Consider the following 56164-nt stretch of genomic DNA (forward strand, 5'->3'; position numbering starts at 1 on the left):
ACGCCGAAGGCGTCCGCCATGTCGGCGATGGCGACATGGTTGTCGGGAATGGCTCCCGGCAAAGGCAGATGCGGCAGGAAACCGGCACCCGTACGGCTGGCCGGCGCAGAATGAATGGTCTTCGACTGTACTGGCATCTGTGAATGGCCCTCGCTGGTCGTGCGCGGCAGAAATTCCTGGAGATTGCAATCTGCCCGTTGGCATCGAAACGACGCGGCAGTTGCCTCCCTCTGTGCCCTCCATGTCATGCACACCACCCGCCCGGGGATGGATACTCGCGACCACTGTGCCTGCTGATGAGCGATCAGGCCTTTATCCCGCTTGCCCGGCAAGACTACACGCGTGACGGGAAAAGGGATAGCCCGTAACATTAGGGATGAAATCTGGGTTTTTGATCGAATCCGCGCGTCTCGGGCGGCTACAAATAATATTGCTGGCAACGTCTCGCAGTTCGGCCTCGACTGACCCGCTATCAGTCTAGCGAATGAGCGTCGAGGGCAGGGCGCCCGCGCTGATGACGAAGTTCAGCTTTCGGAGATGCTCGGCCGACAGTTTCTCCTGGCAGGCTTTGGCCTCGTGAAAGGATTGGCGCGTCTGCAGATGCCGGTAGGTGTCCGTCAGCGCCATGCATTTCATCAGCGGGCTGTCGATTGCAACGCTGTTCGCATAGCGGAAAATGTGCCCGTCGGCGGCCAAAGTCTTTGCCGCAAGGGCAAGGCTTTCGTAAAGAATGTCCGCGTCACCGGCCACGTGCGCCTCGTCGAGAAACCGTTCGTGGACCGTTTCGGAGGTCGTGTCATGGGTGACCATCACCCGCAGACCGGCCGGTGACGGCTGCTGCGTGATGGAAATCGTGAACGCCAGCCGGTCGGTTGCCGGCGATTGCGGCCGCTGCCAGAGCACCGTGCCGGGCACGGCGGTGATCGTCCGGTAGTGCGACGCGGCGGTGCGAAACGCTTCGGCAAAGCGCGCGGCGCTGCTCGTACGCGGCGATTGCGACCGCACCGTTATCTTCGGCAGATCGTTGGCGAATTTGCGCTCCAGGAGCGCCCCGTGCAGACGCGACTGTGCCGGGATGCTGACGCTCATGGCGGGCGAGGACAAGGGCACGAAAATCAAGAGCGGCAGGACGGAAAGCAGAGCGAGCGGCGAGGACAGTGGAGCCGGCAGCCAGGGAACCCGGCGGGCCGCGGCGAGGCGCGGCCGTACCGGCAGGCGTTGCGTTGCCGTCAGCGCGGACGGTGCTACACGCTGGCGCAGATATTCAGGCACATAGGTGCCCTTGGGGATATCGATGCGCCACGCGTCGCCGGCGCCTTCGCCGGCATAATAGGCCGTCAGCAATTTCCGCAGCTTGCCGGCGTGGACGCGCACAAGAGGGTCGCTATCGGCATTGAAGGCCTGCGGCCGGTCGAAGACATCGATGCCGATCGCATAGCCTTTCAACTGGTGGCCATTGCCCTCGATTTCCCTTTCGACGACATATTTCAGGAAGGCGCGCAGCCGCTCGGAGCGCGAAAACAGAGCGCTCGACAGAACACTGTCCAGCGCATCGAGGATGGCATGGTCGTCGGGCCTTTCGCGCTCGTCCATCAACGCGTTCTCCCTGAAATACGCGCCAATATCCGCGCTTCATTGTCTGGAGCGACAGTCGATTCGGTGATGTCGCGGCAAAAACGAAGGCTCATTGGTTTCGGTTTGGGTCCTTCCGTGGGATTTTCAGCACCGCTGCTCGCCGACCGGGGAGCATATAGCTTGTACTTGAGTCTGTATTTAACCGGACTTTTGCCCGTTTGTCAGGTGCTGCAATCATGAAACTTGAGTTTCAAGTGAAATGGTCCGACGAGGCCGGCTTGCGGTTTATTGTGACGGGTACACTTTCGGGATTGCCTGTTTGTTGCGAGCCGAACAAGGAACCGCTAGAAAATACCCATTACGACGCCATTCCCATCGAAAGTGCTGAAATGCCTGCGAAACTCTCGGTAAACCTGAACGCGATCGCCATGCTTCGCAACCGGCGCGATCTTCCCTGGCCATCGGTGACTGGGCTGGGGCAAATTGCGCTCGAGGCGGGCGCCAGCGGCCTGACGGTGCACCCGCGCCCGGATCAGCGGCATGTCCGTTTCTCCGATCTCGCCCCGATCCGCGCCCTGATCGACGATCTCTATCCGCAGGCCGAATTCAACATGGAGGGTTTTCCGAATGAGGAATTCCTGGACCTTGTCGAGCGCCACCAACCCGAGCAGGTGACACTGGTGCCGGACGATCCGGCGCAGGCGACCTCGGACCACGGCTGGGACTTTCGCAAGAGCCACAATCTGCTTGGCAATGTCGTCGGGCGCTTGAAGAAGAAGGGTTTTCGCGTGTCGCTGTTTGCCGATGGCGATCCGGACATCGAGGCGCTGACGATCGCCAAGGAGACTGGCGCTGACCGGATTGAGCTTTACACCGGCCCCTATGGCGGCTGCTACGACGATCCAGAGCGGGGTGCTGTGCTTCTGGAGGAACTGGGGCGCACGGCCGATCTTGCAGTCGGACTTGGTCTCGGGGTCAATGCCGGGCACGACCTGACGGTCGCCAACCTGCCGGCGCTGGCGGCGCGGATTTCCAGCCTCGCCGAAGTTTCGATCGGCCACGGCTTGACCGCGGATGCGCTGCAATACGGTATGACAGAAACCGTCCGCCGCTTCTGCCGCGCTTGCGGGCAGGACATCTGAGACGGTCCATTTCCCCCTGAAAAAGGGCTCCGTGGGACCGGAGCCCTTTCCTTTCTTAGCTGAGCAGGACTGACTTGCTGGCGCTCAGGAAGCTTTCGAGCGTCATCAGCTTGTCGCCGGAGAACTTGCCGGCATCCCCGGTGACCAGATCGATGTGGCCTTCGCGTGTGTTGGTATCGAAGGAGACGATGATGGGGATGAGGAAATCGGGGAGGCCCGCGGCCTTCAACCCGCCTGCAAGCTGCTCGTCGCTGACGTGCACGACGTCGAGCGGCTTGCCAGCGACCTTCGACACCATGGCGCCGATTTCGTTCACGGTGTACTTGGTCTCGCCGGTCAGCGTGTAGGTCGCGCTTTCGGTCGTGCCGGAGGCGAGGGCGGCAGCCGTTGCCTTGGCGATGTCCTTGCGTGCAATATGGGCGATCTGGCCCTCGCCGGATGCACTGTACCACCGGCCGTCGGCGATCGCGTGCGGCAGCGCCAGGAACAGGTTTTCCATGTACCAGCCATTGCGCAGGATTGTGTAGGGGATGCCGGTCGCCTTGATCGCGTTTTCGGTGCCGAGATGGTCGGGCGCGAAGGGGATGACGGACGTTTCCGGGTTCGGCATCGAGGTGTAGAGAATGTGCTTGGCGCCTGCCTTCTGTGCGGCTGCCACGGCCGTCTGGTGCTGGCGCAGGCGCTTGCCGGCTTCGTCCAGTGCGTCGGTGGAGATGATCAGGATGCGGTCAGCGCCCTTGAAGGCGGCTTCCAGCGAGGCGGCATCGTCGAAATTGGCCGAACGGGTCTGGACGCCCTTAGCGGCATAATCGGCGAGCTTGGCGGCATCGCGGCTGGTGGCGATGATGTTGGCCGGCAAGACCTTGCCGGAGACGAGCAGTTCGTCGAGGACGAGGCGGCCGAGCTGGCCGGCGGCGCCGGTGACGAGAAGGGTTTCGGACATGACGCTTCCTTTGTTTGTCAAACGGCGTCCGGTTTGTTGCCGAAACATCCCGTTTGAGATATGGTTCCAAAATGAGACCTTCTCTTATTTCGTTATCGCTAGACGGATGTAAAGGAGGCAGTTTTTTATTCGGTGGTTACGTGAAGGGAACCAGGCCGTGAACAAAGCAGCAGGCAAACCGGTGGGCGAGCGGGTGATCGTCGTCATGGGCATGGCGTTTTCCCGCCAGGATTGCCCCGTCCGCGACGTCATCGACAATATCGGCGGTAAATGGAACACGCTGATGATCCTGGCGCTGGCCGACGGACCGATGCGCTTTTCGGCGTTGCGGAGGCTGATCCCGGATATCTCCCAGCGCATGCTGACCCAGACGCTACGCGACCTGCAGCGCGACGGCTATATCGGCCGCGCGGTCTTTCCGACCCAGCCGCCGAGTGTCGAATACCGGCTGACGGCGCTTGGACAGTCCTTCCTCGTGCTCGTCAAGGGACTGGTCGACTGGTCGACGGCGCATCATGACGCGATCCGGGCGGCGCGGGCGGAATATGACGCAGCCGCATGACGATGTGACCGCGCTTGCCTCGCTTTACGGTTCGTGGCGCAGGCTGCTACAGATGTCGATGGGGACGATATCTGGATAGCATTGATGAAACAGCTCGATATTGGCGTGGCGGGAGCCGGACCGGCAGGTCTTGCCGCGGCCCTTTTTTTGTCGCGCGCCGGTCACCGCGTCGAAATCCTCGAACGGTTCGAGACGCCGGCGCCGGTCGGGTCCGGACTGTTGATGCAGCCGACGGGGCTCACTGTTCTCAACGCGCTTGGGCTGTCCGATACCATCTGCGCCGTCGGCAGCCGGATCGACCGGCTGCACGGCGCCGATGCCAAGAGCGGGCGCACCGTGCTCGACGTGCGCTATGACGCTGCCCCGGGCGGGCGGTATGGCCTTGCGGTGCAGCGGGCTGCGCTCTTCAATGCGCTGCATGACGCGGCCGTTGCTGGCGGCATCCGGATCCGCACCGGCATCGATCTTGCCTCCGCCGGACTACGCGGCGATCGTGCCGTGCTGAAGAATGCGGAAGGCGTGGAGGTTGGCGACTACGATCTGGTGATCGATGCCAGCGGAGCGCGTTCGATGCTGGCTGCCAGGTCCGTTTCCGCGCCTTCCGTTCGCGACCTGACCTATGGCGCCTTCTGGGCGACGCTCGACGGGGCAGGCGCGGTCTACGACAAAAGCGCCCTGTCGCAGCGCTACGACAAGGCCAAGGTGATGGTCGGCGTGCTGCCGGCCGGGCGGACACGGAGGGATGAGCCGGAGCGGGTGGCCTTCTTCTGGAGCCTGAAGGTTGCCGATGTCGAGGCGGTCAAGGCGGCCGGGCTCGACCGATGGAAGGCGGTTGTACGTGGCTACTGGCCGGACTGCGTGCCGTTTCTCGACCAGATCGAGGATTGGGATCAGCTGACGCTGGCGCGTTACGCGCACCGGACCGCCTTGCCGCCCTTTTCGGACCGGCTGGTCTTCATCGGCGACAGCGCCCATTCAACCAGCCCGCAATTGGGGCAAGGTGCCAATATGGCGCTGCTCGATGCGGCGGCGCTCAGCCATGCGCTGGCGTGCTGTGCCGATATCCCGTCCGCGCTTGCGGCCTATGCCCGGGCGCGCCACAATCACGTGCGGCTGTTCCAGCTGCTGTCGCTCGCGTTTACGCCTTTCTATCAGTCGGATTCGACCGTCATCGCCTGGGTGCGCGACCGGCTGGTTTCCACCATCGCCAAAATTCCACCGATGCCGGGGCTGTTGGCGTCGATCGTGGCAGGCACGCTGATCGATCCCTTCGGGCCTGCCGGCCTGACCGAATGCAGGTGGCAAGAGGACCTTAGCCTGCTCAGCGGCATGGCGTAGTATCGGCCCGGTCGTCGCTGCTGCTATCAGAGCCCGAGCTGCCACGTCTGGCCGTTCAGATCCTTTCCGAAGCTGTGATGCCGTTCCTCGGCAACAAGAACGAAGCCCTCCGCCTCGTAAATCTTGCAGGCGCTGGCGAGAACGTCGTTGGTCCACAGCGTCAGCGTTTCGTAGCCAGCCTCTCGGGCAAAGGTGATGCATTGGCGCACCAGCGCGCGGCCGATGCCGAGACCGCGGGCGAAGGGCTCGACATAGAGCAGCCGCAGTTTGGCGGTGCCGCCGCCGGCATCGACCAGAAACACCGAACCGGCGATCTCGCCGCCGAATTCCGCGATCCAGCAGAACTCGCGGCCGGGTTTGAAATTCTGGATGAAATCGGCGGCGATCTGCAGGATTAGCCCTTCATACTCGCCGTTCCAGCCATATTCCTCGATGTAAAGCTTTGTCTGGCGGCCAAGAACCCAGCTGATGTCGCCGGGATGGTGCGCACGAAGCGTGAAGTTCCTGACTGACGGGGCCGAAAGCAGCGTTTCGATCCGCCCCATGGCCGTGGCGATCATCTCCTGCTGTGCGGCATTCAGCGGCGACAGCATGGCCGCGATCTCCTCACGGGAGCGGACGGCAAGCGCGCGGGCCTGCGACACACCCTCTGCGGTCAGTTCAAGCAACTGGCTGCGCTGATCCTGCGGGTCCGGCCTGGTAAGAAGCAGCCCGTCGTTGCGGAATTTTTTCAGGATGCGGCTGAGATAAGCCGGGTCGAGATGCAATTCCTCGATCAGCTTTTTCGCCGGCAGACCGGGCCGCGCCGCCAATTCGTAGATGATGCGCGCTTCGGTCAGGGTGAAGCGGCTGTCGAGAAAGGCGCGGCCGAGCAGGCCGAGCTGATTGGTGTAAAAGCGGTTGAAGGCCCGCACGGTCTCGATGCGGTCGGCCGGCGGATCATGCAAGGTCGCGTGTGTGTTCATGGCAATCTCCCTGCTGGAAGATTGCCATTATTTAGTTGACTGAGTCAAATAAATTGCGACGGCGTCAGGCCGCCTGTTGGCCAGGCTGCGATAAACCTTTCAGCGCGAAATCAACGGCCGCTTCGGCGTGGATCGCGGTGGAATCAAAGCCGGGCAGGGGCAGGTTGTGCGGATCGAGGATCAGGCAGATCTCGGTGCAGCCGAGGATGATGGCGTCGGCGCCCTCACTTTTGGCGTGCTCGATGACCGTCATGAGCGCCTGGCGGGAGGTGTCGAGGACGGCACCGGCGCAGAGTTCGTTGAAGATGATGTCGTGCACGAGGGTGCGGTCCTCGGCGTTCGGAACCATGACCTCGATGCCACGCGCCGCCATGTGGCCGGTGTAGAAGCCGTGTTCCATCGTGTAGCGCGTAGCCAAAAGCAGCGGGCGCTTGACGCCGGCGGCCTTCATGGATGCGGCGGTCTCGTCGATGATGTTGATCAACGGAACCGAAATGGACGACTGAACCGCGTCGGCGATCAAGTGCATCGTGTTGGTGCAGATCAGCACGCAGGATGCGCCTGCCGCCTCAAGGCCTTGCGCGACCTCGGCGAGGCGCTTGGCGGCATCATCCCAGCGGCCGGCCTTCTGAAGGTCGACGATGCTCTGGAAATCGACGGAATGCAGCATGACTTCGGCCGAATGCAGGCCGCCGAGGCGTTCGCGCACGGCTTCGTTGATCATGCGGTAATAGACTGCCGAGCTTTCAAAGCTCATTCCACCGATGAGGCCGATCTTGCGCATGAGGCTGTTCCTGTCCTGTCTTGTTTTCTGATGCAGGGATTGTCGCCCGGAGCGAGCGGAAAGTGTTTGCTTTGTTTAGTGACATCGCGACCGTTTGCGCGTATTTTTTGCATTAATGCCTAATATCGTGCAAATTTATCGCGTTTGTGCTACTTTAATGGGGAGGGAATGGCGTGCTGGACGAAAGAGACCGGAAGATTCTGTCATTGCTGCAGGAGGATGCGAGCCTTTCTGTCGGCGACCTCGCCGAAGGGGTGAGCCTGTCGCTCTCGGCCTGCTCGCGGCGCATCCAGCGGCTGGAGGAGACTGGCTATGTCGCGCGCCGCATCGCGGTGCTCGATCGTGACAGGATGGGTATTCCGACAACCGTCTTCGCCCTGATCAAGACCGCCCATCACTCCGACGACTGGATCGACCTCTTCCGTAAGGTGATCGCCGATATTCCCGAGATCGTCGAGGCGCACCGGCTGACCGGCAATTACGACTACATCCTGAAGGTCGTGCTGCCGCGCGTCGAGCACTACGACGTGATCTACAAGCAGATCGTCCGCAAGGTGGAACTGTTCGACGTCTCGGCCTCGATCTCGATGGAGGTGCTGAAGAGCGGGATGGCGGTGCCGGTGGAGTATGCGCGGTAGGGGCGGCACCGCTTTCGCCTTTGAGCTCACGGAATAATCCGCTGTTCCCGCATCTTGCGGAAGACCGACAGGAACATCTCGTCGGACTGCACATAGCCATGGAATCCCAGTCGGCGCGCCTTCGTGCCGTCGGCGAAGAAGTCGTAATTCCAGCCGAACACCGCGTCGCCGAAGGCCCAGGAGGAGACTGCTTCATAGGGGTGATCGGCAAGGCCGTATTTCTCTTTCATCTGCTGCCAGAGTCCAGCCTTGTCCGCCATCACGACCTTGAGCGACATCGGGAGAGGAGCGGCGGTTTCCATCTCGAAGAAGCGGCCAATCTTCGGCCACATCTCGTTCCAGCGGAAGAGATCGCCATTGGCGATGTTGAAGGCCTGGTTGGCGCATTGCGGATTGGTGGCGGCCCAGACGGTCGCCCTGGCGAGCAGTCCGGCGTCGGTCATTTCGAGCAGCGTATCGTAGGCGCCTGGTTTGCCGGGAAAGCGCAGGGGCAGGCCGCGTTCCTTCGACATAGAGGCGTAGAGGCCGATCACCATGGCAAGGTTCATCGGATTGCCGGTGGCGGTGCCGATGACAACGGAGGGGCGCAGCGCCGACCAGGTCCATGATTTGCCCTGTTGCCGGGTCTGCAGGAACGCCTGCTGGTCCATGTTGAATTCGGGCGGCATATGGTTGTCTTCGTCTTCGCGGGCCGGTGTCTTGAAGGGCCCGAGATGGGCGCCGTAGACCTTGTAGCCCTGCATCAGGCTGACGTGCTCAAGGCCCGGTGCCACGCGCTCGACGGCGGTGACGACATTCACCAGCATGGCCAAATTGGGCTCGACCAGTTCGGCCCAGGTGGGACGGTCTTGATAGGCGGCGTAGAAGATATGCGTCACCGTGGTGAGGTCACTCGCCTTTCGTGCGACATCCCCAGGATCGAGCAGATCAACCGAGATGTGCCGGATTTTTCCGGTTGAAACGCCACCGCGGCGGGACAGGCCGATGATCGCCCAGTCGTCGAGCGTTTCGAGATGGCGGGCGAGGTTGCCTCCGATGACGCCCTGGGCGCCGACGATGAGGGCGGTTTTGTGCTGGTCACGCATGACGATCTCCTGATGTCCTGATGGAGGAGATATGGACGCGGCGCGATTTCGGAACTAGACAGCAGACAAGCACAGGATTTGTGAGGTGAAGTCACAATGGCACGGCTGGACGTCAATCGATCGGGCGAGATGGAGGTGTTCGTGCGGGTTGTCGATCTCGGCGGCTTTTCGGCGGCTGCCCGCCACTTCGCCATGACGCCGTCGGCGGTCAGCAAGCTGGTCTCGCGGCTGGAGGCGCGGCTCAATGCGCGGCTTGTCAACCGCTCGACCCGCAAACTGCAACTGACGCCGGAAGGCTGCCGCTACTATGAACATGGCGTGCGGGTTCTGGCCAATCTCGACGAGGCCGAAAGCGCCGCGGCCTTGGCCGACAGTCCGAGCGGGCGGATTCGTGTCAGCTGCAACATTCCCTTCGGGAGGCATATCCTGTTGCCGGTGCTGGCGGACTTCATGGCACTTTATCCGGATGTGTCACTGGACCTGTCATTAACCGATAGTGTCGTCGATCTCCTGGAAGACCGCGCCGATGTGGCCGTTCGGGCAGGGCCCCTGAAAAGTTCGGCGCTGATGGCGCGCAAGCTTGGAACGGTGAAGATGCACATCGCCGCGGCACCCGGCTATATCGAGCGCAGGGGCGTGCCGCACTATCCCGACGACCTGCAGAAACACAATCTGCTCGGACCGAGTTACGTCCGCGCTACCGGCGGCTGGCCTTTCGTTGCGGGCGGCGTCAACCTGACGATCAAGCCGGCGGGGAACATCCAAGCCAGCGACGGCGAGGCCTTGCGCGAGCTTGCGCTTGCCGGGGCAGGGCTGGCACGTCTTGCCGACTTTCAGGTGCGGGAGGATTTCGTACGTGGAGCGTTGACGCCGGTGCTCGAGGCCTTCACGGCGACGGACAGCGAAGATGTGCACGCGGTCTTTCTCGGCCAGGGCGGTAATATGCCGGCGCGGGTGCGGGTGTTCCTTGACTTTCTCGCCGCCCGCTGCCGGGTAGGCTGAGGTCTTTCAACAGGGCAGCCATTCCGACAGAGCAGTTGTGTCGGGCCAACGGAGCGTGGACACTGCGGCGCGAAATGGAGATTGCGCAAATGCCAGCATCGAGCCGTCACCATCTGGTCGTCGTCGGAGGCGGATTCGGCGGCCTTCAGCTCGTCAACGATCTGAAAGGCGCACCGCTCGACATCACGCTCGTCGACAAAAGGAATCATCATCTTTTCCAGCCGCTTCTCTATCAGGTGGCCACGACCCTTCTGGCGACCTCGGAGATTGCGTGGCCGATCCGCCGGCTGTATCGCGACCGGCCGGAGGTGACGACGGTGCTGGCCGAGGTCGACGGTGTCGATGCGGGTGCGAAAACCATTCGCCTGTCCAACGGCACGACCGTCCCTTATGACACACTGGTGCTGGCGACCGGTGCCACTCACACATATTTCGGAAAAGACGAGTGGGAAGCGGTGGCTCCGGGTTTGAAAACGCTGGAGGATGCAACGACCATTCGAAGACGCGTGCTGCTCGCCTTCGAGCGGGCGGAAGTCGAGACCGATCCGGTGGGGCGCGATGCGCTTTTGACGTTTACCATCATCGGTGCCGGGCCTACCGGTGTCGAACTGGCGGGTATGATCTCCGAACTCGCGCAGTCCACCCTGCCGAAGGAGTTTCGCCGCATCGATACGCGCACAACGCGGGTTATCCTCGTGGAGGCCGGCCCGCGTGTTCTGCCGGGATTTTCCGAAGACCTGTCGGCCTATGCGCATCATGCTCTGGAAAAACGCGGTGTCGAAGTGCGCACCGGGCAGAAGGTAACGGCCTGCACGCAAGCGGGCGTGACGATAGACGACAATTTCATCGCGTGTCGCACCATGGTCTGGGCCGCGGGGGTTCAGGCTTCGCCGGCCGCCCGATGGCTCGGCATCGCGGCGGATCGTGCCGGCCGTGCCGTCGTCGAGAAGAACCTCACCGCGCCCGGCCATCCGGATGTCTTCATCATCGGCGATACGGCTTCGGTCTTGCGGGAGGACGGCACCGCGGTGCCGGGTATCGCGCCCGCTGCAAAGCAGCAGGGTGCTTTCGTCGCAAAGGTCATCCGAACCCGGCTGAACGGCCAGGCGGAGCCTGCCGGTTTCCGCTATCGCCACCAGGGCAGCCTGGCAACGATCGGCAAGCGCTCGGCGATCATCGATTTCGGACGCGTCAGGATGAAGGGGACGCTCGCCTGGTGGATATGGGGGATTGCCCATATCTACTTCCTCATCGGCACGCGAAGCCGCTTCGCCGTTGCCTGGAGTTGGCTGTGGAGCTACCTCAGCGGCCAGCACAGCGCGCGGCTGATTACGCAGAAGGAGACCATGCGCGACAGATCCGTTGACGGGCGCGCCGAGTGAGAGGCATGGTTTCCTTGGAGCAGCGTCAGTTGTTGATGCGGGTCACGGCCCAATGCGATGAGCTGCAATCGTCATTGTCGCAGATGCCGCTCATCCAGACCGCGCCGTCCGCCAGCATGACGCCATCGCTGTTGACGAAGAGTTGGTCATATTTCTGGTGTGCAACGGCCTCGCGCGTTTCCGGCGTGACGAGGACGTCGAAATTTTCAACGAAATCGTCGGCGTTCTGAATGTCATAGCTTTCGCCATTGGCGGCGACCCGCAACGGGTATTTGGCGAGACCGGCGATCGTTGCCGCATCGCCGTTGCCCATGGCTTCCGCCAGGCTCAGCAGCGGCTCGGCAAGATCTCCGGCATTGCCGTGCAGGGCTTCGATCCGGTTATAGACCTCTTCATCGGATTGCGCCGCCGCCGGCACAGCCATCAGCATCAGGGCGGCGGACAGAAGCCTGGCGGCTTTATTCAGGTGAGGCATGAAAACTCCGGGAAGAGGGGCGTGTCGGCAGCCGCACACTAGCGGAACCGGTCTTGAAACGGAACCGGGGTGGGCGGATGCCAGGATCCATTTTGGGGTTTGTCTCTGGCTGTCTCCAATACGTTTGGCGGCGGCGCAATATTCGGCAGGATCGCGCGTGAGAACCGGTCTCAAGTTCCCAATATGTCGTGGGTGCCCACATGGCCGTGCTGGCAGGGTGGTTGGATGCGCCGCAGCGCCCGCCGCCGACCAGCCGGGCTGCGGGCGTCCGAACGCTATGAGATGCCTTCACGGCTTGTTTTTAACGCAGTTCGGCGTAATTCTTTGTGTCATGAGACACTGGTCGGCTCGTAAGCTTTTCTCCTTGCTCCTCGCGGCTTTTATCGCCGCGGGGATGAGCCTGTCGGTTGCTCAGGCAAGCGGCATGACGGCCAGGATGGCGACCATGTCCGAGATGGGCATGCCGGATCATGGTGGCTGTCAGGACTGCCCCGACCAGCCCGGTGACAACGGCATGAAGGCGATGGCCTGCGGAAGTGTCTGCGCCGCCCCGGTTCTTGCGACGCTGCCCGCTGCTGCGGTGCCCGTGTTGGTCGACGAGATGGCCGCTTTCATTGTAACGGGCGATCCGCTCCTGCACGGCAGGGCCTTGCTCCCCGATCCCTATCCGCCACGAACCTCCGACATCCGCTGATGCCTCGGCTGTCGCGTCAAGCGACCGGGCCGGGCAAGCGAAACGTATGCGCTGTTCTGCGCCGAGCGGCCGACACGGTGAGAGAAATCCCCATAGGCCGATGCGTTCCTTCATCCACGATGATTGGAAGGATCGAATGTGAATACCGAATCCAATAGCCTAGTGTCGCGCCGGGAATTGCTCCGCACCGGCGCTGGGCTCCTGCTGACCACTGCATTGCCATTGCCGGGACACGCGGCGGGGTCCAACGAGTATCGGATCGTCGCCGTCCCAGCCCGTGCACGTCTTGCTGGTGCAGGTCGTCCGGAAACCGATGTCTGGGCCTATGACGGCACCATACCGGGCTCGCTCGTGCGCCTGCGCCAAGGCGAGCCGGCCCGTCTTGTCGTCGAAAACCGGCTCGATCAGGCGACTACCGTCCATTGGCATGGAATCAGGCTGCCCAACGCCATGGACGGCGTTCCCGGCCTGACCCAGCCGCCGATCAAACCGGGCGGGAGCTTCGTCTACGAATTCACCCCGCCGGATGCGGGGACCTTCTGGTACCATCCGCACGCCAACAGTCTCGAGCAGCTCGGCCGAGGTTTGGCCGGACCGGTGATCGTCGAGGAACGCCAACCCGTCATTGTCGATCGTGATCTTCTCTGGTTCCTGGCCGATTGGCGACTGACCTCGGAAGGCGGGATCGCCTCCGGCTTCGGCAACCGTATGGAGGCGGCGATGTCCGGCCGCGTCGGCAATACGGTCACGCTGAACGGCCAAGTCTCGGAAGACGAACCGGTCCGGGCCGGAGAACGCATCCGCCTGCGCCTCGTCAATGGCTCGCTCGCCCGTATCATGGCGTTGCGCTTTGAGGGGCACAGGCCCTTGATCGTCGCGATCGACGGTCAGCCCTGCGATCCGCATGTGCCCGAGCGCCACCACATCCTGCTCGGTCCCGCCATGCGCGTCGATGTCATGATCGACATGCAGGGCGAACCGGGTCGGCGCTACGGCGTCATCGACGATTTCTATGACGGCCTGTCCTATCTGGTGACGCAGCTCGCCTACGACGGCAGTCCGCCAGTCCGCGAGCACCCTCTCGACGCCTCGCTTGACCTGCCGCGCAATCCTTTGCCGGAACCCGACCTTGCCGCGATCGAGCGTCACGACCTGACCCTCCAGGGCGGCATGATGAGCGGCATGGGTGGCATGCAGGGCGGGGGGATGATGCATGGAATGATGGGCATGGTCGGCAGTCCGACATGGGCGATCAACGGCATGTCGATGTCAGGCGACGGCCATGCCGGAATGGAGCCTGCCCTGACATTCCAACGCGGCCGCAGCGTCATCCTCACGCTGCGCAACGAAACCGCCTGGTGGCATCCGATGCATTTCCATGGGCACAGCTTGGCGGTGCTGAGCCGCAACGGCAAACCCGTCCCGCATCGCCAGTGGCAGGACACCGTGCTGATGGCACCGAAGGACGTCGTCGAGGTCGCTTTCGTCGCCGACAATCCCGGCGACTGGATGCTGCATTGCCATGTCATGGATCACCAGATGGCAGGTCTGATGACCGTGCTGCGCGTTGCTTGAAACCAGCACTTATTTATCCAAGGAGAAACCGAAATGAACCGTACAATCCGTTTCGCCAGCCTCACCGCTCTCATCGCCTTCGCGACACCGGCGATTGCCGAGCCGCTTCAGGCGACCCTCTACAAGAACCCGCAGTGCGGCTGCTGCGAGGGCTATGCCGCCTACCTTCGCGACAACGGTTTTGAGGTCGACGTCAAGCCTACCAACGACCTCCTCGAGATCAGCCACAAGGCGGGCGTGCCGGAAGGGATGGAAGGCTGCCACACGATGTTCATCGACGGCTACGTCATCGACGGACACGTGCCCGTGAACGTCGTCCGCAAGCTCCTCAGCGAGAAGCCCGCGATCGCCGGCATCACCCTGCCGGGAATGCCGATGGGATCGCCCGGCATGACCGGGACCAAGACTGAAAAATTCGTGATCTACACCGTCACCAAGGACGGCAAGGCACAGACCGTCTACGCGACGGAATGACGTCGGAACAGGAGGGCATTCGCATGGCTCAAATGACTGACAAGTCATTGAAAACGGATGGCCGAAGGACGGCCGTGCCACGGCGTTGGCTGCTCCCTGGAGAATTTGCCGGTGCTCGCCCGTATCGGCTGACACGCAAACGACGGACGTTGAGTGTTGAGAAAATTCGTTCTCGGCGCGCCGCGTAGAAGGTGATGGCAATGAGTGCTGTCGTTCTCGAATCCGTTTTGACCTGCCCGCGTTGCGGCTTCACCAAGCTGGAAACCATGCCCACGGACGCCTGCCAGTTCTTCTACGAGTGTCTCAACTGCAGGACTCTGCTGCGCCCCAATCCGGGGGAATGCTGTGTGTTTTGCTCGTTCGGTTCGGTGAAGTGTCCGCCGGTCCAGCATGAGCGCAGATGCTGCAGGTAGGGGCGGGCGGTTTCTCGTTTTTGAGGCGTCCGTCGTCGGGGCAATCCCGCTATTGGGTGGCAACTGCCACCAGGCGTCGACCGCGCCGACATTCTGCCCAGTAATCAAGATGTCCTCGACCAGATGGCGGCGGTGGGGGCGTGAATGTTGGCGGAATGACTCAATTAAGTCCCCTTATTAAGAGGAGCCTTGACCGCCTTCCCGATTTGCGGCATAACCGGCGAACCGTACCGTACGGTACTGTCACTGGAGTCGGATTTTTGCCGCTTGCCACCCACCCGCATCAGCCGGATTATTCGCCGCGCCAGAACGCCGTTCTGGACAGCGCGTTGCGGCTGCTTGTCGATGGCGGCGAGAAGGCCTTGACGACCGCCGGCGTGGCGCGGGCCGCCAACTGTTCGAAGGAAAGCCTCTACAAATGGTTCGGCGATCGCGACGGCTTGCTTTCGGCGATGATCGGCTTCCAGGCAAGCAAGGTCCGCACGTTCGAAGATAACGCCGAGGCATTGACGGAAGTCACGTTACGGGAGCATCTGGTTCTCTTCGCGCGTGACCTCTTGGAAGTTCTGGCCGGCGACGTGTCGCTGGCGCTGAACCGGCTGGCGATCGGGCAGGCGAGCCGGGAAGGCTCCAAGCTTGGATCGATGCTGCAGGAACGCGGCCGGCGGCAGGTCGGCAAGCGGGCAGGGGCGTTGCTGGAAGCGGGACGTCGTGCCGGGTTGCTTGCGTTCGATGATCGTGACGAGGCCTATGACAGGCTTTATGGGTTGATCGTTTCCGATCTGCATCTGCGCATGCTGCTCGGCGAGGATAGCGGCCGTATGGCCAAGGATTTCGGACGGAGAGCGGAGCGGGCGGTTTCGGCCTTCCTTCGCCTCTACGGCCGCGAAAAGGGTTCGGTCCAGTCCTGAGGGCGGCCGGAAAGACTTAAAGAGACAAGCAAAGGGAAGGAAAATACAATGCGCGTCTATTACGATCGTGATGCCGATCTCAACCTCATCAAGTCCAAGAACGTCGTTATCGTCGGTTATGGTTCGCAGGGCCGTGCCCATGCGCTGAACCTGAAGGATAGCGGTGCCAACAACGTCGTCATCGCGCTGAAGGCCGGTTCGGCCACCATCAAGAAGGCCGAAGCCGACGGCTTCAAGGTCATGACCGTTGCCGACGCCGCCAAGTGGGGCGACCTTCTGATGATGGCGACCCCGGACGAACTGCAGGCCGACATCTACAAGGCTGAAATCGCCGGCAACATCCGCGACGGCGCTGCCATCGCTTTCGCGCACGGCCTCAACGTTCATTTCGGCCTGATCGAGCCGAAAGACACGCTCGACGTCGTCATGATCGCGCCGAAGGGCCCGGGCCACACGGTTCGCGGCGAATACCAGAAGGGCGGCGGCGTTCCTTGCCTCGTTGCCGTTGAGAAGAACGCTTCCGGCAACGCGCTTGACCTTGCTCTCTCCTACGCCTGCGGCGTCGGCGGCGGCCGCTCGGGCATCATCGAAACCAACTTCAAGGAAGAGTGCGAAACCGACCTCTTCGGCGAACAGGTCGTTCTCTGCGGCGGTCTGGTCGAACTGATCCGCGCCGGTTTCGAAACCCTGGTCGAAGGCGGATATGCGCCGGAAATGGCCTATTTCGAGTGCCTGCACGAAGTGAAGCTGATCGTCGACCTGATCTATGAAGGCGGCATCGCCAACATGAACTACTCGATCTCCAATACGGCGGAGTGGGGCGAATATGTCACCGGCCCGCGCATCATCACGGCAGAGACCAAGGCTGAGATGAAGCGCGTCCTGCACGACATCCAGACCGGCAAGTTCACCTCCGACTGGATGCAGGAATACCGTTCGGGTGCTGCCCGCTTCAAGGGTATCCGCCGCATGAACGACAACCACCAGATCGAAGAAGTCGGCGCCAAGCTGCGCGGCATGATGCCGTGGATCGGCAAGAACAAGCTGGTCGACAAGGCCAAGAACTAATCTTTGCTGCAAAGCAACATTTGTGTGTTGCGCCTGCTCTATACTGGGCGCCGGAGAGAGATCTCCGGCGTTTCCGTTTTGTCTGTACCCGACAACCGTAATATTTGGAATATTTAGGCTTTTGCAGTATTCTTTTTGACAGGAGGATACTGCGATGGAGACCTTCTTCTACCATTTCGCCTTGTTCGACGCCTTGATCCTCGGCGCCATCGTGTTGCTGCTGGTCCTCAGCATGTTCGGGCACCACGAGGCCTGATCAATCTTCCGGAACTGAGGCGGACAATGACCGTAAGCGCAGCGGGCGCGATCAAGCCGCGTGCCTGTCCTTGTGAATTGTCATCCCCCGAATTGGCTCCATTTCGCGCATCTCGCTCTTTCCGATCAAGCTTCCGCAACCTTCGCACATGACCGTGACCCGCTGGGCAATCCCGTCATCGACTCGTTTGGCCATCACCATCGGCCGAATAGGGAGAGAAAAGGTAGTTCCATGTCGAAATATAGGTCAGTATTATTGACTTAATAAACCAGCCGTGTTGTGCTCCGGCAAAAGCATAACCTGAGGAAACTTCCATGCTCGATTGGGAAAAGATATTCGCGACGCGGTCTTCACGGATGCGCGCTTCGGAAATCCGTGAACTTCTGAAACTCTTGGACCGGCCGGACATCATCTCCTTTGCCGGTGGCATTCCCGACCCGGCGCTGTTTCCGGACGAGGACTTCAAGGCTGCCTATGCCGATATCTTCGGTGGTCCGGCCGTCAGTGCCGCCCTGCAATATTCGGTGAGCGAAGGCTACCTGCCGCTGCGCCAGTGGCTTGCCGGCCGCATGGCCGCTATCGGCATTCCGTGCGAAGCGGAAAACATCCTGATCACCTCCGGCTCGCAGCAGGCGCTAGACTATCTAGGCAAGCTCTTCCTGTCGCCGAACGATACGGCGCTGGTGACATGGCCCACCTATCTCGGTGCATTGCAGGCCTTCAACGCCTATGAGCCGGCTTACGACCAGCTGTCGCCCTCCGGCAACCGCACGCCGCAGACCTATCGTGATGTTGCGGCGGAAGCCGGCGGACGGGTGAAGTTCGCCTATATGTCGGCCGAATTCGCCAATCCGACCGGTGAGACGCTCGACCTTGCCGCCCGAAAAAAGGTGCTGGAACTCGCCGAAGAACTCGATATCGCCCTCATCGAGGACGCCGCCTACCAGTCGCTGCGGTACGACGGCGAGGCCGTGCCGCCGATTCTTTCGCTCGAGATCGCCCGCAAGGGCTCGATCAACGAAACCCGGACGATCTATTGCGGCAGTTTCTCCAAGACGCTGGCGCCCGGCCTGCGCGTCGGCTGGGTTTGCGCCTCCAACCCGGTGATCCGCAAGTTGGTACTGATGAAGCAGGCGGCCGACCTGCATTCCTCGACCATCAACCAGATGGCGATCTGCCATGTCGCCGAACGTGGCTTCGACAAGCAGGTCGCCAAGCTCAAGGCCGTCTACAGCAAGCGGCGTGACGCCATGCTGGCCGCCCTCGCCAAATACATGCCGGCGGATGTGAGCTGGACGGCGCCGGAAGGGGGCATGTTCGTCTGGCTGACCTTGCCGGCCGGCATGGATGGTGCCGAGCTGCTTGCCAAATCGCTGGCGACGGCAAAGGTCGCCTTTGTGCCAGGCAAAGCCTTCTTCGCGGATGGTTCCGGCGCGAATACCTGCCGTGTCAGCTTCTCCTGCGCCGACGAGGCGATGATCGAGGAGGGGATTTCCCGCCTCGGCGGGCTGATCGGCGAGGAGGCTCTGGCGGCCTAACTCTTGTCTTCGAGGCAGGCGACGGCCGCCTCGAAAATCACATCCGGGAGCACGTCGAACGCATAGGTCATTTGGACGCGCTCCCATTTCTGATGATAGTCGCGGCCCCATGGGCCGATATTGACCACCGGATAGGACAAAAGCCCGTCCGGTGCCTCGTCGACGAAGGCCGAACATGGCGTGTTGCTGGACAGAATGTGTGTCTGTTCCGTGGCCGCACGGTGTCCGAAAAAACTCATATCGGAGATGCCGGCGAAGAACTGCTTTGCCTTGATGCCCGTCCCGTGCCGTTCCGCGCATCTTTCGGCGGCCGACATCACGTTTTGCTCGAAAATGCGGCCTGCCGTTCCGGCGCTGTCCAGATGGACCCGCGGATAGTGCAGGGTGGAGAAGCCGATAATCACCAGCGGCCCTTCGAGGCCCGCTTCCGTAAGCGTCGCCGCGACGATCTGGCGGGTGGTCGACAGCGGGTCTTCGCCGCTTGACAACGACTGATCGAGCGCGTTTAGCCGATCGGCCGCGGCCTGTCTGCCATGAGCGACGGCCAGTTCGTGCAATTCGGCGTAGGACAGCACTCGCCCCTCGTGTGATCCGGCGTGACCGGTGCCTTGCCGGTCGAAGAAATTCTTCGCATTGCGTGTCTGCGCATCGAGTGCCGTTCGCATGGCGGCGGCGACGAGCGCGCGGAATTCGTTGAGCACGTCTTCTGGCGTGCGCCGGTGCGTCAGCCAGTTGAACGACAGCCAGACATGCGCGGGTGTGGTGACTTCGTAGCCGTGGCGCACGTCATTCGCCTCCAGGCAGACCGGCGCGGGCGAAAGCTCGCCGTGAGCCTCGTCGCAAAGCGCGCTGTTGATTTCCATGGCGCGCATGATTTCGGCACCGATCAGATGCGCGCTGACGCCGTTGAAGGCATATCCGGCGTGGGTCGGCCGGCCGGCGACGAAGGCGAAGGGCGAGAACTTCCCGACCGAGCCCAGATAGACGGCGCGGCCTTCCGTTCCGTCGCCATAGTCGCCGCTGGCGTCCAGATTGATGCCGCCGATGATGTCGAGGTCGAATTTTTCGGCGATTGCCGGCAAGGCGTCTCGGAACGTGCGCATGCCGCGCGACCGGTTCTCTTCGTCCGGCGTGGCAACAAACAACAGGTTGCCGGGCGGTTCATCGCGTCCAGCAAACCGCTCGAGTGCGGCGATACCGGCTGCGAGACCACTTTTCATGTCGAGCAGGCCGCGACCAGCGAGGAAATCGCCGCTCAAGAGGTCGATGAGCGCCTTTTCCTCCGCCGGGTTGCGTGCCTTGTTCGACAATTCCTCGATCAGAGCTTTGGTAAGCGCTTCCGGCTCGCAGGCGAGCGAGGCCAGCGAGCCGTAATTGGCGATCGAGACGGTATCGAAATGTCCAGCCAGCACGAGGCATCGGCGGCCTTTGCCGCGCACCAGCGCCAGTACGTTCTGCCGGGTCGGGTCGCCATGGCTGTCCAGCGCCAGCAGTTGCTCCGGATGCCTTCGGAAATAGGGGGTGTCGCCGAGTAGCGCCATCAGCCGTCCGGAAAAGGCGGCCTCGTCATCGCTCTCCGTCACACTCTGCCAACGGGTCATTTCAATGGACAATTCGCCGGCGCGCGATAGCGGATGAGGAATCGTCGAGGGGTGGTTGGACAGCATTTGATTGATCCTCCGGAGAGACTGCTAGGGCCTGCATTGATGAGGCTCACAAACACTAGCGGGCCGTTCGATGAAGCGAAACGGCAATATTATGGAAATTTGCTTGATATTTTTGTCAAAATGACATGATCGTTTAGCGAATTGATAGAGGCGAGGCTTCATGGACACGATCGACCGGCGTTTGCTGGCAATTCTCAGAACGGATGGCCGCGCTTCGATCTCGAAGCTGGCGGAGTTGCTGAAAATTTCGCGCGGAACGGTACAGAACCGGATCGACCGGCTGACCGCCGAGGGGATCATTGCCGGGTTCACGGTGCGGATAGCGGCGGCGGAGGATCCGCACGCGGTTCGTGCGGTAATGCTGATCGAGATCACGGGTCAGAAGACGGTATCGGCGATCAAGATGCTGCGCGGCATCCCGGAAATCCGCGCGCTGCATACGACCAACGGCGCCTGGGACCTCGTTGCCGAGATCCAGACGGAGAATTTGGCAGAATTCGACCGCGTGCTGCGTCATATCCGGGCAATGGACGGGGTGTCGAAATCGGAAACGAGCCTGCTGCTGACGACGATTTGATTCGGAATCAGATATAAGGTCCGAGCAGCGACAAATCCGCTTCACCGAGCCGGTCCTTTGCCGTACGCAACTGGTGCCAGTAAGGGTAGAGCACCGGCGGGGCGCTGACCTTGTCGAGGCGCTGGCGTTCTTCATCAGACAGAGTGAGGTCTGCTGCGGCAAGATTGTCCTTGAACTGGGCTTCGGTGCGGCCGCCGATGATGACGGAGGTGATGGCCTTGCGGCCGATCAGCCAGGCGAGGGCGATTTGCGCGGCGGAGACGCTGCGGTTTTCAGCAATGTCGACAAGGGTATCGACGATGGCCCAGAGGCGGTCCTCGTCGCGGATCGGCGGCTCGTCCCAGCCGGCGAGCTGGCGTGATCCTTCCGCCGTCCTGTTGCGCCGGTGTTTGCCGGAAAGAAGGCCGCCGGCCAGCGGGCTCCAGACGAGCACGCCGAGGCCCTGGTCGATCGAGACCGGCAGGAGTTCATATTCGGCGTCGCGCGATTCGAGCGTGTAGTGGATCTGCTGGCTGACGAAGCGCGGGCGCCGGTCGGCAGCGCTGACGCCAAGCGCCTTCATGATGTGCCAGCCGGAGAAATTCGAGCAACCGATATAGCGGACCTTGCCTTGGCGCACGAGCATGTCGAGCGCTTCCATGGTTTCCTCAAGCGGCGTCTGGCCGTCCCATTCGTGCAACTGATAGAGATCGATAACGTCGGTTTTCAGCCGCTTCAAGCTCGCTTCGCAGGCGCGGATCAGATGGTGCCGGGAGGAGCCTGCGTCGTTCGGGCCGTCGCCCATCGGGAACCGGGCCTTGGTTGCGATCAGCACGCCGTTCTTGCGTCGGCCGCCGGTGATTTCACCGATGATTTCTTCCGACACGCCTTGCGAATAGACATCCGCCGTGTCGATCAGGTTGACGCCGGCATCGAGGCAGAGATCGACAAGCCTGCGCGCCTCGTTGACGCCGAGGTCGCCGACGGTCCTGGCCCAGCCTTTGCCGCCGAAGGTCATGGTGCCGATGGTCAGTGTCGAAACCTTGAGGCCGGAGCGGCCGAGAAGACGATAGTCCATGATGATAGCCAATCGATTTGAGAATGCGAAGACGCGGCGAAACTAGGGCAGTTCGGCGAAAAGGAAAGGGGCGGCGACTGGAAAAGCCGTCGCCCTGTTCTGTCGTTGTTGCCTAGTTCCTGGCGAGGACGATGAGGCGGTCGGTCTCGCTGTAGAGCAGCTTTTCCGACTTCCGCGGATTGACCGTAACGCCGCCGAGCTTGCGCAGATCCGGATTGTCGTCGCGCTGTCGGCGATAGCCGATGGCCACTTCACCGCGGCGCAGGGCCGCCAGGCAAATCGTGTAGAAGGTGACCGGTTCACCGATCGCCACATAGTCGCTGACCGGGCGCATGTAGATTTCCGATCCATCCTCGTCGAGCAGCTCGTCGAAGATAGCCGCCATCGACTCGTTCTCGGAAGCCTGCGCCAGCATCAGGCTGACGAGCTTGTTGCTGACGACGAAATCGTCGGCGCGGGTCACTTCCGCCAGCTCCCGATTGCGCACGTCGGTCATCTCGCTGACGACGCTGATGTGCCGGCCAGCCTGTTCGGCGATCTTGCGCAGTTGCAGCAGCGTCACCAGCGTGCGGGTATCGGCGGGCTGCGGTGCCATGTGGTCGCTGTAGCCGAGAACGAGAACATGGTCGTAACTCGGAATATCGAGCGCATCGAGTTCGGCACGGTTGCTCGTATCGATGATGCGGTAGTCGACGGTCATATTGTCGTTGGCAACCTTGAGGGCTTTGATGTCGTCTTCCAGTTCCGGCGTGTCGGCTGCGATCGTGAGGAGCGAGCCGGGGGCGACGTAGCGCGACAGCTCGAAGGTGATGACCGATCCGCGACGGTTCCAGCCGAGCAGCAGCGTCCGCTCCGGTCTCGGGTCGCGTGCTTGCGCGGGCAGGATGGCATCCTTCTCGATACGGATTTCGTTGGTCCCGGATTTGATTGCGGCATCGTCCTCGGCGATGATGACGGCGCGTTCGCCCTGTTTGAAGAGGCGGCCGCGTGGCGGATTGAGATGCACCTTGCCCTCTTCGTCGCAAAGCCCGATCAGCGTCGAGGTCTCGTAGGCCATGACGGCGGCGGCAAAGCTCTTGCCGGTGATGCCGGGCTGCTCCAGCGTGTAGATCTCGCAGCCGTCGAAATCGAGCAGTTCAGAATAGACGGCGCTCAAGCCCGACTGTCGGCTGGAATGGACCACGATGCGGGCAATCAGGTTATCGGCTAGAATGAGCTGCAACTCGCTGCCGCCGACGATGCGGGCGACATCGGCGTTCTTACTGTCGCGAATTTCGGCGGCGATCTGATAGGGTCTGGCCCGGCGGTTAGGATCGTTGACGAGCGCGAGCACGCTCTTGATCACCTGCGAATCCGGATCGTCGCCATCCGGCGAAAGCACGATGACGGAGCGGGATGTCTGCGGATTGACGATGCTGAGGTCGTAGAGATCGGTCGGGTCGCCGCTGCGGCAGATGATCTTGGTGTTCTTCAGGTCAGCCACCTTGGTGGCGATCTCGTCCTCCATCTCCACCTTGTCCTTGTTGGCCATGATGACGATGCGCGGCTTCCTGCGACTGCTATTGGCGATGACCAGTTCGGAGATGACGTCGAAGATCGACGGCGACCAGTTGAGGATGATGGTGTGGTCATTTTCCAGAACCTGGGAGCGCCCCTTGCGCAGGTCCTCAAGCTTGTTTTCGAGGCCGGAGCTCAGCACGCCGATCAAGGCCGAGAAGACGAAGATGCCGGCGATGGTGACGAAGAGCGAGACGCCGCGGAAACTCCAGCCGACATCTCCGCCCATGGTTCCGGCATCCATCGTCCGCATCAGCGATTCCCAGGCGCCTTCAACGAAGCTCACCGGCTGACCGCCTTCCGGCGCAATCTGCGTGAAAGCGAGAAAGGTCCCTGCGACGACAATGACGATAAGCGAAATGACCGCCAGCCAACCGATCAGCGCGATCGGTCCTGCGGCCATGCTCTTGTCGAACTCATAGCGCAGCCGCGCGCCCCATGGCGTACCCTGTTTCATCGATTTCTCCTGGCCCCGCATGCTGCGCCCCGCTCTCGAATCGCAGGTATTTCTAATATAATCAATAGGTTTAGGCCGCCGCGGGCCAATCCCCCCAGATATGTTCAACTGCCCGGAACATGTCGACGCGGATCAGCAAGGGATACCGTTGCAGTTTGGAATGCTGCGCCTTTGAGAGGGAGCGCCGGTCCTGATGTCGCGCAGACCGGGGCAGGGCATCAGGGCCTTCCCCCCACGACAGCGGTTCCTCCGGGGCCACGGACGTTCATCATCCGGCAGGTATGGCTGTTGTGTGCATACCCAGCTTGCGGTCAGTGTCCGCCGGAACACTGCCAGCGGATCACCTCGCAACCGTAGGAATGACTGGAACATGCGGCCACGGCCGCTCTTTGGGCCTGCCTGCGTCCAGGCGCCCAGTCTGCGCCCCAGCCGTCCGGTCCGCGTGCCACCGCGCCACAGGCGTTCTTGAACCAGATCGCCACGCGACAATCGCCGGCATACTTGTAGCAATGGGATTGCGCCACCTCCTCGGCCTTCCACCGCGACGCGTAGTCGTGTGACCAGCCCGTTGCCCCCGTCGCCGGCGACAGAGAGATTGCGCCGAAACTGTCGGCATGGGCCGCGGCGGCGCCCGTGAGAAGAGCGATCATGATGAGCGCGGCTTCCAGTGTTGATTTCCAATGTGGCATTGCGGTTTCCCCTGATGCACTTTCGTACCGTGGATCGATCTTGCGTATGAGGAACGGCTCATCAAGCCTGATTATTCGCCGGCAACCGATCGCTCCAATTTTGGTCCTTTGTCGTCCGGTGGAGAGGTGGATCTGGCCTTGAGAAAGGCGTTCGACTTTTGCCGGTGATTGTCTAAAGTCGCGGCGATCGCATACGGAATCGTCTGATGTCCCTTCGCCTTGCCACGTTCAATATCGAGAACCTGATGAGCAGGTTCGATTTCTCCGGCTTTCGCAATAACCTCAAGCAGGACCGTGTCCTCAGGCTTTTTGACGTGAAGAGTGAGGCGGAATATCAGCGGCTGGAGGAAGCTCGCACCATCGCCCACACGGACGATACGCGGCAGATGTCGGCGCTGGCGATCGCCGATTGCGACGCCGATATTCTCTGCCTGCAGGAAGCCGACAACATGGCGGCGCTGCAGGCCTTCGAATACGGCTATCTGTTCAAGATGGTTGGCAGCGGCTACCGGCAGAAATATCTGATCGAGGGCAATGACAGCCGCGGCATCGACGTCGCCGTGCTGGTGCGCGAGGAAACCCGCGACGGCCAGAAGATCGAGTGTGTCGATGTCAAATCCCACGCCGCCGTTACCTATGCCGATTTCGATCTCTTCAACGATGCGCTTGCCGCGACCAACGTGCCCGGTGACCGCGTCTTCAAACGGGACTGTCTCGAACTGGACTTCCGCATAGGCGGGCGGCCGCTGACCCTGTTCGTCGTGCACTTCAAATCGATGGGGCCGGCGCGCGAAGGGCTTGATGGGCGCACGGCGACGATGCCGGTCAGGCGGGCAGAGGCGGCGGCTGTCCGCCGCATCATCGAGAGCCGTTTCGGCGCCGGCAACATGGCGGACAAGATGTTCGCCATTTGCGGCGACATGAACGACTATCAGGAGCGGATCGACGTGCTCGGCGACCGGCGCAACGGCTATAGTTTCGTGCCGCGGCAGGAAACGCAGAGCGCGCTGGACGTTCTGAGCCACGACGGCTTTGTCGAAAACACCATGCGGCGGCGGCCCGAACTCGACCGATGGACGCTGTTTCACAGCCGTGGACCGGAGGAACGACACCTCTGTCAGCTCGACTATATCTGGCTCTCGCCGGCTCTTGCCAAGCGCAACCCGGCGAGCGTGCCGGAAATCATTCGTGCCGGTCAGCCCTACCGCACGATCTTCCCGAAAGGACAGGAGGTCGAGCGCTATCCGAGAACCGGATGGGACCGGCCGAAAGCTTCAGACCATTGCCCCGTCGTCATTTCCCTCAACGTGTGATCCCCATGGCGCAACTGACCAGCAACATATCCGAGTGGCCCGATGAACGCCTGGTTTTTCCCGTCAGCTACGTCGACTTGCGCGTAGCGGAGGGACCGCATCCCTACTTTCTCGCCGAGCAGGACAAGATCGCGGAAAACTGGGCGCAGGAGATTTCAGCCAATCCCGCCCTTTATGACGGCCGCATGATGCTGTCCCGCGCGGTGCAAATTCGCGACGGCGTGATTTCCGGAGAAACGCATATCGTGCCGTTCTCGACATTCCTGTTATGGAGGAGGACACGGCCGGTGACTTCGGCAATCCACGTGTTTGCTCTCCCGGTTATTGTTTCGTCAGATGGTGCGGTGATCGCAATTCGCATGGGCAAACACACCGCCAATCCCGGGCGCGTCTACTGCGCGGCGGGGTCGCTGGATCCCGAGGATATCCGCGATGGCATATGCGACATGGACGGAAACATGGCACGCGAGGTGCTGGAAGAGACCGGGCTTGCGTTGTCCGATGCCGACAGCATGTCTGGATTTCATGCGCTGCACGACAGGGGCGTCATCACGGTTTTCCGCTCCTACGGGTTTTCCGCGACGGCTGCGGACCTGATCGAACGCATCGCCGGTCATATCGCTCAGGATCCCCAGCCGGAAATCGACGAGGCCCTGGCCATCCGCAGCCCCGATCCGGGGTTGCATCTCTATCAGCCTTTCATGTCACCGATCCTGGAATGGGTTTTCAAGAACAGGTGGTGACGCTTTTTACGCTTGCCGCAGGGTGTCTGCCGTGCAAGGTCTGGAATTAAAAAACATACAGGGAGCTTACCGTGGCGCGGCGCTATGCAATCTACGACGTCTTCACCGCCAACAGGCTGGAAGGAAACCCGCTGGCTGTCGTTTTCGATGGCGACGGCCTGAGCGACGCGGCGATGCAGGCGATCGCCATCGAGTTCAACTTGTCGGAAACTGTGTTCGTCAAGCCTGCCGAGAACCCTGCACATACCGCCCGGCTGCGGATTTTTACGCCCGGCTACGAACTGCCCTTCGCGGGCCACCCCACGGTCGGCGCGGCGATCGCCCTGGCGGAGGCCGCGCGTGATGCCGACGGCGAGGACTATGATCTTGTCCAGATGCTTGAGGAAAATGTCGGTCCCGTGCGCTGTGCCGTGCGGCGCCGGTCCCCGTCGGCATCCTTCGCAGAATTCGACATGCCGAGGAAGTCGGTGCAACTCAACGCGAAGTTCGACCGGCAGGAGATTGCCAATGCCTTCAGCCTGAAGGCGACGCAGATCGGTTTCGAGAACCACGTGCCGACCTTCTGGAGTGCCGGCGTTCCGTTCGTCATGATCCCGGTGCATGACGTGGCGGTGGCCGGCGCCGTCGAATTCGACGCAGCAATCTGGGAGCAGATCACGCCGATGGCCGAGGGACGGCTCGCCAGCGCCTATCTCTACTGTCGTGGCGGGATCAATCATATAGCCCGCTTCCACACCCGCATGTTCGCGCCCGCCATGGGCATCGTCGAAGACCCGGCGACCGGCGCTGCGGTTGCTGCCTTTTCCGGGGCGATCCACCATTTCGACCAGTTGATCGACGGGCATCATCCGTTCCTGATCGAACAGGGCGTCGAAATGGGCCGGCCATCGCTGCTGCACCTTCATCTCGACGTTTCCGGTGGTGAAATCGTAACCGCGCGGATAGGCGGGCAGGCGGTGAAGGTCGCAGCAGGCGAACTTTATCTTTGAAAAACAGGCCCTAAAGGGCCAATACAGATTTTTTTGAGAAATCCGGAAAGAAAATCGCTGTGGGGGTAGACAAGGCCGGCGAAGGCCATTATACGCCCCATCAGACCGCAGCAACGCGGTTCTGGACGGGTGATTAGCTCAGTTGGTAGAGCAGCTGACTCTTAATCAGCGGGTCCACGGTTCGAGCCCGTGATCACCCACCATTCTCCTTTGTTATCAAGGGGTTAGTTGTCAGCACAAAAGATCACAATAGATCAAAAAGATCACGCTGAGATCACAGAGACCCTTCAAAAAGATCACGACAACGTCGTTGACAAGGCCAGCCCTGGCCTCGATTTTTCCTGTGGATAATTGGTTGTCGGACGTGGTCAGGCATCAACCGAATTGAAGTGCGCCCGTATATTCGGATCCAGCATGACGACCCGACCAGCCTCCGCTTGTCGCGCAAGCCCAGTATAGGTTTCCCCGCACGGCTCGCAAGCCAGGCTGATGCCTCCAAAGAACAGCGCCCTGACCTGCGGTGAGAGCACCGGCAGATCATCGGGAGCAAGCATTCGTCCCGCCGAATTCTCATCGAAGAAGGAATAACTTGGCTGGCCTCCTTCGAGTTTGACGAACGCAAGTGTCGTTGGCCGGCCAGATACAATCACATGCGACGTATCGACCTGGCTTTCCGGAGCGCCGAGATAAGTTGTTCTCCAAACAGATCATTCGACAGGCCTGCCAACATGCCGGTTTGTATGCCCAGTCGTCCCAACGCAATTGCAGTGTTGAAGACGGCGCCGCCAGCATGGGGAACGTAGCCGCTCCCTCCGTGGCTTATTGAAGCCGGAATCATGTCAATCAGCGCTTCGCCGCAGCAGAGAATCGTTTCGAATACCTTTCAAGCACCTGCGATGATGCAGTGGTCGAGATTTCCAGGCGATCGGGGTCGATATTCACGTAGCCGCGGCGCGTTCCACAAACCGCTCCGCCGTCGGCGAAGATCTCGACGATTCCGAAGTCATGAAACAGACGAAGGTCTTTCGCCTCGCCGAGCTCCGCCACATAGTGGATTGAGCCGTCGTCCTGGGCGAGGCGAATCGAAAGCATGCCGTCGGCGACGCTCACCTCGAAAGCAAGCTCGCCACCTTTCGTCGCGACAAGCTTGCTGCCTTCGAGCGGCCCGGCAAGCCGGATTTCAATGGGAGCTTTCGGCAGCGAGTATTGGCCGTTTTGGTCCTCAATGACAGGGTCGGCGGCATAGCGCTCGTCGACTTCAGTCACTGGCAGCATGAGCAGCTTCTTCTTGTCTTCGCTCAGGCTTAAAACGCGCGGCAGGGACATCTCGCCGGAATAGGATGAACCCTCGGGCTTGCGGTATTCCCAGTTGAAAAGCCAGGCAAACGCGATCTGGCGCCCTCCCGCATCGAAACTCTGCATCGCGTAATAGTCAGTCCCGAAATCCAGCAATTGCAGCTCCGGCGTGTCGGGCACGAAATGGTCGTCGTTCAACTCACCGATCAGCGCGTAAAGAAGATTGTGGCGCCGCGTTCGTGGCTCGACATGGCCCACAAAGCCCATCACCAGAACCCACTTATCCCCCAGCCGAAGAAAATCCGGGCATTCGACCGCACGTGCGCCTTCTTGGCGGAAGTTAACCGGCGCACGGTAGAGCGGCCTGAGATATTGCCAATCGAGGCCATCGCCGGAGCCGAACAACAAGACCGCGGGATCGCCCTCGATCGAAGCGCCGAGTATCATGCGATAGGCGTTGGCTGCGTCGTCCCACCAAACCTTTGGATCGCGGAAGTCGTGCTCGACCCCGTCGGGACGCTGCTCCAACACCGTCACAATGCCTTCCGCCTTGATCATCCGCCGATCTGGGCGCGCTATTTTCTGAATTTCCCGATAACCCTTGAAAAGGTCATAGGCGGGCAGGCGCTCGGTGTAAAAGAACATCAAGCTTCCATCTCGATCCCGAAAGGCGTTGCCGGAGAATGCGCCTCCTGTGGCGCCGAGACGCCACAGGTTCTGTTCTGGATGCAGAAAGACCGGCATGTGAAGCCAATTGACCAGATCGCGGCTGGTCGCATGTCCCCAGTGCATCGGCCCCCAATCACTGCCGCTGGGATGGAATTGATAAAAAAGGTGCCATAGCTCGCCGATCTTGCAGAGACCTACGGGGTCGTTCATCCAATGCCGGATTGGCGAGAAATGAAGCGCAGGACGATCCGGATCGGACCGAAGCCAATCTTCAATTTCCGCACCGGTGCGTTGAAGGATCCCTTTTTCCGAAAATTCAAACACTGTTATACCGGTCTCGTTCACGGTTTGAGGCTGATACCCATAGGCCCAAAGAACAGCGTCCGGCGCATTGGTGACAATGGTGACCTCGCAAGCCTCCCTGTGGTGATACTTGAAAAACTCCGGATGGATGGCAAATGACCGAGCCTGCCAAACCGTTTTCCCATCAATGTTGAAACGAAAAAAGCCGTCGCCCGCGGCCCAAAATTCCAAGCAATACCCCGAGGGTAGGAACAGGTTTTGCTTCATCAACGGGCCATCTTCCCGTTCCATTTGGTTCGTCATGAACACAACTCCGAATAGTCACTGAATTTTCGACAGACGGTCGGTCTAGCTACGCTCGGTCTATATTGAAACTTTGCCGACTAATGCCCAGGAACCGGAGTGCCCCTAAATGCATTCATTGTTCTGTCCATCTCAACCTGTTCGTCATTGCCTGAATCGAGGACTGTATTCCGTACCGACCCCTTTTGCACCAGTACTGCCGTTACTTCGAGCGCCTTCAAATCGTTGGTTGAAAGCAAGGCGCCCACTTGTGTTGAAAAACAGGCACTGTTTGGTGCATCAGTGATTTGAGATATTTCGGTTGTGGCTACAATGTGATTATTGGCTATGTAATTGCCGCTACCGGAAACCACATTAATTATCACAGGCTTTACGGCGAGAGGCTTGATATATTTGGTATCTATTGTTTCCGAAATGTGGTTCGCGATTACCGAATTGTTGCTGCCATCAATTTGCAAAAGTCCGAACAGATCATCCAAGCCGTTATCGTACTTCTGCATGGGCGCCCATGGCTCGCGATCGCGCAAAAAGTGATTTGAGGAAACCAAGTTCTCGCAACAGTTAGCAGCAAAAACCAACATTCCGGAATAAAAGGAATGGAATCTATTTCCTGTGATCGAGGAACGCACCACGCCGGAAAAATAGACACTGCTAGCTCCTCGAGGGAATACGTTGTTTGAGGATACTAGAATGCCCCCATAATTTTCAGCGTAAATGGAATGTCCCCTATATCCGGCTCCGACAAAATTATTTGCTATTCTTGAGGCCTGCCCCATACCTTTCAATTCGATACAGTTGCCGCACTCTGCAATGAAATTGTTATCTATCGCCAGCGCATCTGCATCATGAACAGTAACTCCATGCTCCAGATAGATAAGACCCATCCCCGTTATTCGGAATGAGTCATTGGCGCTGCCTACATAGATTCCCGTTTTGCCATTCTTGTATGTATTTTCTGCATCATTTTGCCCCGAACCATCGTCAATGAAGTGCAGGCCATCGATGCAAAAGTCAGCAAACTCCACTGAGCTTATACGAGGATTTCCGGTGCGCTTAACATAAAACGCGGCTCCAGCAGCCTCACCGTCGGCGGCCTCTGGAGAAATGTCCACAAGTATGCGACTTCCGCCCGGCCACACTTCGTGCCAGTGTGCCAGCTCGTTTGCGGGCGTGTTGAAACGGATGCTCGACGACGTAAAACCATGTCCAGAGCCCACAATTTTCAGATAGCTCACGTCTATAACGACTTGAGTGACAAGACGATAATCGCCTGGCGGTATATAGATAACTGCTCCAGGTTTTCCGCCATCATTTAGATCGGAAACTGGTTGCCTGCTTTTAATATCCGCAATGATGCTATTGATGACCGCTCCAATATCCTCATAGGGGTTCCCTACGGGATACTTTGTTACGTCGTAACAGTTTTCACTAACCATTGTTAATGTCTCCTCGGACATCTCTTACTCTACAGCGAGCGTGGACTGATGTTCTTGATTGGCTTGTTGCTCGCAAGCCGCCGGGGGAAATGCGTTCAACCAGCTCTCTGTTTGAGTGTGGAAGATCCTAGCTGGAGATCCGAAAAGAGTTGCAGGCGACTGGTGGCGATAGATGGGCTAGTCATTCTTGTTTTTCTCCTGGCTATACCATCACCAGATGCTGGTGCGGGTGTCCGGCTCAAAGAAGTGAAGTTCTTCGGCATCGACAGCGATGCGCGCGATGTCACCTGTGCGTACTGTGCTCTTCGGAGAAAAACGGGCTACAGCAGCTTTTTCGTCGCCGATGTCGGCGACGGCGTCCGGGTCGCCAGCATCCACCCTGGGCGCGTCGATATTCAGATGCACCATGGATTCAGAACCTAGCGCCTCAACAAGAGTGGCCGGGGCCGAGATCTCGGCCGAAGAAGGCCGGATTGCGGCGTCGTTCATGTGCTCGGGCCGGATACCGACAATGACCTGACGGTTAGACGCACCGTTGAGCGAGGGGCGGTATTCGAAAACCCGGTCAGGGATTTCGAAACTGTTGCTGCCCAGGGTCAGCGTCCTTCCATTCAGAACGGCCTCGTACAAGTTCATCGAGGGCGATCCGATAAAGGCGGCGACAAAGACATTGTCAGGGCGATTGTACAGGTTTTGCGGTGTGTCGACTTGCTGCAGCACGCCGCCTTTCATGACAGCTACCCGGTCACCCATCGTCATCGCTTCGACCTGGTCGTGGGTGACGTAAATCGTAGTGACATTCAGTTTTCTTTGGAGGCTGGCGATCTCGGCGCGCATCTGCACGCGCAGCTTGGCATCGAGGTTCGACAACGGTTCATCCATCAGGAAGGCCGCTGGTTTGCGGACGATCGCTCGTCCCATGGCGACACGCTGACGCTGGCCTCCTGAAAGGAGTGCCGGCCTGCGGTCGAGCAAAGTCGTTAGTTCGAGGATGCGTGCGGCTTCGTCCACGCGGCTGGCAATCTCGGTCTTCGGCAGGCCTGCCATCAGCAAGGGAAAGGCAATGTTCTCCCGCACTGTCTTGTGCGGGTAGAGCGCATAGGACTGGAAGACCATGGCGATGTCGCGATCCTTGGGATCGACATCGTTGACTAACCTGTCACCGATCCTGAGTTCACCGCTAGTAATGCTCTCCAGGCCAGCGATCATCCTGAGGGCCGTCGACTTTCCACATCCTGACGGACCGACGAAAACCATGAACTCGCCATCCCTGATGTCGAAGCTCAGATCGTGCAGAGCGTGAAAGCTGTTTCCGTAGATCTTGTTGATATTGCGCAGTTCCATGCCGGCCATGCCTTTGCCTCCCTCATCCCTTTACAGCGCCGAAAGTCAGGCCGCCGACGATTTGTTTTTGAAGTGCGAGCGTTACGATGATGACCGGCAGCGAGTAGAGTACGGCCGCAGCTGTCATCGCCCCCCAGGCAAGCCCATAGACCGAATTGTATTCGGCGATGACGATCGGCGCCGTTTTGGTCGCCTCCGACGTCAACAGCAGCGCGTAGAGGAACTCGTTCCAGCTTGTGATGAAGGTAAAGAGCGCGGTAACCGCTATCCCCCCTGTCATGACCGGAAGGACAATCTTTCGAAACGCCTGGAATCGTGTGCAGCCATCCATGCGCGCCGCTTCTTCGAGCTCCTTCGGTACCCCCTCGAAGAAGGCGGACATGAGCAGCAGTGCCAGTGGTACCGCGGCCGACGTGTGAGCGAGAACCAGGCCTGGAATTGTATCGAGCAAACCTAGCGACTTCAAAAGCTGGAACAGCGGCACTCCGAGCGCCACCGACGGCACCATGCGCGTCACCAGTGCGAAGAGTAGGAAAATGGTGGTGATCCGGCGCCGGTACTGCGTGGCAACGTAAGCAGCAGGCACGGCCACTGACAGCGAGAGAGCAGTCGTCAGCACCGCGACGGTGAGCGAATTGACGAAGGCTCTCGGCAAGGTTGAGGATCGCAGCACTTCGCGAAAGTTCTCGAACGATACGACAGCGGGAAAGAAGCTTGGCGGGATCTGCTGGACATCAGCCGCCGGCTTTATGGAGGTCATCAGGAGATAAATGTAAGGCAGCGAGTAGGATAGCACCAACACGAGGGCTGCCGCGTTGATCAGGACTCCGCTGACATTGAGGCGGGGAGCTCTATGCATGTACCGGCCTCCATATCTTCCAATAGGCGACTGCCGCCAAAAGCATCATGACTATGAGAAACAACGTTCCAGACGCGGAAGCCTCGCCTAGATCGCCGAACCGAACCATGCGCTGGTAGATGTTCATCGAAAACACCTCAGAAGCATGACGGGGACCACCCTGTGTCTGTATCCAGATCAAGTCGAATGTCTTTGCAGCATCCACGCCCCGCACGATCACGACGACGGCGATCACCGGCCGCATCAGAGGAAGAGTGACATGCCAGAAGCGCTTTAGCGCATTCGCCCCGTCGATCCGTGCTGCCTCCAGGAGATCCTTTGGGATGTTCGTCAGCCCGGCATAGGACACAAGGGCGACAAAGGAGGTCGTCAGCCAGATGTCGGCAAAGGCAACAGAATAGATGACGATATCTTCGCTGGACAACCATGCGATCGCTTCTGGATCGCTTATGAGACCCAAACGGACGAGCCCGTAGTTCAGAATGCCGATATTGCCGACGAGCAGAAATCGCCACAGTAGACCCGCAACGATAGGCGGAACCATCAACGGCAGAGCGAAGATCGTGCGATGCCACCGCGATTGACCGGCAAGCGCCGAAAAAAGCAGCGCCGCACAGAAGCCAAACGTAAACTCGAAGAACAGCGCGAAGACCGAATACTGAACGGTCCTGAGAGCGCTTTCCGCGACACGTTTCGAAGTCACGGCATCGAAATAGTTCTGCAGGCCGACCCATTCGCGTATATGGGGCGTGATCGTATCGACCTTGAAAAAGGAGTCGAATACCAGGAGCCCTACCGGATAAGCGACCAGCACGCCGAGGATGGCGACTGCAGGCGCGAGCATGCAAAGTACAAATCGGTCTTCATCCGACATGTCCGTCTCCGAAAGCTAGGGACGCGGGTGGCATATCCTCCCCCGCGATGCTGAGGAATGTCCGAGGTTAGTTGAGAATTTCCTCGATCGTTTCCTTGGCTTCCGTCAGGACTTCACCGACATCTGCCTTACAGGTAAGTGCCTGCTGGACGGCGGGCAGCACAGCTTCGTCGACTATTTCCTGATATTTCTCGTTCATCGGCCGACCTCGCGTCGCGGGAGCACTCAGCGTCTGAAGAAGCGGGGTGAAATGCTCATAACCGGGCTTGCCGGCGTAGCTGCCATAGGCGGAATTCGTCGCGGCGAGGCCGAGCGGCGCCTCGATGCCTAAGGCGTTATTGGCGATAGCAAACGCGATGAACTTTTTGGCGGCGTCCTTGTGCTGGGAGGTCGATGGGACGACGTTGTACCAGGGCCCCGGAATGGCCGCGATTCCAGCATCGCCAGCCAGCATCGGCGCGACACCGACCTTACCGCTGATCTTGGAGTCCGGGGGCGTCATCTTGTACGCGTGACCCCAGAATTTCATCATCGCCGTCTTGCCCTGGTAGAAGAGGTTCTGGGCCTCGCCCCAGCCGATTTCATTGACGTTTTCCGGGACGGAATGATCGATGCAGTGCGACGCGATGTAGAACTCGAGTGCCTTCTTGTGCGCCTCGTTGTCGATGATGACCTGCCCATCCTTGTCAAGGATCACGCCCGGCGACCCCGCCTGCAGCACATGCGCCATCCACTCCTCCGAAAAGGTGCCGATGGTGTCGGTGCCCCAGAAGTCGGCCTTGCCATCACCGTCGGTATCACGCGTGAAGAATTTTGCGATGTCGCGCCATTGCTGCCAGGTCGCAGGAGGAGCAAGGGGGTAGCCATACTTTGCCTGGAACGCCTCCTTTTCCTCCGCTTTGTCGAAGAGGTCCTTGCGATAGAAGACGATCTCGGCGTTTGCCCATCCGGGCATGCCGATCAATTTGTCACCGACCTTTGCGTCTGCAAGTAAAGCCGGCGGCAGGTCTGCCCGAATCGCGTCAGTGAAAAGAGGGGAGAGGTCTTCGACATGGTCTGCAAACTTCGCATTCCACACGACATCGATCGTCACGACATCGAACGCGGAAGAACCAGAAGCGATCTCGGCCGAGAACTTGTCAAAGACACCCTGATAGGGAACGACGGTGAAGCTCACCTTGATGCCCGTTTCGGCAGTAAACTTCTCGGCGACCGCCTTCTGCAACATTTCGCCGCCGCCTTCGACCAAAATATTGATGGTTTCGGCATTGGCGGTGGCAGCCATGAAAACAAGCGCGAGTGCGCTAGCACCAAGCAATTTCTTCATCGATTCCTCCCATTCGGCTCGTTGCACTTGCGTTGAGCCCTCCTTGTTGGTGCGAAGGTAATCCTCGTATGACGACGTTGTCAATATCGAATGTCGACGTTGTCAGAAAAATATGTCGACGTTGTCATGCGTCTGGTTTAAAACGAATCTCGGCAAGGAGATTTGCGGACATGGTGAGCATAGTCAGCGTCGCGAAAGTGGCGGGGGTTTCGAACAAAACTGTCTCTAGGGTGATTAACGGCGAACCTTATGTGACCGAGGAGACAAGGGAGAGGGTAGAAAAGGCCATTCGAGACCTCGGATACGTGCCGAACATGGCCGCGCGCCTCATCCGCTCAAGTCGCTCCAACACATTTGGCATCATCACCGATTATGTGTCGACCACGCCCTACTCGGTGGATATCGTTCGCGGAGTCCAGGATTGGGCAAATGCGAACGGAAAGACCATCCTGATGGCAAACACCGGCGGCGCCTCCGAGCGGGAGATTGAAATTTGGAAGATGTTCCAATCCCATCGCATCGACGGTGTTCTCTATGTAACGATGTTTCATCGCATCGTCGACCCCGAAACCGGCGATGTCAGCATCCCCACGGTGATGATCAACTGCAGGCCTCAGACGAACGAACTGTTACCGTCGATCGAGCCTGATGACTACCAGGGCGCGCAAGATCTTACCCGCTATCTGCTTGACAGGGGTCATCGAAAGATCGGCTACATCCGGCTCAATCCCATCTTGTTGGGTGCGCAACTGCGCCTCGATGCCTTCCGTAAAACCGCTGGAGACTTTGGCCTTGCAGAGAGCGAACTGAGTATCCGTCTGGGAATGGAAGGACCGGTTGGAGCGGAGAAGAACTACGTTTTTGCCGTTGCGACAGAGATGCTGCAACAAAAGGATCGACCGACTGCAATCATGAGCGGCAATGACGAAATGACGATCCAAATCTACATCGCGGCAATGGCATTGGGTCTCCGCATCCCCGAGGATGTCAGTATTGTCGGCTTTGACGATTTCCGGACGGTTTCCCTGGCGCTGAAGCCGGAACTGACCACTGCGGCCTTGCCTTATTACGACTTAGGTCTGGAAGGGGCGGAATTGTTGAATAGCGTGGTGGCGGGAAGCAAGGCTCGGCCGAGCAGTCGCGTTGTGCCCTGTAAGCTGGTCGAGCGAACATCAGTGTGCTCCTTATAACCTGATTTCCAGAACCGAGAACGTCTGGTCGAGCGAACAATTCGGCCTGGATGTGCGTGTCAGCGTCGCGGCATCAAAAGCGACCCTCATCCCTTTATTCGCAGCAAGATACCATCGAGCGCTGCGGTCAGGGCTTGGCTGCCCCCATTCTCATCGAAATCGCGGAAAACCTGCTCGTTTAGACCGCCCTTGGTAGCAAATTCCCGGCTCATGTCGATGAAATCGACGTCCTTTCCGGCTAGCCCGGCAGTCTCGGAGAGGCTGGAAAAAAGAGGCGCGATATAGGCGCGGCCCTTTTCCTCCGGCAGGCCCTTTTCAGCAAGCCATTTTGTCGTGTGGTGCATGATGCCGAAATACGTGGCCATCAGGGCGCTGGCGGCGGCGAGAAGATCGTATTCCGTCTTCGTCTCGCATTCGACGGCGTTGCCGAGCACGTTGAATAAGGCGGCGGTCGCCGGGTCCGGCGGATAGACGGCGGTGACGCCCTTGCGCCGTGCGACGAAGGGCAGGGGTATTGCTTGGCTGAGGCGCACGTCCGCGCCGATCCAATCGAGCAGGGCGGGCCGGCTGGTCGCGGCGACAACACTGATCACCTTCTGGCCGTCCCGGAACTTGAGGGGGCGGATAACCTCCTCGACGATCTGAGGGCGGATTGCCAGCACGACCGTATCGCAGCCATTAACAATGACCTGGTTGTCGTCGGCGACGAACACGGTTGGAAAATCCGCCGCGAGTTTGGCAGAAATCTCCACGCTGCGCTGGGAGACCATGATCTCAAGCACTGCGGCCGGCTCTGCAAGAAGCCCGCGCACTATGGCGTCGGTGATAGCGCCGGTCCCGATGAACCCGATCTTTTGAGAAAGAGGCATAACTATTCCGCTGCGACAAGCCGACCAAGAGATACGTCGGTCGTGTAGTTTTCGCGCAGGAACTGGATGAAGTTGTCCTGGAACTGACGGGTGTGGGCATGCGCCAACTCGTCGGCAAGCTCGACGTTCTTGGCGCGGATCGCATCCAGCATGAGCTCATGCTCGCCCGTCAAGAGATAGCCGTCGCCGGTGCGTTCGAGATATTCGAAATGCAGGTGCAACATGCGCTGGCCCTGGTTGAGCAGGCGCTCGTAGAAGGAAGCGAGATAGGGGTTTTTGCCGGCATAGGCGACGGCCATGTGGAACTGCTTGTTGGCCTCAGACATCTTAAGGTGCACACCAGTCTTGACCGCGACTTCGAATTCTTTCTGACGTTTGGCGATGATCTTAAGGTCGGCGTCGGTGCGCAGCGCCGCAGCGAGCCGGGTATTCATCCGCTGGGCCACGTCCAGCGCTTCCACATATTTCGGGAAACTCGCGACCTCGATCGGGGCGACGATCGTGCTGCGGTTTGAGAGCGTGACGACCAGGTCTTCCCCCGCCAGCCGGATCAGCGCCTCGCGCACCGGTGAACGCGACATGTCGAAGCGTTCGGCGAGCGTTGTCTCGTCAAGAAGCTGGCCTGGCGGTAGGCTGAGCGCCAGAATCTCACCGCGGAGCGTGTCGTAAACGCTTTTCCAACCCGTGCCGCGCACTCGTCTCGGTTCAATCTCATCAGACACTTAACTTCCCCTCGCGCTTCGTTGGCATTGGGCCAGAAAAACAACGTGTCGGCAATCCTAGTCTTTTTGCTTGACTTTGTCGACACGCTGACGACATAACTAACCTAGTCGACACGAAGCCGACACAAAAAGACGAAAAGAACGGCCGATGCCGACGGGTGGAACCGCGCTTGAATGCGCTCAAAGATGGGGAATGCACATGCTATCGGGAATGATAATGTCCGCCCTGCGGATGACGGCCGCGCTCACGCTCGTGGCGGGCCTTTCGACAACGGCGGCATCGGCGCAGACGGCCGAAGGATACTGGCAGGGCGTTCAGAAGAACGGTTCGCTGCGCTGCGGTGCGGCGGTGGCACCGCCCTACGTCATGCGTGATCCCGCCTCCGGCGAATATACCGGGTTCTTCGCGGACCTTTGCCGTGAGCTGGCTGATACGTTTCAAGTGAAGCCGGAATTTGTCGATACGACTTGGGACAACATTGTCGCCGGCCTTCAGGCCGGAAAGTGGGACGTATCGCTGGCGCTCAACCGGACCCCCGCGCGCGCCATGGCGGTGCAGTTCTCGATCCCGGCGATGGAGTACCAGATTTCGCTCGCCTACAATAAAGAGAACCCGAAGGTTCCGGCGGGCGCAAAGTCGGTCGCCGACCTCGATCAGGAAGGCGTTACCCTTGCCGTGATGTCCGGAACGGCGCAGGACAAGGCAATCTCGGCCGCCGTCAAGAAGGCGCAGATCCTGCGTCTGCCGAGCAATGACGAAACCCGCCTGGCAGTCGTCTCGAAGCGCGCCGACATTCTGGTCGACGCTTCCGACACCAATCAGCTCTTCACGCAGTCCAATCCTGACTGGGCTGTCGTGCTGAATCCGGAACCGGCGCTCGCCAAGCAAGGTGTCGCCTTCGGCCTTCCGCATCAGCTCTCCGCGGCCGACGTCGATGTCGTCAATATCTTCCTGGAAGAACGGGTCGCTACCGGCCATGTCGAAGAACTTATCCGCAAGGCGGTCGACGAAGTCCTGAAGACCTCGAATTGATCTTCGCCGGGGCCGTCATCGAGCGGCCCCGCTTGCCCTAGCAACTCGACAATCACAACCCCGAAGGATTGCGCCATGACGTCGCCATCATCGACGCCGCTTGTCAAAATGGAAGGCCTCCGCAAGAGCTATGGCAATGGAGCCATCAAGGTCCTGCAAGGCCTCGACATCGAAATGAAGGCGGGAGACCGCGTCGTCGTCATCGGCCCGAGCGGCGGCGGCAAGTCCACGCTGCTGCGCGTGCTGATGGGTCTCGAGAAGATAGACCAAGGCTCTATCACCTTCGGCGGCAAGCCCTATATTTCCGCCAACGGAAGCGGCAAGACGCTGATCGACACCAATGTCCGACGGTCGATCGGCATGGTCTTCCAGCATTATACTCTCTTTCCGCATCTCGACATTATAGGCAATCTCATCCTCGCACCCACGAAGGTGCGTGGAGAGAACAAGGCCAAGGCCAAGGAGCGCGCCATGGCTTTGCTTACGCGCTTCGGTCTGGCACAGAAGGCCAATGCCTATCCGGCTCAACTCTCCGGCGGCCAGAAGCAACGTGTGGCAATTGCCCGCGCACTCATGCTCGATCCCAAGCTTATGCTATTCGACGAAGTGACTTCCGCGCTCGATCCTGAACTCGTTGCCGAGGTCGAGCAGGTGGTCCTGCAACTCGCTCAGCAGGAAATGCCGATGGTGATTGTCACCCACGACATGTGGTTCGCCAAGCACATCGCTTCGCGGGTAATCTTCTGTGCGGGCGGTGTGGTCGTCGAGGATGGGCCACCGGAGCAGGTGCTCGGTGCACCGAGGGAAGAACGTACCCGCGAGTTTATAGAACGGGTCTTCCACATCAAGCATTGAGGGCTGCGTCATGGATTACGTTTTCGATTTCGCGTCCGTGTTCCGCAATTTCGGACCGCTCTGGGAAGGACTGTGGGTAACGATTCAGCTCACGGTCGCGGCGAATATCGTCGGTCTGACCCTTGGTTTCATACTGGCGCTGTTGGTCATGAGCAAATGGGCAGTCATCCGCCTTCCGGTCATGCTGTTCATCGAATTTTTCCGCTGCACGCCTGCGATCATCCAGATCGTGTGGTTCTTCTACTGCGTGCCGATGCTGTTCGACGTCTTTCTCGGGTCCGCGGCGATGGGCATCATGGCGCTTGGTCTGAACCTCGCGGCGTTCAACGCCGAAGCATACCGGGCATCTATCCAAGCCGTCCCGCGTGAACAGCTCGATGCTGGTATCGCTCTGGGCCTCAATCCCTTGCAGCGGATCGCCTACATCGTCCTGCCGGCGGCCGTCCGCAACTCGATCCCAGTCCTGCTCACCAACGGCATCGGCACCTTTCAGCAGAGCGCGCTTGTCGCGATCGTCGCGGTCCAGGACCTGATGTACCAGGGCAAGACGCTCGCGACCCAGACCTATCGTCCGATAGAGACCTTTACGATCGTCGCTCTAATCTACTTCGCTGTCTCGTTCCCGGTGTCCCAGATCGTCGGATACCTCGAGCGTCGTCGCGAAATGCAGGCAAGCTGAGGAGATCACGGTCATGACCTACGATTTCGCCATCGTTCTCAAATTTCAGCACGCGCTTCTTCTCGGGCTCTGGATGACGATCAAGCTGACGTTGATCTGCGTTCTTCTCGGATGCGCCCTCGGTTTCGTCTTGGCGCTCGCCAGGACATCGAAGAGTGCCGTGCTCCGGGGCGTCTCGGGTGTCTATGTCGAGTTCTTCCGCGGCACACCGGTCCTTATTCAGCTGTTCTGGATTTTCTTCTGCCTGCCGCTGCTGCTGGGCTTCGAGCTGTCGAACATGACATCAGGCATCATCGCGCTGACGCTCTATATGGGCGCGATCACCAGCGAGACTTTCCGGTCGTCGCTGAAATCGGTCGGCCAGGAGCAACTCGACGCCTGCGTCGCCCTTGGCCTTTCGCCGTGGACCCGGACTACGAGCGTAATCCTGCCACAAGCGGTTCTACGTGCCGCACCGACGCTCCTTTCGAACGTCGTTTCGCTCTTCAAGGAGTCGGCGCTCGTCTCGGCCGTCGGCATGGCTGACCTGATGTTCGTCGGACAGAACATCTCGAACAACACGGCGCGCCCGATCGAGGTCCTCACCGTCGTCGCACTGATCTACTTCGTCATCGCATTCCCGCTCACCCGGGCCGTTACGGTCCTCGAGCAACGCATCCTCAAACGGCTCGCCGTCTGACACCGACCCCAAGAACAACACCGATGGAGACCAAGATGAAACTTTCTGGCGTCATGCCTGCTCTCGTCACGCCGTTCGACACCAGGGACAGGATCGATTTCAAGGCATTCGAAAAACTCCTCGCCCATCTGCGCGATGCCGGTGTGACAGGCTGGGTTCCGAACGGTTCGACCGGCGAATACTTCAGTCAATCGACCGAAGAACGCCGTGAAGTGCTGCAGTTCGTCAAGGATTTCGCCAAGCCCGGCGAGATGCTGATTGCGGGCACCAACGCGTCCGCCACCCGCGAGGTGATCGAGCAAACTGCAATGGCCAAGGACATCGGCTATGACACCGTTCTTCTGGCCCCTCCTTTCTATACGCGCCCGACACAGGCAGAACTCATCAAGCACTATGAAGCCGTGCTGGACGCAGTCGACGTCAATCTCGTGCTCTACAGTTATCCGGCCAAGGACGGGTCCGACATCAGCATCGAACTGATGGATCACTTTGCCGACAATTCGCATGTGATCGGTATCAAGGAAAGCTCCGGTGTTCTGCAGCGCGCCATCGACATCGCCAGCCGCTATGAGGGCAAGATCCAGCTCGTCAGCGGCTCCGACGATATCGCGCTCGACTTCATGTTCTGGGGCGCCGATTCCTGGATTTGTGGTCCCTCGAACTGCATGGCCAAGGCCTGCTGCGACCTCGACCGCACCTACAGGGCCGGTGCCATCGACGAGGCCCGTGAGATGATGAAGACGCTCTACCGCGCGATGAACATTCTCGAATCCGGGAAGTTCGTTCAGAAAATCAAATACGGCTGTGAACTGCAGGGCCTGCCGGTCGGCGAATGCCGCGCGCCGCTTGGTCCTCTGACGGACGAGGAAAAGGCGGAGTTCCGCGCAGCCATGGAGCCGATCCTCAGCTGGTAAGCTGCTCCTGGGGTGGGGCTGCGTCAGTGCGGCTGCGCCCTGGTCTGTGCACCGGGCAGGAAGCGAGATGAACGACAACAGCAAATCCACTCTCGTCATAGGCGCAGGCGTCATCGGGACCGCTATCGCCCACGATCTACAAAAGCGTGGGCGACAGGTCGTGCTCATCGATCGAGATGCGCCTGGTCAGGGGGCGTCGTTCGGCAACATGGCTTCGATTGCCGTGACCGAATTCATGCCGGCCTCACGACCCGCCATCTGGCGGCAGATGCCGGGCTGGATGCTCGACCCTGAAGGACCTGTTCGGGTGCGGCCCTCTTATATGCCGCGTTTGATCCCGTGGTTCGCCCGATTTCTTGCCGCGAGCCGCCCAAAGAAGCTGCGCGAGCTTGAGGCTCACGGCGCCGCACTCTGCAAGCGTGCGCTCGCCGATACCCAGACACTGATGACGGAGCTTGGAATCGCCAGCGACCTCACGGAAACCGGATGTCTCTCGCTCTACCAGAACGAGGCCGAATATCGTGCCGATCGTGAGCACATCGAGATCCTCGACCGCTTCGGTTTCGCCCATGAGGTCTTGGGCCACAACGCGCTTCATGATCTGGAGCCTGAGATCTCCGCTAAGATCGGCATGGCCGTGCTGTTTCCTGATAACCGATCTCTGCGTGATCCGTATGCCTATGTTTGCCGGCTAGCGGAGAGCTTTGAAGGGCAGGGCGGGCGTCTCCTGCAAGCCAGGGTCTCGGGCTTCGAGTTGGCCGAGCGGATTAAAGGGGTACGACTGGAAGACGGCCGCGTGCTCGAGGCCGATCAGGTTGTGCTTTGCGCCGGCGCCTTCACCGCACGGCTCGCCAGAATGCTGGATGAGCCGATCCCGCTTGAGACCGAGCGCGGCTATCACACCCAGATCATGGCACCAGGCACCAGTCTTCGCCATTCCGTCATCTGGCCTGCGCGCGCCTTCATGGTAACGCCGACGGCGGGCGGGATCCGGATCGGCGGCACGGTGGAAATGGCAGGTCTTGATGCACCACCCGACTATCGACGTGCGAAAGTCACTGTGCGGCGCGCCCGGGAGGCGCTGCCGAACTTACAGGTCGAACAAGCAACCGAGTGGATGGGCCACCGCCCTGCCTTCCCGGACACAGTGCCGCTAATGTCCGCGTCCGCCAAAGTGCGGGGCATTTTTTACGCGACCGGACATGGGCATCTAGGTCTAACCAATGCGGCGACCACGGCGCGGCTGATGGGGCAGCTCATTGCGGGCGAGCGCCCAGATCTCGATCTGCGACCCTATAGCATCGAGAGATTTTGAAGGAGAAGGATATGACCGACAAGGTTTGCCTCAGTACCGGCGGCGGTCGCCGCATCGGTGCAGCGGTAGCACATGATGACCTCGACGTCGGCAAGTTTGCCGATCTCGCCGCACTGGAGCGGATCGGCAAGGTCGAGGAACAGGCGAAGACCGCCGCATTCCTGCTGACCGACTTTCGAGCGACATCACCGGCCAGACGCTGATCGTCGATGGCGGCCTGACGAGGGCGATATGAGCAATAGGCAAGGAGTGCCCGAGGCACGACCCTAACGAAATGAGGATGCCATGAGAGACAAGCTTTATATCAACGGTGAATGGGTCGCCCCACTTGAGGGCGGCGCGCTGCCGGTGATCAATCCTGCCACCGAAGAGGTGTTCCACTATATTCCTGCCGGCACTGCGCCGGACGCTGAGGTAGCAGTTGCCGCGGCGCGCGCGGCCTTCGACCACGGCCCGTGGCCGCGGATGACCGGTGTCGACCGCGCAAAAATTTTGCGCGCCATGGCGGAAGGCATCCGTTCCCGCCTGCCAGAACTGACGCGGCTGGAGGTTATGGACAACGGCAAGCCCATCCCCGAAGCGGAATGGGATCTGACCGACGCCGCAGGCTGTTTCGACTTCTATGCAGGCCTTGCTGAGGAACTGGACGGCGAAGTGGAGGAAATAGCGCTGGCCGACGGGCGCTTCACGTCGAAAGCCGTGCGCGAGCCGCTCGGCGTTGCCGTGGCGATCGTACCCTGGAACTATCCGTTGCTCATGGCTTCGTGGAAGGTGGCGCCCGCGCTTGCGGTAGGCTGCACCATGATCCTCAAACCGGCGGAAACCACTTCGCTCACGGCGCTGGAATTAGGGGTGATCGCCGACGAAGCGGGATTGCCGAAAGGCGTGCTGAATATCCTCTCCGGCAAGGGTTCAATCGTCGGACAGGCGCTCATCGACCACCCGCTGGTCGACAAAGTCGCTTTCACCGGCTCCGGTCCCGTGGGCTCGCGGATCATGGCAGCGGGCGCGAAGGATATCAAGCGGATCAGTCTCGAACTGGGTGGCAAGTCTCCATTCATTGTCTTTGCCGACAGCGACATCGAAAAAGCCGTCGAATGGATTATGTTCGGTATCTTCTGGAACCAGGGGCAGGTCTGCTCTGCCACCTCGCGCGTGCTGGTGGAGCGTTCACTTTATCCGGCGCTGCTGGAGCGGTTGGTTGCTGAGACGAAGAAGATCCGGATCGGCGACGGGCTGGAGCCCGGCGTCCTGCTCGGCCCCCTGGTCAACAAAGGTCAGTACGAGGACGTCAAGCGCCACATTGCTCGCGCAGTGGAACAGGGCGCGACGGTTGCCTGCGGTGGCAAGCGGCCGGAAGGCTTCGAAAAGGGCTATTATCTGGAGCCGACCATCCTAACCGACCTGCCCCTCGACAGCGGCGCTTGGGTGGAGGAAATATTTGGTCCCGTCGTCTGCATCCGACCCTTTGATACAGAGGAAGAGGCGGTGCGCCTTGCCAATGACTCGCGCTTGGGTCTTGCCGCCGCGGTGATGTCGGCCGATGATGAACGATGCGAACGGGTAGCCGCAGCGTTCCGGGCAGGTATTGTCTGGATCAACTGCTCGCAGCCCACCTTCACCGAAGCACCCTGGGGTGGCTACAAAGAGTCGGGCATCGGTCGGGAACTGGGGCGCTGGGGCCTCGATAACTATCTCGAGACGAAGCAGATCACCCGGTTCACCGGCAAGGAGCCGTGGGCCTGGTATCTGAAGGGGTAGGCGATGCGCTGGACGCGAACCTTGCAAACAGTGGACGTACATTGCGCAGGCGAGATCGGCCGTGTGGTGAGCGGGGGTGTGTTGAACATCCCCGGCGCGACCATGGCCGACAAGCTGCGCCACCTCAACGAGGTGGACGACAGCCTGCGCCGATTCCTCTGTTCCGAACCGCGCGGCACTCCCGCAGGCTCCTTCTGCCTGCTGCTACCGGCATGCGATCCAGCCGCGGATATCGGCTTCATCGTCCTTCAGCCCGACCAGGCGCATGCCATGTCCGGATCGAACGCCATGTGTGCCGTCACCGCCATTTTGGAAACGGGTATGAAGCCGATGACCGATCCCGAAACGGTGGTTACGCTCGATACGGCCGCGGGGCTTGTACGTGCGGTGGCGTATTGCGAGAGCGGCAAGGTCACGCGCGTCGCGTTGGACATGCCGCCCTCCTTCGTCGTCGAGACGGGAGCGTTAATCGAGACGGAAGAATGGGGCGAGGTGAGGTATGATCTTTGCTTCGGCGGCGTCTTTTATGCGCTTGTCGATGTCGATCAGGTCGGCCTCACCATCGCGCCCGAAAATGCTCGCGAACTGGCGACGCGAGGGGTGCGCTTGCGCAACCTGATCGCGGAGGTCCAGGAGGTAAGGCATCCCCTCAACGCCGCGCTCGACGGTCTCGCCTATGTGATGTTCCGCTCGGAGGAGTCCGATGGCGCGGTGCGCACCTGCACCACACTGCGGCCCGGCCGTGCCGATCGCTCCCCCTGCGGCACGGGATCGAATTCGAACATGGCGGTGCGCCACGCGAACGGTCGAGCTCGCCCCGGTGATGTGATCGTTTCGCGATCCATCATCGGCGGCGAGTTCACCACCGAATTCTTGGAGGAAACACAGGTCGGCCCCTACCGGGCAACGCGCAACCGCGTCTCCGGCCAATGCTGGATCTATGGCATCACGCAGATCGGTTTCGATCCAACTGACCCGTTTCCCTCCGGCTTCACCCTTTCCGATACCTGGGGCGGCTGAAACCCGCCCTGCTTGTCAATTTCGGCCACGGAGACACGGCTATGAGCGAACCGATACTCACCACCACCGACTACCCGCGTGATCCTGCCTTCCTCGATGCGCATTGGATGCCCTTCACCGGCAATCGCGACTTCAAGCGCGATCCGCGGATGATCGCCTCGGCCAGCGGCTGCTATTATACCGATGTGGACGGCCGCAAGATTTTCGACGGTCTCTCCGGCCTGTGGACCTGCGGTCTGGGGCATTGCCACCCGGCGCTGAATGAGGCGATTGCCCGCCAGGCATCCACGCTCGACTATTCGCCGGCCTTTCAGTTCGGTCATCGGCTGTCTTTCGAGCTTGCCAACCGTATCGTGGAGATGATGCCCGAGGGTCTGAACCGGGTGTTCTTCACCGGCTCAGGATCGGAATCGGCGGATACCTCGCTGAAAATGGCGCGGGCCTACTGGCGCGCCAAGGGTCAAGCATCAAAGACTCGCCTGATCGGCCGCGAGAAGGGCTATCACGGCGTCAACTTCGGAGGCATCTCGGTAGGCGGGATCGTGGCCAACCGCAAAACGTTCGGCCAGGCGGTTGAGGCGGACCACCTGCCGCATACGCTGTCGGCAACCAGCGCATATTCCCGCGGGCAGCCCGCTTCCAACAACGGGGTCGAGCTGGCGGACAGATTACTCGAACTGATCCAGTTGCACGACGCCACCAACATCGCCGCGGTCATCGTCGAGCCGATGTCCGGTTCGGCGGGGGTAGTCGTGCCGCCGGTCGGCTACCTCGAGCGCCTGCGCGAGATTTGCACCACTCACGACATCCTCTTGATCTTCGATGAGGTCATCACCTGCTTTGGCCGCATGGGCGCCAATACCGGTTCTGAATATTTCGGCGTCACGCCGGACATTCTCAATGCCGCCAAACAGATCACCAATGGCGCACAGCCTCTCGGCGTCGTCGTGGCCAAGCAGGAGATCTATGACACCTTCATCGCGGCAGGGGGACCGGACTACATGCTGGAATTCCCACATGGTTACACCTATTCCGCCCATCCCATCGCCTGCGCGGCCGGTATCGCTACTCTGGACGTGATGAGGAAGGAAGGGCTGATCGCCCGCGTCGCCGAGCTGGCGCCTTACTTCGAAAACGCCGTGCATAGCCTCAAGGGTGCGAAAATTGCGACTGACATCCGCAATATCGGCCTGGCGGCAGGCCTGACGATCGCCGCCGCCCCGGGCGAACCGGCAAAACGACCTTATGAAATTGCCATGCGCTGCTGGCAAAAGGGTTTTTACGTGCGCTACGGCGGCGACACCATCCAGCTTGCCCCGCCCTTTATAGCCACGGAACGCGAAATCGACGATCTGATCAACGTTCTCGGTGAAGCCATTACTGCGACGGCGTGAGGAGAACGGCGATGATACAACGTTTTACGGGTAAGACGGCCGTTGTCACCGGTGGAGCAGGCGGAATCGGCAGCGCAATCTGCCACCGCCTTGCCCGTGAGGGTGCTTTCGTCTGGATCGTTGATACCGAGCGGACGGCGGCATCCAGTTTGGCCGAGGCACTTCGTAGCGAGGGTTTGCGTGCCGACTGGCGGGCGGTCGATCTCGCCGATGCAAAAGCAATTCACGACTTTGTCAGTCAGATCACACCGACAGGTGCGCGCATCGACGTGCTATGCAACAATGCGGGCATAAACCGACGCGGGGCGTTGCTTGATCTAACCGAGCAAGACTGGGAGATTTCCTTCACGGTCAACCTCAACGCCATTTTCCACATGTGCCAGGCGGTGTTACCTCGTATGATCGAGGCCGGCGGCGGATCGATTGTCAATACCGCCTCGCAATGGGGGCTTTACCCGGCGCCCGGTCATATAGCTTACAATACGAGCAAGGCGGCCGTGGCCGCTTTCACCCAGAACCTCGCGCGCGATTACGCGCCACAAAAAGTCCGCGTTAACGCAGTCTGCCCCGGCGAGGTGCGCACGCCCATGCTGGAATCGAACCTCGCGCGCAGCGGCCGCAGTCTTGCTGACCTGAACGCGCTGGTTCCTTTCGGGCGCATCGGCGAGCCAGAGGAAATCGCCGCACTTGTCGCCTTCCTGGCGTCCAACGAGGCTCCTTATCTTTGCGGTTCGCTGGTGGAGATAACTGGCGCCCAGGCTGTGGCTTGAAAGGGGAACGAATGCTCGCCGGAAAAACCATTCTTGTCACCGGGGCGACCCGCGGCATCGGTGCAGCCATTGTGGCCGCGCTACATCACGAGGGCGCATCCGTCATCGGTCATTTTGGCCGCGGCACGGCAGAAGCACAGTCGATGCTCGGGCGCTACCCTGAACGCCTGCAGATGGTGCAGGTCGATCTGATGCAGCCCGAGGGTGCTCTGTTGGTCTGGCAACGGGCGCTCGATCTGGCGCCATGGGGCATTGATGTTGTCGTCAACAACGCAGGTATCTACGTCGCCTCGCCGCTTGGGGATGCGAGTGCCTGGGCCGAGGGCTGGCAGGCGAACCTTCAGGTCAATCTTCAGGCCCCGGCCGATCTTTGCCGCCTTGCCATCGGACATTTCGCGGAGCGCGCGGGCGGAATCATCATCAACATGTGCTCGCGCTCATCCCACCGCGGTGACGGGCCGGAGCATCTCGCCTATGGTGCTGCCAAGGGTGGTCTCCTGGCACTGACCAAGGGCATCGCCCGGGGCTATGGCGCCGACGGCGTGCTGGCCTACGTACTCGCGCCGGGTTGGGTCAGGACGGCAATAGCCGAGGATCACATCGCGTCAGTGGGCGTAGGCGAAGTGACGAAGAATCTTCCCCTGCGCGAAGTGACCCCGCCCGAAGATGTCGCCGCCATGGTGGCCTTCCTCGCCAGCGGCCGCTGCCGCCATGCCACTGGATCGACCATCGACATTACCGGCGCCGACTATGTCCGCTGAAGTCCTGCGCAACCATTTTCTCTTATTCCAGCTACTAAGTGAGGCCGAGCCGGGCCGCTCGGTGTCCGCGCATCAATACTAATAGTGCCAGCAAGCTCCAGTTAGAAAAGGAGAACGGGCATGCCAACACCTATCCATCTGCGTCTTAGAACCATCGACTCACATCGGGAGAAACGTCCTGTCCGAATATAAACCGGGATGCTGAACAAGCTTCGTGAAAGCGGTAAAACGCATCCACGGAACCTTGGGTACGGGTCAGGCGTTTGGGATTCACCGTTCAAAGGAGAAAGACCATGCGGTGGATTTCAAAGCCCTTGCTCGTTGGGGCGATGCTGCTTTCAGGTGCAGGGCTCGCGCAAGCGGCCATGATGGCGACGACGGCGACGGACCTGACGGTCTATTCCGGGCCGAGTACGGAATATCCTTCCGTCGGCGTCGCGACGCGCGGCAGTTCGGCAGTGCTTGACGGCTGCCTGGACGGCGAGAATTGGTGCCGCATCGACGTCAATGGCATGCGTGGCTGGGTTTTCGCCCAGGAACTGATCGTGGACTACAATGGCGCGCCGGTTATCGTTCAGGAACGCCGCGTCGATCTCGGTGTGCCGATCGTCAGTTACGAGCGGACTGGCAGCATCGTCGGCCCTGCCGATCCGGCCCCGGGTGATGAATTGATCGGCAAGGTCGGCGAAACCATCGTACCGCCGCCCGAAGTGATCACCTATATCGAGCGCACGCCCATGGAGACGATTCCCTATGACGGGGAAGTCGTGGTTGGCGCCACCTTGCCGAGCGACGTGGTGATCTCTGCGGTTCCCAACTACCGATACAGCTATGTCCGCGTCAATGACCGGCCGATCCTGGTCGATCCGCAGAGCCGCCGGATCGTCTATGTTTATGAATAGACGCTGATTTTGCAAAGTCTGGCCCGCGCCGCGGAAGGCGCGGCCCGGGCAGGGGCATATCGTCCCGGGGAGGAACGGACATGACCTCTCGCACAGTCATGATCGCCGTGATCGGCTTCGTGGTCGGTTCGATCCTCAGCGTCCTTGTCGTTCAGCATTTTGCTCCGGACGAGAACATCAAAAGCACCACGCCCCCGGACCCGCTTGTCGTTGATCCGGAAAATGCCGCTGAGGAGACCCGATAGCGGAGTTGCGACCTTTTGCCCATCACTCCCCCACGGCGATGTCCCGCCGCAAGGCGTCTTCGCAGGCTCCCGTCAAAACAACGAAGTCCCGTTCACCGCCCTGGTAGAGCCGGACCATGATGTTGGCGCAGATTTCCATGTCACTGTCCGATCGTGCCCTGTGATGTGCCTCGCAAAACTGATCGAAAACGAGCCGTAGTGTGTCGATATCCTCGGCACAGAGAACGTCCATAGGCATATCGGCGTGCGCCATGGCGATTCCTCCTTTGCGTGGGGCGGCTGCAACCCGTTTTTTCTTTGCCCCGACTACGTGATGATGATCGCAGTTTAGCGCGAATTTAAGACGGGGAATTGTATAAGCTCGATTGCGGGCTATTGCTTGGCCAGCGCCGGTCCCGCGTCCCGCTCCCCGATCGCTCGCACCGCGTCGAGCAGAGCCGGAACGACCAGCGCGGCGCCCGCGTCTGAGAGGTGATCGTCGTCGAAGTAGAAAACCCTGTCGGCGTTGACGCTGTTGATGCATCGCTCCTTGATGAAAGTGCTGCAGAGGAAATCTGCGGGCTTCACACGGAAGAGATTGGGATGGGCGATCGCGTCGAAGGCGGCGATGACCGCCTGGTTTCGCTGCCTATAGCGTTCAAAGCTGGTGCTGAACTCCAGGTTTTTGCGTCCGGTCATCGCGCTTTTCGCCACAAGCTCGGGCACGTTCCACCCGGCTTCGGGTATTGGATAGACGAGCACCACATTGCGGCCCGCATCGAGATAGGTTTGGATATGCGCCACATACTGTTTCAGCACGCGGGCCTTGCGCGCCGGATCATCCTCGCTCGTGGCCTCGCCCAGACGATCGAAGAGATCGACATAGGTCGGCTTCAGAAGCTCGATGCCGCCCTCGCCATTGTCGAAGGGCGTGCCGTCGAGATACAGGCTCCAGCGACTTGCCAGGACAATGGTCGTAGTGCCGCTCTTGCGGATGTAGTCTTCGATGCCGGTGAAAAAGGAGTTGCAGCGCAGGCGGTATTTTGGACTGGAAACGTAGAATCCGGAAAAGCCGACGCAGGCGGAATGGGTCATCACATAGAGATCGGCGTCATTTGCGTCGAAGACGCGGAGCGCTTCTCCGGCGAGTGCGGCTGCGTGAGAATCGCCGATCAGGATCGTCCCGCTGCCGGTTGAATGTTTGGTCAGGCAGTCCCGGACAGGATGGGGCAGGGATGCCTCGCCCTTGTCGAACAGACAGGTGTCCATGATCGGGTCATGACGCTCCTGGGCAAGGGCAGCCTGCGCCTCCAACGGCAGGCGGAATAGCAGGCCGCCATTGGAAAGACCGTAAAAGCCTGTTCCGATGAGCAGTAAGGCTGTCACCGCAGCAGCACTCAGAATCTCGACCGGCCGTGGCAGAAGTGTTGTTTTGGCGCCCTTGCGGAACGGTGTCTCGACGAATCGCCAGGAGAGGTAGGCAAGGGGAAAACAGCCGAGCACCAGCAGGCCCATCGCCAGCGCGGAAGGCTCGGTCAAGCTGCGGATGCGCGCGAAAGCGAACACCGGCTGATGCCATAGATAGAGGCTGTAGCTGATCAGGCCGATTCCGACCATGGGACGTATGGAGAGCAACCGTGCCGTTACCGTTTCCGTGGAGCCGAACAGGATGACCAGAGCGGCGCCGAGAACGGGGGCGAGCGCATAGAGGGACGGAAAGGGTGTCGCCTGATCATAGGCGAAAATCGCAAAGACAATGATCGCCAAGCCCGTCAGGGACAGGACGTTGCTTTTGCATTGTCGCCCGCTCGCCAGCACAAAGGCGCAGAGCGAGCCGGCCAGCAGTTCCCAGGCCCGTGTGTTCGGCAGGTAGAAATTTGTCGTCGCAAAATTCTGTGAACCATATTGGGCAAGCAGCAGACTGGCGATCGCGATCGCCGCGACGGCACCGATGAGCGCCCGGCGGCCGAAGCGCCAGACCAGTATCACGAACAATGGAAACAGCAGGTAATACTGCTCCTCCACTGCCAGGCTCCAGGTGTGCAACAGTGGCTGCTCTTCCGACGCTGCGGCGAAGTAGCCGCCGCTCTCACCCCAGAAAAAGAAGTTGGAAGCGAACAGGCAGACGGAGATGACGCTTGTGGCGAAGCTCGTCATCTGGTCAGGCAGCATCCAGGCCCAGGCAAACGGCAGTGAGCACAACAGCACGAAGAAGAGCACGGGAAGAATGCGGCGGGCCCGGCGCTCGTAAAATTTGAGCAGCGAAAAAGTGTCCTTTTCCCGTTCCGCGATGATGATCGAGGTGATCAGATAACCGCTGATGACGAAGAAGATGTCGACACCGATAAAGCCGCCGCTGAAGCGCTGGAAACCGGCGTGGAACAGCAGCACCGGAACGACCGCTACCGATCTCAACCCATCGATTTCGCGTCTGTAGTTCATTCGGCCCTGCAGCGATCAAAACAGGCGTATTGCCCGGCAGGATGCGACGGCTTGATACCGCGGATCAAGCTGTTCCTGCCAATCAAGTGTCCAAGCAACAGCATTTTGTGGCGAAACAGGAAATGCCGTGGCTCGCGGTAAGCGGCATCGTCACCGGGGGCGCGCCCCCGGTGTGTTTTCAGCTTATTGCGGTATGGTCAGTCGCGGAACAGTTTCCAGCGGGTCGGCCTGAAGGCGAGGCGGGACCGGTCGGAGGTTGCCTTTTCCGGGGGCAGTTCGATTTCGACCTTCGTCTTGGCTGCGCCGATATCGAGCTCGACGTGGCGGGTGCCGGCAACGCGGCGCGTCTGGACGACAATACCGGCAATGCAGCCGCCGCCGTCGAGCATTTCTATGTCGTGCGGGCGGAAATAGAGCTGCGCTGGCCCATCCGCTTCGCCCGGTGCGCTGACGCCGATCGAGCGGTCTTCGAGCCAAAGCTGGCCGTTTTCAACGCGCACTGGCAGAATGTTCGACTGGCCAATGAAACCGAAGACGAAGGGCGAGTTCGGCGTGTCGTAGATCTCGTCCGGCGTACCGATCTGCTCGATCTTGCCCTTGCTCATGACGACGACGCGGTCGGCAAGTTCCAACGCCTCGTCCTGGTCGTGTGTCACGAAGACGGTGGTGTGGCCGGTGCGGTCGTGGATTTCGCGCAGCCAGCGGCGCAGTTCCTTGCGCACCTGCGCGTCGAGCGCGCCGAAGGGCTCGTCGAGCAGCAGCACGTTCGGCTCCACCGCCATGGCGCGGGCGAGCGCTACACGCTGGCGCTGGCCGCCGGACAGTTGCGCCGGGTAGCGCTTTTCAAGGCCGCTCAGCTGCACGAGGTCGAGCAGTTCCAGCGCGCGCTTGCGGATATCGGCTTTCGGCGGACGGCGTCCCGCCGGGCGGATCGTCAGGCCGAAGGAGACGTTGTCGAGCACAGTCATGTGGCGGAACAGGGCGTAATGCTGGAAGACGAAGCCGATGTTGCGCTCCTGCACCGTCTTGCGCGAGGCGTCCTCGTTACCGAAATAGACGGTGCCTTCCGTCGGGCTCTCAAGGCCTGCGATCAACCGCAGCAGCGTCGTCTTGCCGGAGCCGGAGGGGCCTAATAATGCGATCAACTCGCCAGAGCGAATGTCGAGGGACACGTCGTTGAGCGCTGGAAAGCGACCGAATTCCTTGCGTATGTTTTGAACGCGAACTTCCATGTAAACTTGACCTTTCAGTGCCGGCGGCTGGCAGCGATCTGGGCACTGTATTTCATTTCGAGCAGCGACTTCAGAACGAGGGTGACGAGAGCGAGCAGGGCGAGAAGCGTTGCGACCGCGAAGGCGGCAACGAAATTATATTCATTGTAGAGGATTTCCACCTGGAGCGGCATGGTGTTCGTCAGGCCGCGGATATGACCGGAGACGACGGAGACCGCGCCGAACTCGCCCATGGCGCGGGCGTTGCACAACAGGACGCCGTAGAGCAGGCCCCATTTGATGTTGGGCAATGTCACATGCCAGAAGGTCTGCCAGCCGCTAGCGCCCAGGGACAGTGCCGCTTCCTCGTCGCTTGTTCCCTGTTCCTGCATCAGCGGGATGAGTTCGCGCGCGACGAACGGGAAAGTGACGAAGACGGTGGCGAGAACGATGCCGGGCACGGCAAACAGGATCCGGATGCCATGGGCCTGCAGCCAGGGGCCGAGCAGGCTGTGGGAGCCGAACAGGAGCACGAAGACCAGACCGGATATCACCGGCGAAACCGAGAAAGGCAGGTCTATCAGCGTGGTGAGGAACGCCTTGCCCTTGAATTCGAACTTGGCGATTGCCCAGGCGGCGGCGATGCCGAAAACCAGATTGAGCGGCACGGCGATGCCAGCGACGAGCAGTGTCAGCTTGATCGCCGCAAAGGTTTCCGGATCTGACAAAACGGTGAGGAACTCGCCAGGACCGTTGCGCATGGCTTCGGTGAATACCGCCGCCAGCGGCAGGACGAGGAAGAGGGCGACGAAGGTGAGCGCCGCAGCGATCAGTCCGTAGCGCGCCATCCTGTGTTCGGATGTGGCGATCCGCACCAGCTCGGTGTTTCCGGTACCACCGCCGGGCGTAACAGTATCATGCGCCATAGCCGTACCTCCTTCTGCTCCAGGCCTGAATCGTGTTGATGATCAACAGCATGGCGAAGGAAATGGCAAGCATGACGGCGGCGATCGCCGTTGCGGCCGGATAAGCGAACTCCTCCAGACGGATGACGATCAAAAGGGGCGCGATTTCCGACACGTAAGGAAGGTTGCCGGCAATGAAGATGACGGAACCATATTCGCCCACACCGCGGGCGAAGGC

Annotated in this window: 57 protein-coding genes and 1 tRNA gene (2 of these 58 only partly in view); 33 read left to right on the plus strand and 25 right to left on the minus strand. The window is 60.3% G+C overall.

Features of this window, described 5'->3' with window-relative positions; genetic code table 11:
- A protein-coding gene (locus tag ACSQ2W_RS15300) for a MerR family transcriptional regulator (RefSeq protein ID WP_436087016.1) crosses the window boundary here: on the minus strand, nt 1-137 show its start. It extends 544 nt beyond the left edge of the window; the window shows 137 of its 681 coding nt (coding positions 1-137); it begins with the start codon at nt 135-137; the stop codon falls past the left edge of the window.
- Between the two features lie 340 nt (nt 138-477).
- Nucleotides 478-1593, minus strand: coding sequence for a hypothetical protein (locus tag ACSQ2W_RS15305; protein WP_436087017.1), 1116 nt, complete (start codon nt 1591-1593; stop codon nt 478-480).
- Between the two features lie 371 nt (nt 1594-1964).
- Between ACSQ2W_RS15305 and ACSQ2W_RS15310 the strand changes: the two genes are divergently transcribed.
- Complete coding sequence (locus tag ACSQ2W_RS15310) at nt 1965-2717, plus strand: pyridoxine 5'-phosphate synthase (RefSeq protein WP_436087800.1); 753 nt, start codon at nt 1965-1967, stop codon at nt 2715-2717.
- Between the two features lie 55 nt (nt 2718-2772).
- On the opposite strand, the gene ACSQ2W_RS15315 is transcribed toward ACSQ2W_RS15310, so the two are convergent.
- Nucleotides 2773-3660, minus strand: a complete 888-nt coding sequence (locus ACSQ2W_RS15315) for an SDR family oxidoreductase (protein ID WP_436087018.1) — start codon at nt 3658-3660, stop codon at nt 2773-2775.
- A 205-nt stretch (nt 3661-3865) separates the two neighbouring features.
- Here ACSQ2W_RS15315 and ACSQ2W_RS15320 point away from each other — a divergent pair, with 205 nt between their 5' ends.
- Nucleotides 3866-4222, plus strand: coding sequence for a winged helix-turn-helix transcriptional regulator (locus tag ACSQ2W_RS15320; protein WP_436087801.1), 357 nt, complete (start codon nt 3866-3868; stop codon nt 4220-4222).
- Nucleotides 4223-4306: 84 nt separating this feature from the next.
- Nucleotides 4307-5560, plus strand: coding sequence for an FAD-dependent oxidoreductase (locus ACSQ2W_RS15325; RefSeq protein ID WP_436087019.1), 1254 nt, complete (start codon nt 4307-4309; stop codon nt 5558-5560).
- 26 nt (nt 5561-5586) lie between these two features.
- Here ACSQ2W_RS15325 and ACSQ2W_RS15330 read toward each other — a convergent pair whose 3' ends face one another.
- Nucleotides 5587-6525 carry a bifunctional helix-turn-helix transcriptional regulator/GNAT family N-acetyltransferase gene (locus ACSQ2W_RS15330; RefSeq protein WP_436087020.1) on the minus strand — a complete coding sequence of 313 codons (939 nt, stop codon included), beginning with the start codon at nt 6523-6525 and terminating at the stop codon, nt 5587-5589.
- A gap of 64 nt (nt 6526-6589) precedes the next feature.
- Nucleotides 6590-7309, minus strand: a complete 720-nt coding sequence (locus ACSQ2W_RS15335; protein ID WP_436087021.1) for an aspartate/glutamate racemase family protein — start codon at nt 7307-7309, stop codon at nt 6590-6592.
- 173 nt (nt 7310-7482) lie between these two features.
- On the opposite strand from ACSQ2W_RS15335, the gene ACSQ2W_RS15340 reads away from it, so the two are divergent.
- Complete coding sequence (locus ACSQ2W_RS15340) at nt 7483-7947, plus strand: Lrp/AsnC family transcriptional regulator (RefSeq protein ID WP_436087022.1); 465 nt, start codon at nt 7483-7485, stop codon at nt 7945-7947.
- A 26-nt stretch (nt 7948-7973) separates the two neighbouring features.
- Here ACSQ2W_RS15340 and ACSQ2W_RS15345 read toward each other — a convergent pair whose 3' ends face one another.
- Nucleotides 7974-9032, minus strand: coding sequence for an SDR family oxidoreductase (locus tag ACSQ2W_RS15345; protein WP_436087023.1), 1059 nt, complete (start codon nt 9030-9032; stop codon nt 7974-7976).
- A gap of 96 nt (nt 9033-9128) precedes the next feature.
- Here ACSQ2W_RS15345 and ACSQ2W_RS15350 point away from each other — a divergent pair, with 96 nt between their 5' ends.
- Together ACSQ2W_RS15350 and ACSQ2W_RS15355 are read left to right on the plus strand one after the other, a co-directional pair.
- Nucleotides 9129-10034 (plus strand): LysR family transcriptional regulator, encoded by a 906-nt coding sequence (locus ACSQ2W_RS15350; RefSeq protein ID WP_436087024.1) that lies wholly within the window; start codon nt 9129-9131, stop codon nt 10032-10034.
- An 89-nt stretch (nt 10035-10123) separates the two neighbouring features.
- Nucleotides 10124-11416, plus strand: coding sequence for an NAD(P)/FAD-dependent oxidoreductase (locus tag ACSQ2W_RS15355; protein ID WP_436087025.1), 1293 nt, complete (start codon nt 10124-10126; stop codon nt 11414-11416).
- Nucleotides 11417-11441: 25 nt separating this feature from the next.
- Here the strand turns inward: ACSQ2W_RS15355 and ACSQ2W_RS15360 are convergent, their stop codons facing one another.
- Nucleotides 11442-11891, minus strand: coding sequence for a hypothetical protein (locus tag ACSQ2W_RS15360; RefSeq protein ID WP_436087026.1), 450 nt, complete (start codon nt 11889-11891; stop codon nt 11442-11444).
- Between the two features lie 424 nt (nt 11892-12315).
- On the opposite strand from ACSQ2W_RS15360, the gene ACSQ2W_RS15365 reads away from it, so the two are divergent.
- The 7 genes from ACSQ2W_RS15365 (at nt 12316) to ACSQ2W_RS15395 (ending at nt 18820) form a co-directional block, all read left to right on the plus strand.
- Complete coding sequence (locus ACSQ2W_RS15365; RefSeq protein ID WP_436087027.1) at nt 12316-12585, plus strand: hypothetical protein; 270 nt, start codon at nt 12316-12318, stop codon at nt 12583-12585.
- 138 nt (nt 12586-12723) lie between these two features.
- The gene (locus tag ACSQ2W_RS15370; RefSeq protein ID WP_436087028.1) at nt 12724-14160 is read left to right on the plus strand and encodes a multicopper oxidase family protein; all 1437 of its coding nucleotides are present in this window, start codon (nt 12724-12726) and stop codon (nt 14158-14160) included.
- A 33-nt stretch (nt 14161-14193) separates the two neighbouring features.
- Entirely contained in the window at nt 14194-14634 is a 441-nt protein-coding gene (locus ACSQ2W_RS15375; protein WP_436087029.1) for a DUF411 domain-containing protein, read from the plus strand.
- Between the two features lie 200 nt (nt 14635-14834).
- Nucleotides 14835-15047, plus strand: a complete 213-nt coding sequence (locus ACSQ2W_RS15380) for a GDCCVxC domain-containing (seleno)protein (protein ID WP_436087030.1) — start codon at nt 14835-14837, stop codon at nt 15045-15047.
- Nucleotides 15048-15307: 260 nt separating this feature from the next.
- Nucleotides 15308-15958: a TetR/AcrR family transcriptional regulator C-terminal domain-containing protein gene (locus ACSQ2W_RS15385; RefSeq protein ID WP_436087031.1), complete on the plus strand. Its 651-nt coding sequence runs from the start codon at nt 15308-15310 to the stop codon at nt 15956-15958.
- 48 nt (nt 15959-16006) lie between these two features.
- The gene (ilvC, locus tag ACSQ2W_RS15390; RefSeq protein ID WP_436087032.1) at nt 16007-17026 is read left to right on the plus strand and encodes a ketol-acid reductoisomerase; all 1020 of its coding nucleotides are present in this window, start codon (nt 16007-16009) and stop codon (nt 17024-17026) included.
- Nucleotides 17027-17596: 570 nt separating this feature from the next.
- Nucleotides 17597-18820, plus strand: a complete 1224-nt coding sequence (locus ACSQ2W_RS15395; protein ID WP_436087033.1) for a PLP-dependent aminotransferase family protein — start codon at nt 17597-17599, stop codon at nt 18818-18820.
- On the opposite strand, the gene ACSQ2W_RS15400 is transcribed toward ACSQ2W_RS15395, so the two are convergent.
- On the minus strand, nt 18817-20487 hold the full coding sequence (locus tag ACSQ2W_RS15400) for a M20/M25/M40 family metallo-hydrolase (protein WP_436087034.1): 1671 nt from the start codon (nt 20485-20487) through the stop codon (nt 18817-18819). The genes ACSQ2W_RS15395 and ACSQ2W_RS15400 overlap by 4 nt on opposite strands.
- A gap of 160 nt (nt 20488-20647) precedes the next feature.
- Here ACSQ2W_RS15400 and ACSQ2W_RS15405 point away from each other — a divergent pair, with 160 nt between their 5' ends.
- A complete protein-coding gene (locus tag ACSQ2W_RS15405) occupies nt 20648-21064 on the plus strand; it encodes an Lrp/AsnC family transcriptional regulator (protein WP_112846249.1) in 417 nt (138 codons plus the stop codon).
- Nucleotides 21065-21071: 7 nt separating this feature from the next.
- On the opposite strand, the gene ACSQ2W_RS15410 is transcribed toward ACSQ2W_RS15405, so the two are convergent.
- From ACSQ2W_RS15410 to ACSQ2W_RS15420, 3 genes are all read right to left on the minus strand, one after another.
- Nucleotides 21072-22121, minus strand: coding sequence for an aldo/keto reductase (locus ACSQ2W_RS15410; protein ID WP_436087035.1), 1050 nt, complete (start codon nt 22119-22121; stop codon nt 21072-21074).
- A gap of 112 nt (nt 22122-22233) precedes the next feature.
- The gene (locus ACSQ2W_RS15415) at nt 22234-24135 is read right to left on the minus strand and encodes a CASTOR/POLLUX-related putative ion channel (RefSeq protein WP_436087036.1); all 1902 of its coding nucleotides are present in this window, start codon (nt 24133-24135) and stop codon (nt 22234-22236) included.
- A 311-nt stretch (nt 24136-24446) separates the two neighbouring features.
- Complete coding sequence (locus ACSQ2W_RS15420) at nt 24447-24824, minus strand: DUF4189 domain-containing protein (protein WP_436087037.1); 378 nt, start codon at nt 24822-24824, stop codon at nt 24447-24449.
- Nucleotides 24825-25030: 206 nt separating this feature from the next.
- Here ACSQ2W_RS15420 and ACSQ2W_RS15425 point away from each other — a divergent pair, with 206 nt between their 5' ends.
- The 4 genes from ACSQ2W_RS15425 to ACSQ2W_RS15440 all read left to right on the plus strand — a co-directional run bounded on the left by ACSQ2W_RS15425 (nt 25031) and on the right by ACSQ2W_RS15440 (nt 28072).
- Nucleotides 25031-26137 (plus strand): endonuclease/exonuclease/phosphatase family protein, encoded by a 1107-nt coding sequence (locus ACSQ2W_RS15425; RefSeq protein WP_436087038.1) that lies wholly within the window; start codon nt 25031-25033, stop codon nt 26135-26137.
- Nucleotides 26138-26142: 5 nt separating this feature from the next.
- Entirely contained in the window at nt 26143-26880 is a 738-nt protein-coding gene (locus ACSQ2W_RS15430; RefSeq protein WP_436087039.1) for an NUDIX hydrolase, read from the plus strand.
- A 71-nt stretch (nt 26881-26951) separates the two neighbouring features.
- On the plus strand, nt 26952-27869 hold the full coding sequence (locus ACSQ2W_RS15435) for a PhzF family phenazine biosynthesis protein (protein WP_436087040.1): 918 nt from the start codon (nt 26952-26954) through the stop codon (nt 27867-27869).
- Between the two features lie 127 nt (nt 27870-27996).
- A tRNA-Lys gene (locus tag ACSQ2W_RS15440) sits at nt 27997-28072 on the plus strand.
- A gap of 443 nt (nt 28073-28515) precedes the next feature.
- On the opposite strand, the gene ACSQ2W_RS15445 is transcribed toward ACSQ2W_RS15440, so the two are convergent.
- From ACSQ2W_RS15445 to ACSQ2W_RS15475, 7 genes are all read right to left on the minus strand, one after another.
- Nucleotides 28516-28707 carry a PfkB family carbohydrate kinase gene (locus ACSQ2W_RS15445; protein ID WP_436087041.1) on the minus strand — a complete coding sequence of 64 codons (192 nt, stop codon included), beginning with the start codon at nt 28705-28707 and terminating at the stop codon, nt 28516-28518.
- A gap of 5 nt (nt 28708-28712) precedes the next feature.
- Complete coding sequence (locus tag ACSQ2W_RS15450) at nt 28713-30404, minus strand: glycoside hydrolase family 32 protein (protein WP_436087802.1); 1692 nt, start codon at nt 30402-30404, stop codon at nt 28713-28715.
- A gap of 116 nt (nt 30405-30520) precedes the next feature.
- Nucleotides 30521-31876, minus strand: a complete 1356-nt coding sequence (locus ACSQ2W_RS15455; RefSeq protein ID WP_436087042.1) for a NosD domain-containing protein — start codon at nt 31874-31876, stop codon at nt 30521-30523.
- Nucleotides 31877-32086: 210 nt separating this feature from the next.
- A complete protein-coding gene (locus ACSQ2W_RS15460; protein ID WP_436087043.1) occupies nt 32087-33229 on the minus strand; it encodes an ABC transporter ATP-binding protein in 1143 nt (380 codons plus the stop codon).
- Between the two features lie 13 nt (nt 33230-33242).
- The gene (locus ACSQ2W_RS15465) at nt 33243-34079 is read right to left on the minus strand and encodes a carbohydrate ABC transporter permease (protein ID WP_436087044.1); all 837 of its coding nucleotides are present in this window, start codon (nt 34077-34079) and stop codon (nt 33243-33245) included.
- Nucleotides 34072-34953, minus strand: a complete 882-nt coding sequence (locus ACSQ2W_RS15470; RefSeq protein ID WP_436087045.1) for a carbohydrate ABC transporter permease — start codon at nt 34951-34953, stop codon at nt 34072-34074. Before ACSQ2W_RS15470 ends, ACSQ2W_RS15465 begins: the two co-directional genes overlap by 8 nt.
- Nucleotides 34954-35020: 67 nt before the next feature.
- Nucleotides 35021-36280: an ABC transporter substrate-binding protein gene (locus tag ACSQ2W_RS15475; RefSeq protein ID WP_436087046.1), complete on the minus strand. Its 1260-nt coding sequence runs from the start codon at nt 36278-36280 to the stop codon at nt 35021-35023.
- A gap of 170 nt (nt 36281-36450) precedes the next feature.
- On the opposite strand from ACSQ2W_RS15475, the gene ACSQ2W_RS15480 reads away from it, so the two are divergent.
- Nucleotides 36451-37470 (plus strand): LacI family DNA-binding transcriptional regulator, encoded by a 1020-nt coding sequence (locus ACSQ2W_RS15480; RefSeq protein WP_436087047.1) that lies wholly within the window; start codon nt 36451-36453, stop codon nt 37468-37470.
- An 86-nt stretch (nt 37471-37556) separates the two neighbouring features.
- Here ACSQ2W_RS15480 and ACSQ2W_RS15485 read toward each other — a convergent pair whose 3' ends face one another.
- Nucleotides 37557-38339 carry a pyrroline-5-carboxylate reductase gene (locus ACSQ2W_RS15485; RefSeq protein ID WP_436087048.1) on the minus strand — a complete coding sequence of 261 codons (783 nt, stop codon included), beginning with the start codon at nt 38337-38339 and terminating at the stop codon, nt 37557-37559.
- A gap of 2 nt (nt 38340-38341) precedes the next feature.
- Nucleotides 38342-39061, minus strand: a complete 720-nt coding sequence (locus tag ACSQ2W_RS15490; RefSeq protein ID WP_436087049.1) for a GntR family transcriptional regulator — start codon at nt 39059-39061, stop codon at nt 38342-38344.
- Nucleotides 39062-39260: 199 nt separating this feature from the next.
- Here ACSQ2W_RS15490 and ACSQ2W_RS15495 point away from each other — a divergent pair, with 199 nt between their 5' ends.
- From ACSQ2W_RS15495 to ACSQ2W_RS15560, 14 genes are all read left to right on the plus strand, one after another.
- Nucleotides 39261-40094, plus strand: a complete 834-nt coding sequence (locus ACSQ2W_RS15495; protein ID WP_436087050.1) for a substrate-binding periplasmic protein — start codon at nt 39261-39263, stop codon at nt 40092-40094.
- 75 nt (nt 40095-40169) lie between these two features.
- Nucleotides 40170-40949: an amino acid ABC transporter ATP-binding protein gene (locus tag ACSQ2W_RS15500; RefSeq protein WP_436087051.1), complete on the plus strand. Its 780-nt coding sequence runs from the start codon at nt 40170-40172 to the stop codon at nt 40947-40949.
- A 10-nt stretch (nt 40950-40959) separates the two neighbouring features.
- Nucleotides 40960-41628, plus strand: a complete 669-nt coding sequence (locus ACSQ2W_RS15505; protein WP_436087052.1) for an amino acid ABC transporter permease — start codon at nt 40960-40962, stop codon at nt 41626-41628.
- Nucleotides 41629-41641: 13 nt separating this feature from the next.
- Nucleotides 41642-42307 (plus strand): amino acid ABC transporter permease, encoded by a 666-nt coding sequence (locus ACSQ2W_RS15510; protein ID WP_436087053.1) that lies wholly within the window; start codon nt 41642-41644, stop codon nt 42305-42307.
- A gap of 35 nt (nt 42308-42342) precedes the next feature.
- Entirely contained in the window at nt 42343-43221 is an 879-nt protein-coding gene (dapA, locus tag ACSQ2W_RS15515) for a 4-hydroxy-tetrahydrodipicolinate synthase (protein ID WP_436087054.1), read from the plus strand.
- A gap of 67 nt (nt 43222-43288) precedes the next feature.
- Nucleotides 43289-44536: an NAD(P)/FAD-dependent oxidoreductase gene (locus ACSQ2W_RS15520; protein WP_436087055.1), complete on the plus strand. Its 1248-nt coding sequence runs from the start codon at nt 43289-43291 to the stop codon at nt 44534-44536.
- An 11-nt stretch (nt 44537-44547) separates the two neighbouring features.
- Nucleotides 44548-44739, plus strand: coding sequence for a hypothetical protein (locus ACSQ2W_RS15525; RefSeq protein ID WP_436087056.1), 192 nt, complete (start codon nt 44548-44550; stop codon nt 44737-44739).
- An 82-nt stretch (nt 44740-44821) separates the two neighbouring features.
- A complete protein-coding gene (locus ACSQ2W_RS15530) occupies nt 44822-46297 on the plus strand; it encodes an aldehyde dehydrogenase family protein (protein WP_436087057.1) in 1476 nt (491 codons plus the stop codon).
- Between the two features lie 3 nt (nt 46298-46300).
- Nucleotides 46301-47317 (plus strand): proline racemase family protein, encoded by a 1017-nt coding sequence (locus tag ACSQ2W_RS15535; protein WP_436087058.1) that lies wholly within the window; start codon nt 46301-46303, stop codon nt 47315-47317.
- 41 nt (nt 47318-47358) lie between these two features.
- Nucleotides 47359-48711 (plus strand): aspartate aminotransferase family protein, encoded by a 1353-nt coding sequence (locus ACSQ2W_RS15540; RefSeq protein ID WP_436087059.1) that lies wholly within the window; start codon nt 47359-47361, stop codon nt 48709-48711.
- 14 nt (nt 48712-48725) lie between these two features.
- Nucleotides 48726-49481, plus strand: a complete 756-nt coding sequence (locus ACSQ2W_RS15545; protein WP_436087803.1) for an SDR family NAD(P)-dependent oxidoreductase — start codon at nt 48726-48728, stop codon at nt 49479-49481.
- 11 nt (nt 49482-49492) lie between these two features.
- Nucleotides 49493-50242 carry an SDR family NAD(P)-dependent oxidoreductase gene (locus tag ACSQ2W_RS15550; RefSeq protein ID WP_436087060.1) on the plus strand — a complete coding sequence of 250 codons (750 nt, stop codon included), beginning with the start codon at nt 49493-49495 and terminating at the stop codon, nt 50240-50242.
- Between the two features lie 293 nt (nt 50243-50535).
- The gene (locus ACSQ2W_RS15555; RefSeq protein WP_436087061.1) at nt 50536-51144 is read left to right on the plus strand and encodes a DUF1236 domain-containing protein; all 609 of its coding nucleotides are present in this window, start codon (nt 50536-50538) and stop codon (nt 51142-51144) included.
- Nucleotides 51145-51224: 80 nt separating this feature from the next.
- Nucleotides 51225-51389 carry a hypothetical protein gene (locus tag ACSQ2W_RS15560; protein WP_436080939.1) on the plus strand — a complete coding sequence of 55 codons (165 nt, stop codon included), beginning with the start codon at nt 51225-51227 and terminating at the stop codon, nt 51387-51389.
- Between the two features lie 22 nt (nt 51390-51411).
- Here ACSQ2W_RS15560 and ACSQ2W_RS15565 read toward each other — a convergent pair whose 3' ends face one another.
- The 5 genes from ACSQ2W_RS15565 to cysT form a co-directional block, all read right to left on the minus strand.
- On the minus strand, nt 51412-51642 hold the full coding sequence (locus tag ACSQ2W_RS15565; RefSeq protein WP_436087062.1) for a hypothetical protein: 231 nt from the start codon (nt 51640-51642) through the stop codon (nt 51412-51414).
- Between the two features lie 119 nt (nt 51643-51761).
- The gene (locus ACSQ2W_RS15570; RefSeq protein ID WP_436087063.1) at nt 51762-53810 is read right to left on the minus strand and encodes an acyltransferase family protein; all 2049 of its coding nucleotides are present in this window, start codon (nt 53808-53810) and stop codon (nt 51762-51764) included.
- A gap of 197 nt (nt 53811-54007) precedes the next feature.
- Nucleotides 54008-55042 (minus strand): sulfate/molybdate ABC transporter ATP-binding protein, encoded by a 1035-nt coding sequence (locus ACSQ2W_RS15575; RefSeq protein WP_436087064.1) that lies wholly within the window; start codon nt 55040-55042, stop codon nt 54008-54010.
- Nucleotides 55043-55056: 14 nt separating this feature from the next.
- A complete protein-coding gene (gene cysW, locus ACSQ2W_RS15580; protein WP_436087065.1) occupies nt 55057-55947 on the minus strand; it encodes a sulfate ABC transporter permease subunit CysW in 891 nt (296 codons plus the stop codon).
- A protein-coding gene (cysT, locus tag ACSQ2W_RS15585; RefSeq protein ID WP_436087066.1) for a sulfate ABC transporter permease subunit CysT crosses the window boundary here: on the minus strand, nt 55937-56164 show its final stretch. It continues 630 nt past the right edge of the window; only the last 228 of its 858 coding nucleotides appear in the window; its start codon lies beyond the right edge, outside the window — the gene reads right to left on this strand; its stop codon occupies nt 55937-55939. The genes cysW and cysT overlap by 11 nt, the downstream gene beginning before the upstream one ends.

Source organism: Pararhizobium sp. LjRoot255, assembly GCF_964252905.1.
Lineage (GTDB): Bacteria > Pseudomonadota > Alphaproteobacteria > Rhizobiales > Rhizobiaceae > Pararhizobium.

Bases quoted from the DNA above. Each gene is read 5' to 3' on its own strand.
- ACSQ2W_RS15305 (WP_436087017.1), bottom strand. From the start codon at position 1,593: ATGGACGAGCGCGAAAGGCCCGACGACCATGCCATCCTCGATGCGCTG.
- ACSQ2W_RS15310 (WP_436087800.1), top strand. From the start codon at position 1,965: ATGCCTGCGAAACTCTCGGTAAACCTGAACGCGATCGCCATGCTTCGC.
- ACSQ2W_RS15315 (WP_436087018.1), bottom strand. From the start codon at position 3,660: ATGTCCGAAACCCTTCTCGTCACCGGCGCCGCCGGCCAGCTCGGCCGC.
- ACSQ2W_RS15320 (WP_436087801.1), top strand. From the start codon at position 3,866: ATGGGCATGGCGTTTTCCCGCCAGGATTGCCCCGTCCGCGACGTCATC.
- ACSQ2W_RS15325 (WP_436087019.1), top strand. From the start codon at position 4,307: ATGAAACAGCTCGATATTGGCGTGGCGGGAGCCGGACCGGCAGGTCTT.
- ACSQ2W_RS15330 (WP_436087020.1), bottom strand. From the start codon at position 6,525: ATGAACACACACGCGACCTTGCATGATCCGCCGGCCGACCGCATCGAG.
- ACSQ2W_RS15335 (WP_436087021.1), bottom strand. From the start codon at position 7,309: ATGCGCAAGATCGGCCTCATCGGTGGAATGAGCTTTGAAAGCTCGGCA.
- ACSQ2W_RS15345 (WP_436087023.1), bottom strand. From the start codon at position 9,032: ATGCGTGACCAGCACAAAACCGCCCTCATCGTCGGCGCCCAGGGCGTC.
- ACSQ2W_RS15350 (WP_436087024.1), top strand. From the start codon at position 9,129: ATGGCACGGCTGGACGTCAATCGATCGGGCGAGATGGAGGTGTTCGTG.
- ACSQ2W_RS15355 (WP_436087025.1), top strand. From the start codon at position 10,124: ATGCCAGCATCGAGCCGTCACCATCTGGTCGTCGTCGGAGGCGGATTC.
- ACSQ2W_RS15360 (WP_436087026.1), bottom strand. From the start codon at position 11,891: ATGCCTCACCTGAATAAAGCCGCCAGGCTTCTGTCCGCCGCCCTGATG.
- ACSQ2W_RS15365 (WP_436087027.1), top strand. From the start codon at position 12,316: ATGACGGCCAGGATGGCGACCATGTCCGAGATGGGCATGCCGGATCAT.
- ACSQ2W_RS15375 (WP_436087029.1), top strand. From the start codon at position 14,194: ATGAACCGTACAATCCGTTTCGCCAGCCTCACCGCTCTCATCGCCTTC.
- ACSQ2W_RS15380 (WP_436087030.1), top strand. From the start codon at position 14,835: ATGAGTGCTGTCGTTCTCGAATCCGTTTTGACCTGCCCGCGTTGCGGC.
- ilvC (WP_436087032.1), top strand. From the start codon at position 16,007: ATGCGCGTCTATTACGATCGTGATGCCGATCTCAACCTCATCAAGTCC.
- ACSQ2W_RS15395 (WP_436087033.1), top strand. From the start codon at position 17,597: ATGCTCGATTGGGAAAAGATATTCGCGACGCGGTCTTCACGGATGCGC.
- ACSQ2W_RS15400 (WP_436087034.1), bottom strand. From the start codon at position 20,487: ATGCTGTCCAACCACCCCTCGACGATTCCTCATCCGCTATCGCGCGCC.
- ACSQ2W_RS15405 (WP_112846249.1), top strand. From the start codon at position 20,648: ATGGACACGATCGACCGGCGTTTGCTGGCAATTCTCAGAACGGATGGC.
- ACSQ2W_RS15410 (WP_436087035.1), bottom strand. From the start codon at position 22,121: ATGGACTATCGTCTTCTCGGCCGCTCCGGCCTCAAGGTTTCGACACTG.
- ACSQ2W_RS15415 (WP_436087036.1), bottom strand. From the start codon at position 24,135: ATGAAACAGGGTACGCCATGGGGCGCGCGGCTGCGCTATGAGTTCGAC.
- ACSQ2W_RS15420 (WP_436087037.1), bottom strand. From the start codon at position 24,824: ATGCCACATTGGAAATCAACACTGGAAGCCGCGCTCATCATGATCGCT.
- ACSQ2W_RS15425 (WP_436087038.1), top strand. From the start codon at position 25,031: ATGTCCCTTCGCCTTGCCACGTTCAATATCGAGAACCTGATGAGCAGG.
- ACSQ2W_RS15430 (WP_436087039.1), top strand. From the start codon at position 26,143: ATGGCGCAACTGACCAGCAACATATCCGAGTGGCCCGATGAACGCCTG.
- ACSQ2W_RS15445 (WP_436087041.1), bottom strand. From the start codon at position 28,707: ATGATTCCGGCTTCAATAAGCCACGGAGGGAGCGGCTACGTTCCCCAT.
- ACSQ2W_RS15450 (WP_436087802.1), bottom strand. From the start codon at position 30,404: ATGAAGCAAAACCTGTTCCTACCCTCGGGGTATTGCTTGGAATTTTGG.
- ACSQ2W_RS15455 (WP_436087042.1), bottom strand. From the start codon at position 31,876: ATGGTTAGTGAAAACTGTTACGACGTAACAAAGTATCCCGTAGGGAAC.
- ACSQ2W_RS15460 (WP_436087043.1), bottom strand. From the start codon at position 33,229: ATGGCCGGCATGGAACTGCGCAATATCAACAAGATCTACGGAAACAGC.
- ACSQ2W_RS15465 (WP_436087044.1), bottom strand. From the start codon at position 34,079: ATGCATAGAGCTCCCCGCCTCAATGTCAGCGGAGTCCTGATCAACGCG.
- ACSQ2W_RS15470 (WP_436087045.1), bottom strand. From the start codon at position 34,953: ATGTCGGATGAAGACCGATTTGTACTTTGCATGCTCGCGCCTGCAGTC.
- ACSQ2W_RS15475 (WP_436087046.1), bottom strand. From the start codon at position 36,280: ATGAAGAAATTGCTTGGTGCTAGCGCACTCGCGCTTGTTTTCATGGCT.
- ACSQ2W_RS15480 (WP_436087047.1), top strand. From the start codon at position 36,451: ATGGTGAGCATAGTCAGCGTCGCGAAAGTGGCGGGGGTTTCGAACAAA.
- ACSQ2W_RS15485 (WP_436087048.1), bottom strand. From the start codon at position 38,339: ATGCCTCTTTCTCAAAAGATCGGGTTCATCGGGACCGGCGCTATCACC.
- ACSQ2W_RS15495 (WP_436087050.1), top strand. From the start codon at position 39,261: ATGCTATCGGGAATGATAATGTCCGCCCTGCGGATGACGGCCGCGCTC.
- ACSQ2W_RS15500 (WP_436087051.1), top strand. From the start codon at position 40,170: ATGACGTCGCCATCATCGACGCCGCTTGTCAAAATGGAAGGCCTCCGC.
- ACSQ2W_RS15505 (WP_436087052.1), top strand. From the start codon at position 40,960: ATGGATTACGTTTTCGATTTCGCGTCCGTGTTCCGCAATTTCGGACCG.
- ACSQ2W_RS15510 (WP_436087053.1), top strand. From the start codon at position 41,642: ATGACCTACGATTTCGCCATCGTTCTCAAATTTCAGCACGCGCTTCTT.
- dapA (WP_436087054.1), top strand. From the start codon at position 42,343: ATGAAACTTTCTGGCGTCATGCCTGCTCTCGTCACGCCGTTCGACACC.
- ACSQ2W_RS15520 (WP_436087055.1), top strand. From the start codon at position 43,289: ATGAACGACAACAGCAAATCCACTCTCGTCATAGGCGCAGGCGTCATC.
- ACSQ2W_RS15525 (WP_436087056.1), top strand. From the start codon at position 44,548: ATGACCGACAAGGTTTGCCTCAGTACCGGCGGCGGTCGCCGCATCGGT.
- ACSQ2W_RS15530 (WP_436087057.1), top strand. From the start codon at position 44,822: ATGAGAGACAAGCTTTATATCAACGGTGAATGGGTCGCCCCACTTGAG.
- ACSQ2W_RS15535 (WP_436087058.1), top strand. From the start codon at position 46,301: ATGCGCTGGACGCGAACCTTGCAAACAGTGGACGTACATTGCGCAGGC.
- ACSQ2W_RS15540 (WP_436087059.1), top strand. From the start codon at position 47,359: ATGAGCGAACCGATACTCACCACCACCGACTACCCGCGTGATCCTGCC.
- ACSQ2W_RS15550 (WP_436087060.1), top strand. From the start codon at position 49,493: ATGCTCGCCGGAAAAACCATTCTTGTCACCGGGGCGACCCGCGGCATC.
- ACSQ2W_RS15555 (WP_436087061.1), top strand. From the start codon at position 50,536: ATGCGGTGGATTTCAAAGCCCTTGCTCGTTGGGGCGATGCTGCTTTCA.
- ACSQ2W_RS15560 (WP_436080939.1), top strand. From the start codon at position 51,225: ATGACCTCTCGCACAGTCATGATCGCCGTGATCGGCTTCGTGGTCGGT.
- ACSQ2W_RS15565 (WP_436087062.1), bottom strand. From the start codon at position 51,642: ATGGCGCACGCCGATATGCCTATGGACGTTCTCTGTGCCGAGGATATC.
- ACSQ2W_RS15570 (WP_436087063.1), bottom strand. From the start codon at position 53,810: ATGAACTACAGACGCGAAATCGATGGGTTGAGATCGGTAGCGGTCGTT.
- ACSQ2W_RS15575 (WP_436087064.1), bottom strand. From the start codon at position 55,042: ATGGAAGTTCGCGTTCAAAACATACGCAAGGAATTCGGTCGCTTTCCA.
- cysW (WP_436087065.1), bottom strand. From the start codon at position 55,947: ATGGCGCATGATACTGTTACGCCCGGCGGTGGTACCGGAAACACCGAG.